This window comes from Erythrobacter sp. F6033, from assembly GCF_023016005.1.
Classification (GTDB): domain Bacteria; phylum Pseudomonadota; class Alphaproteobacteria; order Sphingomonadales; family Sphingomonadaceae; genus Erythrobacter.
The window spans coordinates 168,443-225,782 of record NZ_JALKAZ010000002.1; the positions used below are offsets into that span (position 1 = coordinate 168,443).

General features: G+C 58.5%; 54 protein-coding genes (2 of these 54 cut by a window edge). 33 read left to right on the forward strand and 21 right to left on the reverse strand.

The genetic code is table 11. The annotated features are described in order from the left end of the window. Positions 1-212: the 5' portion of a S9 family peptidase gene (locus MWU39_RS12860; RefSeq protein WP_247160537.1), read on the reverse strand. The gene continues 1,978 nt to the left of window position 1, outside the view; 212 of the gene's 2,190 nt are visible here — the first part of the coding sequence; the start codon lies at positions 210-212; the stop codon falls past the left edge of the window. 134 nt (positions 213-346) lie between these two features. Here MWU39_RS12860 and MWU39_RS12865 point away from each other — a divergent pair, with 134 nt between their 5' ends. The 7 genes from MWU39_RS12865 (at position 347) to MWU39_RS12895 (ending at position 7,473) form a co-directional block, all read left to right on the forward strand. Next, positions 347-2,164: an aminopeptidase P family protein gene (locus MWU39_RS12865; RefSeq protein ID WP_247160538.1), complete on the forward strand. Its 1,818-nt coding sequence runs from the start codon at positions 347-349 to the stop codon at positions 2,162-2,164. An 85-nt stretch (positions 2,165-2,249) separates the two neighbouring features. Then, positions 2,250-2,633: a VOC family protein gene (locus tag MWU39_RS12870; RefSeq protein ID WP_247161091.1), complete on the forward strand. Its 384-nt coding sequence runs from the start codon at positions 2,250-2,252 to the stop codon at positions 2,631-2,633. Next, the gene (locus tag MWU39_RS12875; RefSeq protein ID WP_247160539.1) at positions 2,630-3,025 is read left to right on the forward strand and encodes a cupin; all 396 of its coding nucleotides are present in this window, start codon (positions 2,630-2,632) and stop codon (positions 3,023-3,025) included. Before MWU39_RS12870 ends, MWU39_RS12875 begins: the two co-directional genes overlap by 4 nt. A gap of 288 nt (positions 3,026-3,313) precedes the next feature. Beyond that, a complete protein-coding gene (locus MWU39_RS12880) occupies positions 3,314-4,015 on the forward strand; it encodes a hypothetical protein (protein WP_247160540.1) in 702 nt (233 codons plus the stop codon). A gap of 135 nt (positions 4,016-4,150) precedes the next feature. Further along, positions 4,151-4,894, forward strand: coding sequence for a response regulator transcription factor (locus MWU39_RS12885; RefSeq protein ID WP_247160541.1), 744 nt, complete (start codon positions 4,151-4,153; stop codon positions 4,892-4,894). Then, a complete protein-coding gene (locus tag MWU39_RS12890) occupies positions 4,891-6,336 on the forward strand; it encodes an ATP-binding protein (RefSeq protein ID WP_247160542.1) in 1,446 nt (481 codons plus the stop codon). Before MWU39_RS12885 ends, MWU39_RS12890 begins: the two co-directional genes overlap by 4 nt. 45 nt (positions 6,337-6,381) lie before the next feature. Then, positions 6,382-7,473: a glutathione S-transferase family protein gene (locus MWU39_RS12895; RefSeq protein ID WP_247160543.1), complete on the forward strand. Its 1,092-nt coding sequence runs from the start codon at positions 6,382-6,384 to the stop codon at positions 7,471-7,473. A 21-nt stretch (positions 7,474-7,494) separates the two neighbouring features. Here the strand turns inward: MWU39_RS12895 and MWU39_RS12900 are convergent, their stop codons facing one another. Both MWU39_RS12900 and MWU39_RS12905 read right to left on the reverse strand, forming a co-directional pair. Further along, positions 7,495-7,890 carry a ribose-phosphate pyrophosphokinase gene (locus MWU39_RS12900; RefSeq protein WP_247160544.1) on the reverse strand — a complete coding sequence of 132 codons (396 nt, stop codon included), beginning with the start codon at positions 7,888-7,890 and terminating at the stop codon, positions 7,495-7,497. Between the two features lie 5 nt (positions 7,891-7,895). Then, positions 7,896-9,470: a helicase HerA-like domain-containing protein gene (locus MWU39_RS12905; protein WP_247160545.1), complete on the reverse strand. Its 1,575-nt coding sequence runs from the start codon at positions 9,468-9,470 to the stop codon at positions 7,896-7,898. A gap of 106 nt (positions 9,471-9,576) precedes the next feature. On the opposite strand from MWU39_RS12905, the gene pabB reads away from it, so the two are divergent. The 5 genes from pabB to MWU39_RS12930 all read left to right on the forward strand — a co-directional run bounded on the left by pabB (position 9,577) and on the right by MWU39_RS12930 (position 13,622). Further along, entirely contained in the window at positions 9,577-11,382 is a 1,806-nt protein-coding gene (pabB, locus tag MWU39_RS12910) for an aminodeoxychorismate synthase component I (RefSeq protein WP_247160546.1), read from the forward strand. Further along, on the forward strand, positions 11,379-12,113 hold the full coding sequence (locus tag MWU39_RS12915) for an RNA pseudouridine synthase (protein ID WP_247160547.1): 735 nt from the start codon (positions 11,379-11,381) through the stop codon (positions 12,111-12,113). The genes pabB and MWU39_RS12915 overlap by 4 nt, the downstream gene beginning before the upstream one ends. Continuing rightward, positions 12,106-12,522 (forward strand): alternative ribosome rescue aminoacyl-tRNA hydrolase ArfB, encoded by a 417-nt coding sequence (gene arfB, locus MWU39_RS12920; protein WP_247160548.1) that lies wholly within the window; start codon positions 12,106-12,108, stop codon positions 12,520-12,522. Before MWU39_RS12915 ends, arfB begins: the two co-directional genes overlap by 8 nt. Positions 12,523-12,665: 143 nt before the next feature. Beyond that, positions 12,666-12,833: a 50S ribosomal protein L33 gene (rpmG, locus tag MWU39_RS12925; RefSeq protein WP_108789883.1), complete on the forward strand. Its 168-nt coding sequence runs from the start codon at positions 12,666-12,668 to the stop codon at positions 12,831-12,833. A 105-nt stretch (positions 12,834-12,938) separates the two neighbouring features. Further along, positions 12,939-13,622, forward strand: a complete 684-nt coding sequence (locus tag MWU39_RS12930; protein ID WP_247160549.1) for an outer membrane lipoprotein carrier protein LolA — start codon at positions 12,939-12,941, stop codon at positions 13,620-13,622. A gap of 215 nt (positions 13,623-13,837) precedes the next feature. Here the strand turns inward: MWU39_RS12930 and MWU39_RS12935 are convergent, their stop codons facing one another. Then, positions 13,838-15,280 carry an alkaline phosphatase gene (locus MWU39_RS12935; protein ID WP_247160550.1) on the reverse strand — a complete coding sequence of 481 codons (1,443 nt, stop codon included), beginning with the start codon at positions 15,278-15,280 and terminating at the stop codon, positions 13,838-13,840. A 103-nt stretch (positions 15,281-15,383) separates the two neighbouring features. Here MWU39_RS12935 and xth point away from each other — a divergent pair, with 103 nt between their 5' ends. From xth to MWU39_RS12950, 3 genes are all read left to right on the forward strand, one after another. Next, the gene (gene xth, locus MWU39_RS12940) at positions 15,384-16,172 is read left to right on the forward strand and encodes an exodeoxyribonuclease III (protein ID WP_247160551.1); all 789 of its coding nucleotides are present in this window, start codon (positions 15,384-15,386) and stop codon (positions 16,170-16,172) included. A gap of 98 nt (positions 16,173-16,270) precedes the next feature. Continuing rightward, positions 16,271-17,239: a GTP cyclohydrolase II gene (gene ribA / locus MWU39_RS12945; protein ID WP_247160552.1), complete on the forward strand. Its 969-nt coding sequence runs from the start codon at positions 16,271-16,273 to the stop codon at positions 17,237-17,239. Continuing rightward, a complete protein-coding gene (locus MWU39_RS12950; protein ID WP_247160553.1) occupies positions 17,236-17,748 on the forward strand; it encodes an N-acetyltransferase in 513 nt (170 codons plus the stop codon). The genes ribA and MWU39_RS12950 overlap by 4 nt, the downstream gene beginning before the upstream one ends. Positions 17,749-17,752: 4 nt before the next feature. Here the strand turns inward: MWU39_RS12950 and MWU39_RS12955 are convergent, their stop codons facing one another. Next, positions 17,753-18,757: a right-handed parallel beta-helix repeat-containing protein gene (locus MWU39_RS12955; RefSeq protein WP_247160554.1), complete on the reverse strand. Its 1,005-nt coding sequence runs from the start codon at positions 18,755-18,757 to the stop codon at positions 17,753-17,755. A gap of 21 nt (positions 18,758-18,778) precedes the next feature. On the opposite strand from MWU39_RS12955, the gene MWU39_RS12960 reads away from it, so the two are divergent. From MWU39_RS12960 to MWU39_RS12985, 6 genes are read left to right on the forward strand one after another with little or no spacing between them, the layout of a single operon-like run. Then, positions 18,779-19,234 (forward strand): hypothetical protein, encoded by a 456-nt coding sequence (locus MWU39_RS12960; protein ID WP_247160555.1) that lies wholly within the window; start codon positions 18,779-18,781, stop codon positions 19,232-19,234. Then, positions 19,231-19,482 carry a hypothetical protein gene (locus tag MWU39_RS12965; protein ID WP_247160556.1) on the forward strand — a complete coding sequence of 84 codons (252 nt, stop codon included), beginning with the start codon at positions 19,231-19,233 and terminating at the stop codon, positions 19,480-19,482. Before MWU39_RS12960 ends, MWU39_RS12965 begins: the two co-directional genes overlap by 4 nt. Positions 19,483-19,526: 44 nt before the next feature. Next, entirely contained in the window at positions 19,527-20,714 is a 1,188-nt protein-coding gene (locus tag MWU39_RS12970; protein WP_247160557.1) for an acyl-CoA dehydrogenase family protein, read from the forward strand. A gap of 6 nt (positions 20,715-20,720) precedes the next feature. Further along, on the forward strand, positions 20,721-21,962 hold the full coding sequence (locus MWU39_RS12975) for a CoA transferase (protein ID WP_247160558.1): 1,242 nt from the start codon (positions 20,721-20,723) through the stop codon (positions 21,960-21,962). Further along, positions 21,962-23,188, forward strand: coding sequence for an acetyl-CoA C-acetyltransferase (locus tag MWU39_RS12980; protein ID WP_247160559.1), 1,227 nt, complete (start codon positions 21,962-21,964; stop codon positions 23,186-23,188). Before MWU39_RS12975 ends, MWU39_RS12980 begins: the two co-directional genes overlap by 1 nt. Next, a complete protein-coding gene (locus tag MWU39_RS12985) occupies positions 23,185-24,033 on the forward strand; it encodes a MaoC family dehydratase N-terminal domain-containing protein (RefSeq protein ID WP_247160560.1) in 849 nt (282 codons plus the stop codon). The genes MWU39_RS12980 and MWU39_RS12985 overlap by 4 nt, the downstream gene beginning before the upstream one ends. Here MWU39_RS12985 and ppk2 read toward each other — a convergent pair. Next, on the reverse strand, positions 24,030-24,809 hold the full coding sequence (gene ppk2 / locus MWU39_RS12990) for a polyphosphate kinase 2 (RefSeq protein WP_247160561.1): 780 nt from the start codon (positions 24,807-24,809) through the stop codon (positions 24,030-24,032). The two genes, MWU39_RS12985 and ppk2, sit on opposite strands and share 4 nt — an antisense overlap. Positions 24,810-24,864: 55 nt before the next feature. On the opposite strand from ppk2, the gene phhA reads away from it, so the two are divergent. Beyond that, positions 24,865-25,803: a phenylalanine 4-monooxygenase gene (phhA, locus tag MWU39_RS12995; protein ID WP_247160562.1), complete on the forward strand. Its 939-nt coding sequence runs from the start codon at positions 24,865-24,867 to the stop codon at positions 25,801-25,803. A gap of 1 nt (position 25,804) precedes the next feature. Here the strand turns inward: phhA and MWU39_RS13000 are convergent, their stop codons facing one another. The 4 genes from MWU39_RS13000 to MWU39_RS13015 all read right to left on the reverse strand — a co-directional run bounded on the left by MWU39_RS13000 (position 25,805) and on the right by MWU39_RS13015 (position 31,110). Next, complete coding sequence (locus tag MWU39_RS13000; RefSeq protein ID WP_247160563.1) at positions 25,805-26,062, reverse strand: hypothetical protein; 258 nt, start codon at positions 26,060-26,062, stop codon at positions 25,805-25,807. Between the two features lie 90 nt (positions 26,063-26,152). Further along, positions 26,153-27,010: an undecaprenyl-diphosphate phosphatase gene (locus MWU39_RS13005; protein WP_247160564.1), complete on the reverse strand. Its 858-nt coding sequence runs from the start codon at positions 27,008-27,010 to the stop codon at positions 26,153-26,155. A 57-nt stretch (positions 27,011-27,067) separates the two neighbouring features. Then, on the reverse strand, positions 27,068-29,251 hold the full coding sequence (locus MWU39_RS13010; protein ID WP_247160565.1) for a M13 family metallopeptidase: 2,184 nt from the start codon (positions 29,249-29,251) through the stop codon (positions 27,068-27,070). Between the two features lie 128 nt (positions 29,252-29,379). Further along, positions 29,380-31,110 (reverse strand): ABC transporter transmembrane domain-containing protein, encoded by a 1,731-nt coding sequence (locus MWU39_RS13015; RefSeq protein ID WP_247161098.1) that lies wholly within the window; start codon positions 31,108-31,110, stop codon positions 29,380-29,382. 291 nt (positions 31,111-31,401) lie between these two features. Between MWU39_RS13015 and phaZ the strand changes: the two genes are divergently transcribed. Next, positions 31,402-32,637 (forward strand): polyhydroxyalkanoate depolymerase, encoded by a 1,236-nt coding sequence (phaZ, locus tag MWU39_RS13020; RefSeq protein ID WP_247161099.1) that lies wholly within the window; start codon positions 31,402-31,404, stop codon positions 32,635-32,637. Between the two features lie 598 nt (positions 32,638-33,235). Here phaZ and MWU39_RS13025 read toward each other — a convergent pair. Continuing rightward, positions 33,236-33,847: a DUF4126 domain-containing protein gene (locus tag MWU39_RS13025; protein WP_247160566.1), complete on the reverse strand. Its 612-nt coding sequence runs from the start codon at positions 33,845-33,847 to the stop codon at positions 33,236-33,238. 138 nt (positions 33,848-33,985) lie between these two features. Here MWU39_RS13025 and MWU39_RS13030 point away from each other — a divergent pair, with 138 nt between their 5' ends. Next, entirely contained in the window at positions 33,986-34,435 is a 450-nt protein-coding gene (locus MWU39_RS13030) for a hypothetical protein (RefSeq protein WP_247160567.1), read from the forward strand. Positions 34,436-34,621: 186 nt separating this feature from the next. Here MWU39_RS13030 and MWU39_RS13035 read toward each other — a convergent pair whose 3' ends face one another. From MWU39_RS13035 to MWU39_RS13050, 4 genes are all read right to left on the reverse strand, one after another. Then, complete coding sequence (locus MWU39_RS13035) at positions 34,622-35,803, reverse strand: acetyl-CoA C-acyltransferase (protein ID WP_247160568.1); 1,182 nt, start codon at positions 35,801-35,803, stop codon at positions 34,622-34,624. A 77-nt stretch (positions 35,804-35,880) separates the two neighbouring features. Beyond that, a complete protein-coding gene (locus MWU39_RS13040; RefSeq protein WP_218404043.1) occupies positions 35,881-36,330 on the reverse strand; it encodes a MaoC family dehydratase in 450 nt (149 codons plus the stop codon). Between the two features lie 103 nt (positions 36,331-36,433). Beyond that, the gene (locus tag MWU39_RS13045) at positions 36,434-37,852 is read right to left on the reverse strand and encodes a putative O-glycosylation ligase, exosortase A system-associated (RefSeq protein ID WP_247160569.1); all 1,419 of its coding nucleotides are present in this window, start codon (positions 37,850-37,852) and stop codon (positions 36,434-36,436) included. Next, a complete protein-coding gene (locus tag MWU39_RS13050) occupies positions 37,852-38,070 on the reverse strand; it encodes a hypothetical protein (RefSeq protein WP_247160570.1) in 219 nt (72 codons plus the stop codon). Before MWU39_RS13050 ends, MWU39_RS13045 begins: the two co-directional genes overlap by 1 nt. A 116-nt stretch (positions 38,071-38,186) precedes the next feature. Between MWU39_RS13050 and MWU39_RS13055 the strand changes: the two genes are divergently transcribed. The 6 genes from MWU39_RS13055 (at position 38,187) to MWU39_RS13080 (ending at position 49,229) form a co-directional block, all read left to right on the forward strand. After that, positions 38,187-39,452 carry a TIGR04063 family PEP-CTERM/XrtA system glycosyltransferase gene (locus tag MWU39_RS13055; RefSeq protein ID WP_247160571.1) on the forward strand — a complete coding sequence of 422 codons (1,266 nt, stop codon included), beginning with the start codon at positions 38,187-38,189 and terminating at the stop codon, positions 39,450-39,452. A gap of 7 nt (positions 39,453-39,459) precedes the next feature. Next, positions 39,460-40,581 carry a hypothetical protein gene (locus MWU39_RS13060; RefSeq protein WP_247160572.1) on the forward strand — a complete coding sequence of 374 codons (1,122 nt, stop codon included), beginning with the start codon at positions 39,460-39,462 and terminating at the stop codon, positions 40,579-40,581. 256 nt (positions 40,582-40,837) lie between these two features. After that, entirely contained in the window at positions 40,838-45,478 is a 4,641-nt protein-coding gene (gene gltB, locus MWU39_RS13065) for a glutamate synthase large subunit (protein WP_247160573.1), read from the forward strand. A gap of 11 nt (positions 45,479-45,489) precedes the next feature. Next, a complete protein-coding gene (locus MWU39_RS13070; RefSeq protein WP_247160574.1) occupies positions 45,490-46,926 on the forward strand; it encodes a glutamate synthase subunit beta in 1,437 nt (478 codons plus the stop codon). A gap of 219 nt (positions 46,927-47,145) precedes the next feature. Next, positions 47,146-48,492 (forward strand): carbohydrate porin, encoded by a 1,347-nt coding sequence (locus tag MWU39_RS13075; RefSeq protein WP_247160575.1) that lies wholly within the window; start codon positions 47,146-47,148, stop codon positions 48,490-48,492. Further along, positions 48,489-49,229, forward strand: a complete 741-nt coding sequence (locus MWU39_RS13080) for a hypothetical protein (RefSeq protein ID WP_247160576.1) — start codon at positions 48,489-48,491, stop codon at positions 49,227-49,229. The genes MWU39_RS13075 and MWU39_RS13080 overlap by 4 nt, the downstream gene beginning before the upstream one ends. Here MWU39_RS13080 and MWU39_RS13085 read toward each other — a convergent pair. Both MWU39_RS13085 and ung read right to left on the reverse strand, forming a co-directional pair. Beyond that, positions 49,226-49,558: a TraR/DksA family transcriptional regulator gene (locus MWU39_RS13085; RefSeq protein ID WP_247160577.1), complete on the reverse strand. Its 333-nt coding sequence runs from the start codon at positions 49,556-49,558 to the stop codon at positions 49,226-49,228. The two genes, MWU39_RS13080 and MWU39_RS13085, sit on opposite strands and share 4 nt — an antisense overlap. Further along, positions 49,555-50,244: a uracil-DNA glycosylase gene (gene ung, locus MWU39_RS13090; RefSeq protein ID WP_247160578.1), complete on the reverse strand. Its 690-nt coding sequence runs from the start codon at positions 50,242-50,244 to the stop codon at positions 49,555-49,557. Before ung ends, MWU39_RS13085 begins: the two co-directional genes overlap by 4 nt. A 103-nt stretch (positions 50,245-50,347) precedes the next feature. On the opposite strand from ung, the gene MWU39_RS13095 reads away from it, so the two are divergent. The 3 genes from MWU39_RS13095 (at position 50,348) to MWU39_RS13105 (ending at position 52,254) form a co-directional block, all read left to right on the forward strand. Next, positions 50,348-50,968: a ribonuclease D gene (locus MWU39_RS13095; RefSeq protein WP_247160579.1), complete on the forward strand. Its 621-nt coding sequence runs from the start codon at positions 50,348-50,350 to the stop codon at positions 50,966-50,968. A 24-nt stretch (positions 50,969-50,992) separates the two neighbouring features. After that, complete coding sequence (gene lptC, locus MWU39_RS13100) at positions 50,993-51,658, forward strand: LPS export ABC transporter periplasmic protein LptC (protein ID WP_247160580.1); 666 nt, start codon at positions 50,993-50,995, stop codon at positions 51,656-51,658. A 65-nt stretch (positions 51,659-51,723) separates the two neighbouring features. Beyond that, entirely contained in the window at positions 51,724-52,254 is a 531-nt protein-coding gene (locus MWU39_RS13105) for an LptA/OstA family protein (protein WP_247161100.1), read from the forward strand. Positions 52,255-52,257: 3 nt separating this feature from the next. Here the strand turns inward: MWU39_RS13105 and MWU39_RS13110 are convergent, their stop codons facing one another. The 4 genes from MWU39_RS13110 to leuS form a co-directional block, all read right to left on the reverse strand. Continuing rightward, complete coding sequence (locus MWU39_RS13110; protein ID WP_247160581.1) at positions 52,258-53,661, reverse strand: sugar transferase; 1,404 nt, start codon at positions 53,659-53,661, stop codon at positions 52,258-52,260. A gap of 106 nt (positions 53,662-53,767) precedes the next feature. After that, entirely contained in the window at positions 53,768-54,808 is a 1,041-nt protein-coding gene (holA, locus tag MWU39_RS13115) for a DNA polymerase III subunit delta (protein WP_247160582.1), read from the reverse strand. 7 nt (positions 54,809-54,815) lie between these two features. Continuing rightward, positions 54,816-55,325: an LPS assembly lipoprotein LptE gene (gene lptE, locus MWU39_RS13120; protein WP_247160583.1), complete on the reverse strand. Its 510-nt coding sequence runs from the start codon at positions 55,323-55,325 to the stop codon at positions 54,816-54,818. Then, a protein-coding gene (gene leuS, locus MWU39_RS13125) for a leucine--tRNA ligase (protein ID WP_247160584.1) crosses the window boundary here: on the reverse strand, positions 55,322-57,340 show its 3' portion. It continues 492 nt past the right edge of the window; 2,019 of the gene's 2,511 nt are visible here — the last part of the coding sequence; its start codon lies off the right edge, out of view; the stop codon is at positions 55,322-55,324. Before leuS ends, lptE begins: the two co-directional genes overlap by 4 nt.

Consider the following 57,340-nt stretch of genomic DNA (forward strand, 5'->3'; position numbering starts at 1 on the left):
TACAGCCAATCATACGGATCAGAGATCGTGATGCCGTGATGCGTGTAGGTATGCGCACGTTTTTCGGCCTTTGGCGGAGAGGTGGGTGCCTCTTTTGTCACTGAGCTGTTTTCCTCTTGATTGGATGCGTTGTCGGTTGCTTTGGCGGCGCCCGCAGAGCCGAGCGTGATGAGCGCGGCGAGCGATGCGGAAACGATCAGGGGAGTGTTCATCGGGATAGTTGCTCCTTTGAAACATGCCGCTTTGCTGGAAAGCACGGCTGTTCCTCTCTATGTTGCGTTTCATATACAAACAAAGCCGCGCGGCAAGCGCTGCGCCCATACTCGCACCTAAGGATACAGCCGCCATGCTGATGCAGACCCACGAAGCCCGATTGAAAGCCCTTCGCGAGGAGCTGAAACGCCGCGATCTGAATGGTTTTGTCATCCCGATTTCGGATGAGCATATGAGCGAATATGTTGGTGACTATGCGCAGCGGCTGAACTGGCTGACAGGCTTTGGCGGATCGGCTGGCTTTGCAGCTGTCACGCTTGATCACGCGGCGATTTTTGTCGATGGCCGCTATACCGTGCAAGTGCAGGATCAGGTTGATAAGAACCTGTTCGAATATCGCAGTATTCCGGGCGATAGCCTTGGCGCATGGCTCGTGGAAAAAGCGGGAGACGGCGCCAAGATTGCTTATGATCCGTGGCTCCATACGTGGAATTGGGTCGAGGCGCTTGAAGCCGAGGTTGAGTCGAACGGTATCAGCATGGTTCCCGCAGACAGCAACCCGATTGACGTGGTTTGGGCAGACCAGCCTGTGCCTTCCGATGCAGTTGCGATTATCCATGATGATGCGCTTTCGGGCCGCTCATCTTCGGACAAACGTTCGGCAGTCGCCGATTGGCTAGCGGAGAATGATCTCGATGCGGTCGTCGTCCCGGCGCTCGATTCGATCGCTTGGCTGCTCAACATTCGCGGCAGCGATGTGGAGCATACGCCGGTCGCGCATTCTTATGTCATCGCGCATAAGGATGGCCGCGCCGAGCTGTTTATGGCGCCGGAAAAAATCACTCCGGAGCTCACCCAGCATCTGGGCAATGCGGTCTCGATCCGTGACCGAAATCAATTCACCGCCGCGCTTGGCGAGTTTTCGGAAAAGCGTGTCAGCGTCGATCCCGATTTCGGCGTTGTCGGCATTGCGCAGGGTCTGCGCGCGGGCGGCGCGAATTTCGTCTTCAAGCAGGATCCAACAATCCTTGCCAAAGCGATCAAGAACCCTGCCGAGCAGCAGGGGCACCGCGACGCGCAAGAACGCGATGGCGCAGCCGTCAGCCGGTTCCTGCGATGGTTGGAAGTCAACGCACCATCGGGCGAGATTGACGAACTGACCGCGGCGGCCAAACTCGAAGGGTTCCGCCGCGAGCATGGCGATTTGCGCGATACGTCGTTCGACACGATCAGCGCGGCGTCGGGCCACGCCGCTCTGCCGCATTACAAAGTGGACGAAGACACCAATATCCCGATCCCCGCAGGTTCGATCTATCTCGTCGATAGCGGCGGACAATATCCGGCGGGCACGACAGACATCACCCGCACCGTCTGGATCAATTCGCCAGATGGCTCCGCCGCGCCAAGCGCCGAGATGAAAGACCGTTTCACCCGCGTTTTGAAAGGCCACATCCAGATTGACCGTGCACGCTTCCCGCAAGGGACCAATGGCGGCCAGATCGATGCGCTTGCCCGCCAATATCTCTGGGAAGCGGGCGTGGATTACGCCCACGGTACAGGCCATGGTGTTGGCAGCTTCCTGGGTGTGCACGAGGGCCCGCAGCGCATCGCCAAGCCAAGCGGCGGGCAGGCTGGCACCAGTCAGGAATTGTTCGCCGGCATGATCCTGTCGAATGAGCCGGGCTATTACAAAGCAGGCGAGTTTGGCATCCGGATCGAGAATCTGGTTTTGACCGTCGAACAGCAAATTGCGGGCCAAGAGGGCACATATCTGGGTTTCGAAACGCTCACCTTTGTTCCGCTCGACCGGACATTGATCGAGAAAGATCTTCTGACGGACAGCGAGATCGCTTGGGTTGATGCTTATCACACACGCGTGCACGAAATCGTCGCGCCGCAGCTTTCGGGCGATGATCTTGCGTGGCTCGATCGGGAATGCGCACCGCTTTAAGCCCGCTTGCCGACGAACTGATGTTCTAGTAATGTTCCCCTATCGCGAGTCGCAATTGGGCGCCTCGCCACGGGAGAACTCTGCCATGATCGGCTATGTCACACTGGGAACAAACGATCTGCCGCGCGCGGCGAAATTCTATGATGCGATTGCCGAACAGTTCGGAGTCGGGCGGATGATGGAATTCGATACCTTTATCGCTTGGGGCGAAATGGGCGGCGCACCAGGCGTTGCCGCAACCAAGCCGTTTGACGGTGAGGAAGCCTGCGTTGGCAACGGCACAATGGTCGCTTTGCAGGTCGAAAACCCTGAGAAGGTGCAGGCCGTGTATGACACAGCCATCGCGCATGGCGGCAGCGACGAAGGCGAACCGGGCCCGCGCGGCGATGATGGTTTCTATGCAGGATATTTCCGCGATCCGGACGGCAACAAGCTAAACGTGTTCTGCATGGTTCAGCCATCCTCATGACCGCTCGCAAACTAAGCGATGCCTTCTTGCATTTGGGGCTCGGCGCAACCGCCGTGCCCCAACCACCCTTTGAAGGGATGGAATGGTATGCAGGCTATGGCGCTCGCCACGGCAATGACGGTGCAGAAGGGCGTTTGGTTTCGCAGCATACTTTTACGGAAGGCTGGGACAGTTGGGAAATGCATCCCAAGGGTTCGGAAGTCGTTATCTGCACGCACGGATCAATGGTTCTGACACAAGAGCATCCTAATGGTTCGCGTGAACAGGTCACGCTTGCAGCTGGCGAATACGCGATCAATCCGCCCGGCGTCTGGCATATCGCCGATGTAGACGAGAGCGCGACAGCCATTTTCATTACCGCCGGTGAAGGCACACAGCATCGCCCGCGCTAAGCCGTAGGAAGGCCGTTTTCTTGCCGCCAAATGAATGAAATAGCTCGCTAAATTGCGCGCAAGTGAACAGGCATAGCGCTCTGATACAAAGCGCGACATTTTGGCCGTAATCCGGGATATTCCTGCGACACTGGTCCTCTAGAACAGGTCTCATGAGTTGCGGTGAGTTTGCCAAGGCGGCATCCTCCCCCCTGTTGAATCGGTGGCCTTTCCCCTGGGGCCAACCGCTCGCCGCCTTGGCGGCTCATCGCGGCTCGCTCAATGAGAACACGATTTTGGAGAACGATAATGAAAAAGATCACACTGGGACTTGCAGCTGTTGTTTTGACAGTCGGCGGCGCTGGCGCTGCTCTGGCTGACCATCACGCTGGGAAGCGCGGTCCGATGGCAGCTGACGCAAACAATGACGGCATCATCACACTGGCGGAAACGAAAGCCCATGCTAGCGAGCGTTTCACCAGAATGGATGCCAATGGCGATGGCGCGATCAACCGCGAAGATCGCGAAGCCAAACGCGCTCAGCGTTTCGCAGCCGCTGATACCAATGGTGACGGTGAATTGAGCGCCGCAGAAATGAGCGCAGCTCGTGAAGCTCGCGAAGCCAAGCGCGAGGAACGCCGCGCCAAGCGTCAGGCCATGCGGATGGAGCGGCTGGATACCGATGGAAATGGCGCTCTTTCCGAAGCAGAACTTAAAGCCGGTCAAGAAAAGCGCGCCGAGGCACGCAGCGAACGTCGCGGTAAGCGTGGCGAAATGCGACGCGGTGGCCGGGGCGGAAAAGGCGCAATGCGGATGCTCCGCCGCGCCGATGCCAATGGCGACAAAAGCGTAAGCCGCGCTGAATTCGACGCGGCCGTCGAAAAACGTTTCGCCAAAGTCGACACTGACGGCTCCGGCACGATTACTGCCGAAGAACGCGAAGCAGCCAAAGCGGCCATGAAAGAACGTCGCGGCAAGCGCGGTGAGCGGCGCGGCAATCGCGGCGCATAGTCAACCAAATCGCGATCCGGCAGGCTCCCCCCGCAAGCCGGATCGCTCCTCCCTCGGTCCAGCCCGAAACCTGTCATGGGTTGCGCGCTGGGCCGTTTTCCATTCATGACACGCTCAATTGCGCGCGAGAGGCCGATGACCAACGACACCCCCGTTTCGATCCTGCTGGTTGATGATGAGGCAAGCCTGCGCGAACCGCTGGCCGAATACCTCACGGGTCAGGGATTTGACGTCACCGAAGCTGAAAGCGCCGCCGGGGCCCGCAGCGAGCTTACCAATCAATCACCCGACATCGTTTTGCTTGATATTATGATGCCGGGCGAAGACGGATTGTCGCTGTGCCGGCATCTCGTGGAAACGCGCAATCTACCCGTGATTTTCATCACCGCACGCAGCGAACCGACCGACCGTATTATCGGCTTGGAACTCGGAGCAGACGACTACATCGTCAAGCCTTTTGAACCGCGTGAACTGGTGGCGCGCATCCGCACGGTTCTGCGCCGCGTTGGACGTTCCACCGCACCATCGCAGCAAAGCGACGATTGGCTATATGTGTTCGAAGGGTGGCAGCTTGATCCGCTCAAGCGCAAGCTGACCGACCCCGAGGGAGTGATGGTGCCTATCTCCACAGCCGAATTTCGGCTGCTCCGTGCCTTTCTGGATAACTCGCGCAGCGTGCTCGACCGCGACCGGCTGCTCGATATGGTCCAAGGCCGAACAGCGCATCTGTTTGATCGCGCCGTCGATAATCAGATTAGCCGCCTGCGCCGCAAGATCGAAGCCGATACGCGCAACCCTCAATTTATCCTGACCGTTCGCGGAGGTGGCTATCGCTTTGCCGCGCAGGTGCAGCGGATCGCATCACCAGAAAACGTATGAATCGGTTCCTGCCATCCAGCCTGCTTGGCCAGGTCATGCTCGTGCTGGCAATCGGCTTGCTCGCGGCACAAACTGTATCGGCGGTGCTCCTCTATCGCGCTTCAGAAGACCGGCGCGAGACTGCTATTGTCAGTTCAATTGCTTTCCGCTTGATCGAAGATGGAGCGCGGGCTGGTGGCGGCCAGCGCGCCGAACGCCGCGCCCGTTTGCAGGCGCTGCGCCGCGAGGGCATCCGGCCCGATCGCCGACGCGGACCGGGGGAAGGCCCCGCCCTATCGCGCCGGCTGCGGTTAGGTGTCGAACGCAGCGAAACAAGCCCGATATTGCCATCCGAAGAGCGACTGACGGGATACGAACAAAGCTTGAGAGATATACTGCAAGCACAGAACCTCGTCGCGGGTGACATAGCCGTAACGCGCAGGCTTGCAGGGGATGATCCGTTCGTTCGCGAGCAGATTGTGGATCGCCCGCGAATGCGCACCGCCGATTGGGAACAACGCCGGATTCTCGTCGCGTCGGTCGAACGCACCGATCAGGCTGGGTGGTTAACAGTTCGTATACCAGAACCACGCCGGGCACCGGGCGGTATTGCGACGATTGTGATCCAAACATTGGTGATATTCGTAGTGCTGGTGCTGCTGCTCTATCTTGTTTTACGCCGGATTACCCGTCCGCTTGGACTGCTAACCGAGCGGTTGACTGACTTTTCGCGCAGGCCCGATCAAGCCGTCATTCTAAAAGAAAGCGGGCCGTCCGATACGCGCAGGTTGATTGCAGCACATAACGCGATGGAAGCGCGCATCGCCGCACTTCTTGATGAGAAGGATGTGATGCTCGGCGCGATTGGCCATGACCTCAAGACCCCGCTTGCCGCCCTGCGTGTACGCATCGAAAGCGTGCCCGATGAAACGCAGCGCGAGCGCATGGCTGATAGTATCGAAGACATCACAGCTACGCTTGATGACATTCTCACTCTGGCCCGGGTCGGTCGGTCGCATTCCGGCGCTGAAGCGGTTGATCTGGGCGCCTTGGCATTGAGTGTTGTCGAGGAATTCGAGGATTTGGATGAACCTGTTTCGATCACCAATCACCCCCGGGTGGTTGCGACAGTGCAGGTTACGTGGCTGAAACGGGCGCTGCGCAACCTTGTCAGCAATGCGGTTCGCTATGGCGAGACAGCGCGGGTCTCGATCTATTCCACTGCCGAGATGGCGATCATCACGGTCGATGATTCTGGCCCAGGCATACCAGCGGAATTGCTCTCCGATATGCTGGAACCGTTCACCCGCGGCGAAACGTCCCGCAACCGTGCAACGGGCGGTGCCGGACTCGGCCTGACCCTAGCGCGGGCGATTGCTGAACAACATGATGGGACGCTAAAGCTATCCAACCGTGAGGAAGGCGGGCTGCGCGCAGAGATTCACATTCCCTTGGGCGGCTAAAGACGCCATGGTAACTTTGCTTCTCAAGCTGGCGAAAGACACATCATGACGAACACAATGTACGGCTCACCAGCTTCGCTTTTTTCCGGAAAAGCGCGCGCTTACCTCGACTGGAAAGGCGCCGACTACGTTGAAATTGCGCCCAATCTCCAGATCCGAAACGAAGTGATCGTTCCGGCCATTGGCAGAATGATCATTCCGGTTGTCGAGACCGAAGATGGCGCAGTGTTGCAAGACACATCGCTGATCATCGATCATTTCGAAAAAACGCTGGGCGGCCCTTCGATCTATCCAGACACACCCAGACAACACTTCGCCGCGCGACTGCTGGAATGCTTTGGCGATGAATGGTTGGTGCTGCCCGCCATGCATTACCGCTGGAACTACAACGAAGAATGGATTTTGGAGGAGTTCGGGCGAAATATGATGCCCGATGCGCCGCGCGATCAACAGATCGCGGCAGGCGCCATGATCGGGAAACAGTTCCGCGGATTTGTGCCGATGCTTGGTATCAATGACACGACCATCCCCGCTATTGAAGCGAGCTACGAAGCGTTGCTTGCCGATCTGGACGCGCATTTCGCGGATCATCCGTTTCTATTCGGCAGTCGCCCTTCAATCGGCGATTATGGTTTGATCGGCCCTCTCTACGCCCACTTGTACCGTGATCCTGCGTCCGGAAAGATCATGAAGCGGCTTGCCCCGCGCGTTGCCGAATGGGTCGAAAGGATGGTCAGTCCAGAAACGCCGCTATCCGGCGACTTTTTGCTTGACGACGAAATTCCCGAAACCTTGCTGCCTATCCTTGCGCGGATGATGCGAGAACACGTTCCGTTTCTGGGCGAAACTGCAAACCTGCTAGAAAGCTGGCTGCAAGAAAATCCCGAAGCAGAAATCCCGCGCGGTGTCGGGATGGCATCATTCACAATTGAAGGCGTCCAAGGCGAAGGCATCGCTCGCACATTCAGCCTGTGGATGCTGCAACGCGCGCTCGATCACTTTGAATCACTCGAAGGGAATGATCGCGCTGCATGCGAAGCGTTGTTGGAAGAGGTCGGTGGAGAGGCGCTGATCAAGTTTTCGATGCCGGTCCGGCTCGCATATGAAAACCACACATTGGTCGCCGCAAAAAGCTGAATGCGCTCGGGAAGTCAGGCTCTAACTCCAATAAGAGAATGCCTTTCCCTGCAGTTGGCGCACGAAGCGCTTGGCCTCCTGCCCCGTCCACACGCCGTCATAATCGCGCCTGCCCGTCCACCAACCTTGCCCCGGGAGGCCATCGCTCTCCCGGACAACCAAAACGGCCAGTTCCGGCTCGCGATTTGTGCTGGCGGCGGCGTCGATTGCGTCGAGCGTCCGGCACAACGCTCGCATCTTAGGCCGCGTGAAGCGGAATCCTAACCGCGCGAGTATCTCCGAGTAGCTGAGGGCTCGCTCGCTACGCGCTGCCTCCAACAGCAAGGCACGTACTCGCTCTGCATCGTAAAGCGCACTCCAATCTTCGGGATCCGCCAGTTGGTTCTTGGTAAGGAAATCGGCGAGCGCGCGGTCCATCGCCCTTAGCGCATCAGCCCGCCGATAAGATTACGCACAAAGCGGCCAGCGATCGGCCCAGCGAGGTCGGTCGCAATTGAGCCCGCCGCCGATTTGATGCCCGACTTCATCGGGTTGGAACGGCTCTTTTTGCCAAGCACTGCGGCAGCAGCCGCGCCAGCCATACCGCCTGCCGCGACTTTGGTGCCGCGGGAGATTGCTTTCTCCCACATACTTTTGGTCTTGCGAGGGCGCTTCGCCACTTCGGCCTCACCCTTTTCGGCGACCTCTTCGGCGGTCTCGACAGCATCTTTTGTCTTTTGAGCGAGAACTTCCTCTGCGCTCTGGCGGTCAACTGTTTCGTCGTACTTCCCTTCAAACGGACTGATCGACTGGATGATCGCCCGCTCTTTCTTTGTGAGCGGGCCGAGCCGCGAGCGAGGCGGCTTAATCAAAGTGCGCTGCACCACTGTCGGAGCACCCTCTTCATCCAACGTTGAGACCAGCGCCTCACCCACTTTGAGTTCTGTGATAACCTCTTCAGTGTCGAGATCATCATTGATCCGAAATGTCTCGGCTGCCGCTTTGATCGCGCGCTGATCCCGTTTCGTGAAGGCCCGCAGCGCATGCTGAACGCGATTGCCCAACTGGCCCGCGACTTCCTCAGGAATGTCGATCGGGTTTTGCGTCACGAAGAACACGCCCACGCCTTTGGAGCGGATCAGGCGGACGACTTGCTCGATCTTTTCCTGCAGCGCTTTGGGCGCATCATCGAACAGCAGGTGGGCCTCGTCGAAAAAGAAAACGAGCTTGGGCTTTTCAGGATCACCGACCTCAGGAAGCGTTTCGAAAAGCTCCGCCAGCAACCACAGAAGGAATGTCGCATACAGTTTTGGACTGCGCATCAATGTGTCCGCTGCGAGCACATTCACATGTCCCCGCCCATTCTCATCGGTCATCAGAAAATCATCGATTTCCAGCGCAGGCTCGCCAAAGAAATGGTCTGCGCCTTGCGCCTCGAACGACAACAATTGCCGCTGGATCGCGCCTACCGATTGCTTTGATACGTTGCCGTAGACGCCCGAAAGCTCTTTCGAGTTTTCATGAGCCCATTGCAGCAGCGATTGCAGATCGCCAAAATCGAGCAGCAGCAAACCGTTTTCATCGGCATGCTTGAACACGATCTGGAGCACGCCTTCCTGAGTGTCATTCAGATCAAGCAGACGCGCGAGCAAGAGCGGGCCCATCTCTGTGATTGTCGTGCGGATCGGGTGGCCTTGCTCGCCAAACAAATCCCAGAAAACCACCGGATTATCGGAATAGGTATAGTCTTCCATGCCCAATTCTTTCGCGCGGCCTTCCAGCTTGTCAGCATGCTTGAAAGTCGGCGAACCCGGCATTGCGATGCCCGACAGATCGCCTTTCACATCGGCAACAAACACTGGAACACCATTGGCAGAAAAGCTTTCGGCAAGGCCCTGCAGTGTAACTGTTTTACCGGTACCGGTCGCCCCTGCGATCAACCCGTGGCGGTTTGCACGGCTCAGCGCGAGGCTCTGGTTTTCGCCATTGCCACCAAGTCCAAGAAAGATATCGCTCATTGTGTGCCCGTCCCTGAGGTTAAAATTGTTCGTCCAAAGCTCTGCATAGGCAAAGCGGAGCGGTCAAGCACTCGACTTGAGAGCGCAATTGGCTAAGGCAGGGGTGATGGGTCAGACTACGCCTTTCCTCCTGCTTGATGATGCCCGCGATGAGTGCGCGGCGGATACGCTTTTTTACGAAGCGCCGCGCGAAATCTTCGTGGCGCATAGGCCTGATCAAGTCGATGAGGTTCTGGCCAAAGCCGATATTGCACGAGCCAAAGGGGGCCACCTTGCTGGCTATATCGCTTATGAAGCGGGGCTTTCGCTCGAACCGAGGCTGGCGGCGCTTGCTGAAGCTCGGACAGGTGCGTCGGGACCGCTGGTTTGGCTCGGCCTGTTTGACGAACCTGTACGCATCGCTGCTCAAGACGTGCCATCATGGCTTGCCGCGCGCAGCGAAGGCACCGCCTCAATCGGCCCGCTCGATCCGCAGCTTTCGCCCGGCGGTTACGAAGCGGCTTTTGCGGCATTGCGCGAAGCCATCCATGCGGGCGATATTTATCAGGCCAATCTGACCTACCCGCTGGCCGGGTCCTATCGCGGCGACGCCTTGGCGCTCTATGCCTCGCTGCGAAGCGCCGCGAGCGCGGGCTATGGCGGATTGTTGTTTGACGGTTCGCACTGGCTTTTGAGCTTTTCGCCCGAACTGTTCGTGGCGCTCGACGGCGATCAGGCAAAAGCCAAGCCGATGAAGGGCACCCGCCCGCGGGCCGCTGATCCTGCTGCGGATCGCGCCTTGGCGGACGAGCTGTCGACTTCGGTCAAGGACAAAGCCGAAAATCTGATGATCGTTGATCTGATGCGGAATGATCTCAGCCGCGTTGCGGTGCCAGGCAGTGTGCGCGTCGACGCTCCCTTTGCGATCGAAAGCTACCCGACGGTTCATCAAATGGTTTCCAGTGTCCGCGCGCAGCTTTCGCCTGATACCAGCGCCATGGATCTTGTTCGCGCGCTTTTTCCGTGCGGCTCGATTACAGGCGCGCCGAAAATCCGCGCGATGGAACTGATCAATGAACATGAACGCGACGCTCGCGGCCCGTATTGCGGGGCTATCGGACGGATAGACGAAGGCGGCAACGCAGCCTTTAATGTTGCGATCCGAACGTTGCGTCTAACACCGATTGAGAACAATCAGGGCAGCGCCGTTCTGGGGGTTGGATCGGCCATCGTGGCAGACAGCGATCCGCTAGCCGAGCGGCGCGAATGCGAAGTGAAGGCAGGTTTTGCGCGCCGTTCGTCGCCGGACCACACCGCGCCAGCATTCGATTTGATCGAGACAATGGCGTTTGACCCGGAAACCGGGATTGCCCTGCTCGAATTGCACCTCGCCCGGATGAAGAAGAGCGCTGCGGAGCTTGGGTTCGAGTTTGATCGCCACGCCGCACGCAATCAGATCCAGGCTTTGTGCTTTGAACTGGAAGAACCAGCGAAACTGCGACTTCTCGCTGCGCGCAGCGGCGCAACTGCGCTGGAAACGGGCCCGATGCCCGCACCTCGACAGGCTCCCGCTAAAGCGATTGCGCTGCCCAACCCGCTTGATCCGTCCGATTGGCGGCTTGCCCACAAGACATCGGATCGCGGGTTTTACGAAGATGCGCTTGCGGCAGCAAAGAGCATGGGCGGCGATGAAGCCATCCTAGTGCGCGAAGACGGACTTGTAACCGAGGGCACCTATACCAACATCTTTATCGAGCGGGACGGCATTTACCTCACCCCGCGCGCATCATCTGGCCTGTTGCCGGGAGTGCTGCGCGAATTCTTGATCGAGAAAGAGCAGGCGCACGAAGCGGACCTGACGCTCGATGATCTTACCAATGGCTTTATGCTCGGCAATGCTGTGCGCGGCCTGTTTAAAGGCACGCTCATATGAATATCCCGATCCTGTTCGAAGATGGCGAGGCGCTGGTCATCAACAAACCTGCTGGCCTTCCGGTTGACCGTCCAAAACGCGGCGGTCCCGCCCTGTTCGATCACATCGAACAATTGAAGATGGGCTTTCAACGCCCGCCGGTTGCTGTGCATCGGCTTGATACCGACACCAGCGGCTGCCTGCTGATGGCCCGCAACCCGAAAGCCTTGAAGCGTTTCAATAAGGCTTTTGAAGATCGGCTCGTGGGCAAGACCTATCTCGCGATTGTCGATTTCGAGCCTGCCGAGCATTCTGGCACAATTTCGCTCAATCTGTCGAAAATCAGTTCAGCCGAAAAAGGCTGGCGGATGATCGCTGCGAAAAAAGGCAAGCCCGCCGTTTCGCATTGGGAATTGCTACAGGTGATTGGTGAGGGCGATAAGAAGCGCTCGCTAATCCGGTTCCGCCCTGAAACAGGCCGCACGCACCAACTCCGCGTCCACGCTCTGCAAGGGTTGGGCGCTCCGCTGCTTGGCGATCCGGTATACGGGCCGGTGCGCGGGCAAAACAAAGGCGCGCCGCGCACGATGCTGCACGCAGAGGCGATCCATATCACCCGCGAGGGCAAAAATCCGATCAGTGCATTTGCGCCGTTCCCCGAGGATTTCGAGCGTGCTGGGCTAACCACACCAGAGCCACCCGCCCCTCCAGAGCGGGCACCTGCGCCAACATCCGAATCGGACAATGGATAACACTCTAATCGACCGGGCCCATGCGCTCGCAGAGGAAAGCTTCCTCGCGGGGTCGGGCCCCGGCGGGCAAAATGCGAACAAGGTCGCAACCGAAGTGCAGCTGCGCGTGAACATCTACGCGCTGCGTCTTCCTCCGCCCGTGTTCGCGCGGCTCCGCGACGTAGCAGGATCAAAACTGACTGCAGCGGGCGACTTGCTCATTACTGCGCGCCAACACCGGACGCAGGATGCCAACCGGCAGGCGGCGCGCGCGAAGCTGGAAGAGTTGATTGAGGAAGCCCACCGGCAACCCAAAAAGCGCGCCAAAACCCGCGTGAACCGCGTCGGAAAGACCAAACGCCTCAAGAGCAAGAAAGTCCGCGGCGAGGTAAAGGCCAATCGCGGGAAGGTCAGCCGATCAGATTGGTAACTCTGAAGGCGCAGCGCGCTTGACTTTTCCACGGGAATCGGCGAATGGCGCGCTTCTATCGGCGGTGCCCCACGCAAATGGGCGCGCCGCTTTATATTTTCTGGCCGATCTCCGGCCCACCAGAACAGACTTAGGATAGCGCCATGGCGAAGCCCGCAACCGTCAAGATCAAGCTCGTCTCGACCGAGGGCACGGGCTTTTACTACACGACCAAAAAGAACCCGCGCAATATCACCGAAAAGATGGTGTTCCGTAAGTACGATCCGGTCGCGCGTAAGCACGTCGAGTTCAAGGAAGCGAAGATCAAGTAAGATCTCCGTTCTGGCGCGCCTGCCGATACGCAGCTTGCCAACCTTACTGCTTGCAATTCTGACAGTTCAGCCGCAGTTCAACGCTTCGTCCTTAACGACCGGGGCATGACAATGCTGACCTCATTCCTGAAAACCCGCTCCTCGCGGATCGTAGCCGCAGCCTGCATTGGCGCGGCAGCTCTTGCCTTGCCCATTGCGCAGCCTTTTACCGCTGTCCCTGCGGCTCAGGCGCAATCAAACAGCGCCAAGCTTGATCGCGCAGTTGCGGCCTTGCGCGCGATTTCAACCATGCGCGCGGACTTCTCCCAGACTGATCGCGCTGGCAATGTTGCGCGTGGCACCATGACGTTGAAACGTCCGGGCAAAATTCGTTTCGATTACGGCAAGGATTCCGATCTGCTCGTGATCTCGAACGGCAGATCGCTCTACATGGTCGATTACGAGGTCAATCAGGTCGAACGCTGGCCTATCAAAAACTCGCCTTTAGGTGCGTTGCTCGATCCCAGCCGCGATGTGAAAAAGTACGGCAAGCTTATGCCAACAAGCTCGTCAGAAGTTTTGAGCATCGAAGTTCGCGATCCCAAACGTCCTGAATTTGGCGTGATGAACCTGATTTTCGTCAACGATCCCAGCGCTCCGGGCGGGATGCAGCTTACCCACTGGGTGGCGATGGACGCACAGAATCACCGGACAACGGTGCGGCTGACGAATCACCGCTACGGCGTCTCTGTCGCAGAGAGCACTTTCAAGTTCCGCGATCCGCGCCGTTCATCCCGTCGCCCGCGCTGAACGGTTTGACCTCAAAAAGTTGTACGTATGCGACAAAACTAGGGTGTTATTCATATACCTGAAAGCCAATTTCGCGTAATTATACATCACAAGGTAGCGGAAAGGCGGGTTTCCCCCCTGTTGCCCAGCCCTTCGGGAATGCTGCTTTGTACAAGCGTGACGAACGCTAAATGGAACCCCTGTCCCACCGCCCCCGGGACAGGGGTTTTTTGTATCTACTTCCAGCCGAATGCTGATCGGATGATGTCGTAGATTTTGTTCTGCTCAATCACACCGCGCGCTTTTTCCGATCCCGGACCACTGGCGTAAAGCGCGACATCTTCACCTGCATGCGTTTCACTCCGCGTCGGGATTGCTGACTGCTGCTTTGCGTTGATGCCGGTTTCCGGGACGGAACGCTCGGCCTGATTGGCGATAGCACCGGGGCCGTTGGCATAGCCAAGCGTCGTGTAAGGTTTGCCATCTGCGGCCTTCGCGGCTTCAGCGCCACCACTTTCAGGCGACACAACCAAGCCTAAGATGTCATTCCCGCGCCGCGGATAGCCTGCGATTGTGAAGACGTGGCTGTGATCGGCGGTGACCATGATCAGAGTTTCATCGGCATCGGTGTTGTCGATTGCGTATTGGATTGCCCGAGCGAACTCGACGGTTTCTTCCAGAGCCCAACCAGCACGGCCCGCATGATGCCCGTGGTCGATCCGTCCCGATTCGACCATCAGGTAGTAGCCTTCAGGGTCGGATTTGAGCCGGGCGATGGCTTGCGAGGTCATATCCGTTAGCGTCGGCTCGCCTTCCCCTTTCCCGTCCATGCGTTCTGCCATGTAAGTCATATGACTGAGCGAAAAGAGGCCGAGCAGCGGCTTGCCCATCGGCGCAGAGGCCAATGCATCGGCACTGGTCACGAATGTGCCACCGGTCCGCTGCACCCAATTTGCCGTCAGATCCGCATCCGGCTCAAGGCGTCGGCCCGCATCCTCGACACTTTTGCCGTAGAAAGCGGCCAGTCCGCCGCCCAATGCGACGTCCCAATCGGCTTCGATAAGCTGCGTCGCAATGTCCTTACAGCCCAGACCGCGCTGGTCTTCGGGCATGCCCATATCGGATTCCCAATTTCGGTCCGGGCTGCGCGAATAAACGCTAGCCGGCGTTGCATGCGTGATCCGCGCGGTCGAAACGATACCCAATGCCAAGCCCTTGCCTTTGGCCTCTTCGCCAAGCAGCGGAAGCGGATTGGCAAGACCCGACGCACAATCGCCGCGCTGCGTATCGGGACCGACACCGAGCAGGCCGATATTTGTCTTTTCGCCGGAATGCATGGCTGTCGCAGTGCCCGCACTGTCTGGGACTTGCGCATCGACATTATAGGTTTTGACCAACGCGACATTCTCGAACTTTTCAAAGCTAAGCAGGTTTTCTTCGCCGGTCTCCCCGCGCTTTTGCCCTTCATAAATCCGCGCGGCCGTGATCGTGGAAATCCCCATCCCGTCACCAATAAACAGGATCACGTTCTTTGCCTTTTTCGGAGCATCCGCAGCAGGTGCGCTTTGCACCGGGCTAGCGGCGATTGGCACGCCATTGTAATTGTTCGTTGTGTTGCAAGCAGCAAGCGACAGGGTAGACGCGATCAAAGCAGTGGTGAACAGGCGCGTGCGGATCATTGAGAGGACTCCAAGAACAGATTTGCGCTCACGCTATCGCTATCCATTGTGACGGGAAAGCTAAACCTTGTCGGATTTTCCCCGGCCCCCTAAGTGCGGTCACATGATTTCTGTAGCCACTTGGAACATCAACTCGGTCCGCTTGCGCCTGCCGATTGTCGAAACTTATTTGCAGGAGCACGCACCGGACATCCTGTGCTTGCAAGAGATCAAGTGTGAGAACGACAAGTTCCCCGCCGAAGCCTTTGCCGCGATGGGTTATGAACATCAGGCCGTTTGCGGGCAAAAGGGATATCACGGGGTGGCCACCGTCAGCCGCGTGCCGATCCGCGAAGTCTCCCGCTATGATTGGCAAGCCAATGGCGAAGCGCGACATGTCGGTGTCGAAATCATCGGTAAAGATACTGTCGTCGAGAATGTCTATGTCCCCGCTGGCGGCGACATTCCCGACCGCGAAAAGAACGTGAAATTCGGCCAAAAGCTCGACTTTCTGGAGCGGATGACTCGTTGGGCCGAGAATATCGAAAAGCCCACTCTAATCGTTGGCGATTTCAACATCGCACCGCTCGAAAGCGACGTGTGGAGCCACAAACAACTCCTGAAAGTCGTCAGCCACACCCCGCTTGAAGTGGAAACGCTCAAGCGCTTCCAAGACGCGCATGGATTTGTGGATCTGGGACGTGAGTTCATCAAAGACCCCGATCGTTATTTCAGCTGGTGGTCGTACCGCTCTCCAGACTGGAGCAAGAATGATCGCGGGCGGCGGTTGGACCACATGTGGGCCAGCGAAAGCTTGGCGAAGCAGGCAACCGGCCACCGCATTCTTGAAGAAGCGCGCAGCTGGGAAAAACCGTCCGATCATATCCCGCTCATCACGGAGTTTGATCTCTGAGCGAGACACCGTCTCCGTCCCGCCGCGCGGCGCAGGCCGTCGATGCCTTGCGTCATGGATGGCCACTCGCGTTTGAAGGTGGCCCTGTCTTGCTGCCAGTGGAAACAGCCGTCGCTAGCGGCGCGGTCGCCGATCAAATGCTGATATCCGCTGCCCGGGCCGCGACGCTAAAACTTGCCAATCAGCGTGAAGCTGCTGCTCCCCATGCTCCGGTTCTGATCCGCGGCGGGGAGCCGTTTGATATGACAAGCGCGATCCCGATTGCCGATCCGGCGCTCGATTTGCGCAATCCTTTAAAGGGGCCGTTTCAGGCCGCAACGCTTCGTTGGGAAGACATCGCCGCGACAGCCATGGAGCTCGCCCGCATTGCGGGTATCTTGCCCGCCTTCATGGTTGATCCAGTTGATGCTGGCGAGCCGCAGGCTGTTTCTACATCCGATCTGGACGCTTACACCGAAACGGGCGCCCTAAGGATTGTGACCCGCGCGAAACTTCCAGTCACTGCCAGTGAAACAGCCGAGATTGTTGCGTTCCGCTCCTCTGCAGACACCCGCGAGCATGTGGCGCTCATCATCGGCAATCAATCGGGTGACCGGGAACCATTGGTCAGGCTCCATTCCGAATGCCTGACTGGTGATATTCTCGGCAGCCTCAAATGCGACTGCGGGCCGCAGCTCGATGCCGCTCTTCATGCCATGGCGGAGCACGCTGCCAAAGACGGCGGCTGGGGCGCGCTGCTTTACATGAGGCAGGAAGGACGCGGGATTGGCCTTATCAATAAGCTGCGCGCCTACCGGCTGCAGGATGTTGGCTTTGATACAGTCGATGCGAACCAGCGGTTGGGCCTGCCCGATGAAGCCCGCGATTTCGGCACCGCTGCGCGCATGCTCGAACTGCTGGGTGCGACAACGATTCGTCTGATGACCAACAATCCGAAGAAGGTCGACGCGCTTTCAAGCGCGGGCGTCACCATAACGCAGCGGGTTCAACATCAGCTGCCTGACAATCCTTTCAATGAGCGTTACCTCGCGACCAAACGAGACAGATCAGGACATTTGCTGAAATGAGAGGCCCGGAAATCGCCATCACGATCCGACCCGAAGCGCCGGGCGACGAAGCAACCATTCACGCGATGACTACGGCTGCATTCAATCCCATGCCGTTCTCGGACGGGAGCGAGCCCGACCTTATTGATCGCTTGCGCGCGGATGGTGACCTGACCCTTTCTCTGATCGCAGAAGACGCCGAACGGATCGTGGGGCATATCGCATTCTCTCCGGTAACAGTCGGAGACGGCGCAAAGGACTGGTACGGGCTTGGACCGGTCTCCGTCTGGCCCGAGCTTCAACAACGCGGCGTTGGCGGCGCTTTAATCAAGCGCGGAATTGCCGACATGAGGGCGCATGGTGCGAAGGGCATCGTCTTGCTCGGCAGCAATATTTATTATCCGCGCTTCGGCTTCGTGCACGAGCCGCAGCTCACCTATGAAGGCGCGCCGCCCGAGTTTTTTCAGTGCCTGTTGCTGGAAGGCGATTTGCCGAGCGGCGCAGTGCACTTCGCGCCCGCTTTCGGCTAAACCCTTACCGCTCTTCGTATTGCGTCAGACCGTCTGCGAGACGGTTACCAGACATAACCACGCGCGAACCTGTCCAATCGGCGAGGAATACGCTTGCGCGGCGCAGACCGGGAACAAAGCGGGCTTCGTTGTTGGTCACGTTCAGACCGTCAGAGCCATGCAGGTTCTGCTCTGCGCCCAACGCGATGAAGGCGGAGTAGTTTTCCTTGTCACGCCCCTGCACAAACCAGTTTTGGGCGATGCGTCCCGTGGCGCCTGCGGGCAGATCGATCATGTAGTTCGTTCCGCGGCCATTGGCATCGTCAAACGAATTGCCTTCAATCACCACATTGCTGGCACGCGCTTTGAGATAGTGCCCGCCTTGACCGCGCTCAAACCGGCTTTCGCGCACCGTCAGCTGACCATAGTCGCCAGTGTAGATCGAGTGCGCGCAGCCTGCGGAATTCTCGCATGTGCCAAGCCCGCTGAATGTCGAACGCGTGATGAAGATGCGGCCATTCGGATTGTTAGCCGTCAGAATGCCTTGCTGGCTGTTTAGGAAACGCCCGAATGCAACATTGAGCGAGCCTTTCTCCAACCGGATGCCCGCGCCATTGCCATCGCGCACATTGATGCCGCTGAACGTCACGCCGCGCACCTCAGCGCCAACACCGCGCAATACCAGCGCCGCTTTACCTTCGCAGGCGGTCCGATCGAGCACCGCCGTGCCATATGTGTCCGCAACGTAGCTAATGACGCCTGCGGTCTGAACGGCGCATTGGCGATAAGTGCCCGGAGCGATTTGGATGGTTCCCTTGGCCGCGCCAATCGAGTCGACCGCTTGCTGTAGACTTTCGAAGCCGCGGCCCGTTTCCATCACAGTGAAAGCCGACATGCGGGGCGCTGGAGCCTGCGCCGTGACAGCCGCCACAGGCAAGGCGGCAGCCGCCAGTGAAGCAACGACGAGGCCACCCCAGATGGATGGGCGGGAAAGCGAGGCTGTTTCAGCTGATGGGCGCGTGTGTGTCATTCCGGTGGCATAGCGCGCTTTGTGGAAAGACGAGCGCGCCAAGGCACCACTGTCTCGATACGGATCATCATTTCGCGCTTTGATAAACAGCCCGGCCTTGGCTACACGTCTCAGGCAATCATGTTTGGGATTATCGAGGAGGAAACCCTGATGAAGAAATTCACCACTATCGCCATGCTTGGCACCGCGTCACTCGCATTGGCTGCATGCGGAAGCTCGGATGACGCTTCGAACAATCTTGAGGTCGAAACGGTAGAAATGCCTGCCGAGGAAGCGCTTGAGCCGGTTGCGGAAGAGCCGGTTGAAGACACGTCTGTCGCCGAAGTTGAAGGCCCGCCTCCGGTGGACACGGCAACGGCAGAAGAAGCGGCAGAAGCTGCTGCAGGTGTTGCAGAAGCCGTTGAAGCAGCGGAAGCCGCCGAAGCCGCACTGGCCGCTGAAGCAGCAGAAGCCGCAGCCAATATCGAAATCGAATGATGCGACTTTCACATCGTCACAGCCAAGTGATGCTTGTGACAGCCTGCGTCGCTCTGGCGGCTTGCGACAGCTCGGGCGGAACCGCGCCCGGCGCTGTTAGCGAGGGCGAAGCGCGCGCGCTCGAAGAAGCCGCTGAAATGCTGGACGAACGCGGCCTGCCGGAAGGCGTGGTGCCCGATCCAGATGCGGCGGTTGCCGCGGAACCGGTGGACGAAGACGCCAATCCTTCTGGTGCGGAAGCCGAGTAGGATAGGCGACAAGCCTGCGCCCTAATGAGAGGATCGAACCTGCAATGAATGCCGCCGTAAATCCGGGAATGGACGAAGACACATTCGAACAATTCGCCGAACAATTGGATCGCTATGTCAGCGAGCGGTTAATCCCCGCAGAGGGCGAATTGATCGAGAATGACGCGGTCCCGCCGGAAATCGTCGACGAAATGCGCGAAATGGGCTTGTTCGGGATTTCAGTGCCTGAGGAATATGGCGGCGCAGGTCTGAACGTTACGCAATATGCCCGCGTCGTGAACGCAATGAGCTATGCCGCGCCTGCATACCGTTCGATCTTCTCGATCAATGTCGGGATGTTCGCGAGCGCCCTTAAAAATGGCGGAACCGAAGCCCAGCGCGCCGAGTGGTATCCGCAGTTGGTCGAAGGCAAGATTGCCTGTTTTGGCCTGACTGAACCGGGCTCAGGCAGCGATTCCGCGGCCATGCAGACCACCGCCACACCCGATCCAGATGGCAACGGATGGGTACTCAACGGAACCAAGCGGTACATAACCAACGCGCCGCATGCCGATGTCGCGCTGATCATGGCACGAACAGAGAAAGACGCCCTGCCAAAGAATGCGCATGTCAGCGCGTTTCTTGTTCCGATGAACACACCGGGCGTTTCAACCGGTTCGCCGGACAAGAAGATGGGGCAGTCAGGCTCGCACATTTCCGACATCATGCTTGATGATGTGAAGGTGCCCGGTGATGCTCTATTGGGCGGAGAGACCGGCAAAGGTTTCCGCTTTGCAATGCAAAGCCTCGACAATGGCCGTATTTCAGTTGGCGCGGCGGCAACCGGCTATGCTCGCCGTGCGCTAAACTCCGCGCTCCGCTACGCCAATGAACGCAAGGCGTTTGGCGAGCCGATTGCCAATTTCCAACTGATCCAGGCGATGCTCGCCGACAGCGAGACCGAGATCTACGCCGCCGAATGCATGATGCGCGATGTCACGGCTCGTGCTGATCGCGGCGAGAATATCATCACCAAAGCCGCTGCATTCAAAGTCTTTGCCTCTGAAATGTGCGGGCGTGTCGTGGACCGTGTCGTGCAAATCTATGGCGGGGCTGGTTACTTGGCAGAATACGATGCCGAGCGGTTTTTCCGAGATGCGCGTATCTACCGGATTTACGAAGGCACCACACAGATTCTCCAACTCCAGATCGCCAAGCATATGCTGCGCGAATGGGAAGCGATGAACGGATAACCCACCTTGTATAATCTTCTAAGCGACCTTTCGATTATCGAGGTTTCCAGCTTTGTCGCCTCTCCGACCGCTGGCCTGTATTGCGCGCAGATGGGCGCAGAGGTGATCCGCGTCGATCACAAGGCCGGCGGGCTGGATTACGACCGCTACATGCTCACCAAAGAAGGGCGCTCGCTGTCTTGGGAGAACCTGAACCGGGCCAAGAAATCGGTCGCGCTCGACCTGCGCAGCGGCGAAGGGCGCGAATTATGCGTCGAGCTGGCAGCCAAAACAGGCCAGTGCATTACCAACCTGCCGGAGAAGAGTTTTCTCAGCCACGCCGCGATCAAAGCGGCTCAGCCGGAGGGCGCACCTGATCTCACATCGGTGCGGATCATGGGCTGGCATGACGGGCGACAGGCGATGGATTTCACCGTCAACGCTGCATCTGGCTATCCATTGATGACCGGACCGGATGATTGGGACATGGCAACCGCGCCGCCGGTCAACCAAGTGCTGCCCGCGTGGGATTTCATAACGGGTGCCTATTGCGCCTTTGCGATGCTCGCCGCGCTTCGCCACCGCGATGCGACCGGCCTGGGCTCGGAAGTGCGCGTGCCGCTCGGCGATGTCGCTATCGGTACGACCGCCAATGCTGGAATGATGGCAGAGATGCTGTATCGTGGCAGCGACCGGGAGCGGCTTGGCAATGCGATCTGGGGCGCATTTGGCCGCGATTTCCGGTCAAAAGACGGCGTACGCTTTATGGTGGCAGCGCTCACGGCGAAGCAATGGGCGGGCCTGGTCGAGGCTTTCGGCGTAGCATCGCCGATCAGCAAGCTCGAAGCGGAAGTGGGCGTTACATTTGCCGATGGCGACGATCCCCGCTTCAAACATCGCCATGCGCTGTTCGACATCTTCCAGAATGTCGCGGGTAGCCACGATTACAATGTGCTGGAATCGCTCATGGCGGCACATGGCTGCACCTTCGAGAAATACCGCACTGCGCATGAGGCGGCGAACGATCCCGCGCTTGTCACCGACAATCCGATGTTCGGCCCTTCGCCGGCAAACCCATCAGGTTTTGAATATCCCGCGCCGCGTTCCTTTGCGAACATACCCGATCAAAGCGCGGGCGATCCGGCGCCCGCGCCTTACCTCGGGCAGCATTCCGAAGAGGTGCTTACCGAAAGACTTGGCCTGTCGAGCGGCGCCATTGGCAAGCTTGTGGATGCCGGAACCGTGGCTTTGAGTGATAAGGACCGCTGATGACTAGAAGAGCCGCAATCGTTTCGCCGCTGCGCACTCCGGTGGGCAAATTCCTCGGCGGGCTATCCAGCCTGAATGCAGGTGAATTGGGCGCGATCATCCTGAAGGCGCTGGTCGAGCGGAGCGGAATTGATCCTGCCCGCGTCGATGATGTTGTGTTCTCGCAAGGGTATGGAAACGCCGAAGCACCGGCCATCGGGCACTGGTCATGGCTCGCCGCTGGATTGCCATTGGAAGTGCCCGGCTATCAGCTGGACCGGCGCTGCGGCAGCGGCCTGCAAGCGGTCGCCAATGCCGCAATGATGGTTGAAACCGGTATGGCCGATGTCGTCGTCGCGGGCGGATGCGAAAGCATGTCCAATGTCGAACATTACACGCTCCAAGGGCGCGGCGGCGCACGCATGGGCGATATCACTTTGCATGATCGCCTTTCGCGCGGACGCTTGATGAGCCAGCCAATTGAACGCTTTGGCGTCATCACCGGCATGATCGAAACGGCGGAAAACCTTGCCAAAGACTATGGCATCAGCCGCGAAGACGCCGATGCCTATGCCGTCCGCTCTCACCAGAACGCGGCAGCAGCATGGGAAGCGGGCAAGTTCGATGCGCAGCTCGTGCCGGTTGAAGTACCGCAGCGCCGCAAAGACCCGATCACGTTCGATCAGGACGAAGGCTACCGCGCCGACGCGACTGTAGAATCGCTTGCCGACTTGCGTCCCATTGATGGCAGACGCGATCCTGACGCCATCGTAACGGCAGGCAATGCGAGCCAGCAAAACGACGCAGCGGCGGCATGTCTTGTGGTGGCCGAAGACAAGCTTGAAGAGTTGGGGCTGGAGCCCTCGCTCTGGTTCGGCGGCTGGGCAGCGGCAGGCTGCGACCCGTCGCGCATGGGAATTGGTCCTGTTCCCGCGGTCGAGCGGCTATTTGAACGGCGCGGATATTCTTGGGGCGATATCGATTTGGTTGAGCTCAACGAGGCATTCGCGCCGCAAGTGCTCGCTGTCCTGAAAGGTTGGGGCTGGTCTGAGGATGACAGCCGCCGCGAGATATTGAACGTTAATGGATCGGGCATTTCGCTCGGCCATCCGATCGGTGCGACTGGCGGGCGAATTCTCGCCGACATGGCCGCAGAAATGCACCGGCGCCAAGCGCGATACGGGCTCGAAACGATGTGCATCGGCGGTGGCCAAGGTATCGCAGCGGTGTTTGAACGCGCGACATGAGCTTTGATGCTTGGATCGGAGGCGCGCAGCAGTCGAGCGACAATCTGGATGAGGCGCAAGCCACGCGCTGGCTGGCGACTTTCAATCTTGCGAAACCTGACCCTGCAATCATGCCGCAAGGCATCCATTTCGCGCTTTGCACGCCCGATGCGCCGACCGAAGCGCTTGGCGAAGACGGGCATCCAGCTAGAGATGACAGCTCAGGCAGCTTCCTTCCACCATTCCCGATGCCGCGCAGAATGTGGGCCTCGAGCGCCATGGAGTTCCGCGCGCCTATCGCTATCGGCGCTACTGTCACCCGCACCAGCCGCGTTGCTTCGATCACCGAGAAAGACGGCAGCAGCGGCAAGCTTGCCTTCGTCAATGTGGACCACGAGACACATGCCAACGGCACATTGTCTGTGCGCGAGACGCAGACTTTGGTCTATCGGGACGCCGCGCCTGCCGATGCGCCGCTTTTGCCGCCTGAGCAGGGGGAAGAACGCTTCGATCCCTCAGGATGGGACGTGCATCGCGCTCTCACTCCCGATCCGCGCCTTTTGTTTCGCTATTCTTCGCTCACGTTCAACTCGCACCGCATCCATTATGACGCGCCTTATGCCCGCGATGTCGAGCGGTATCGCGGACTTGTGGTCCACGGGCCGCTCACTGCCAGCCTCTTATTGCAGCTGGCCGCAAGAAAGCTTGGCGAAAACGCTCTGCGAACATTCGAGTTTCGCGGAGTCTCGCCTGCAATAGCTGGGGAGCCGCTGCACCTTGTGATGCGTGCTTCAGAAGACGGCTTCGAACTCGGTGCATTCGCAGCCGACGGTCGCCAGATCACCAAAGCGAAGGCTTCGACCTAATCCTTGATCGGATAATCCGCGATTGGCTCGATCACCGTGTAGCTTTCAGACTTTGGCTCACGGCCCAGCTCGGGAAAATCAATCGCTGGTGGCTCGATATGGGTGTCGGGCAGCCGATCGAGCAAATCGCGAATCAGGCTGAGCCGCCCGCGTTTCTGGTCGTTGAAATCCACCAAAGTCCACGGTGCGTTGTTAGTGTGCGTCGCGTTCAGCATCGCCTCGCGCGCTTCGGTGTAGGCATCGTATTTCTCACGCGCGGCGAGATCGACAGGCGAAAGCTTCCAGCGTTTCAACGGATCCTCGAGCCGTTCGCGAAGCCGTTCTTCCTGATTATCCTGATCGGTCGTCAACCAGTATTTGAATAACAGGATACCGTCATCGGTCAGTTGCTTTTCGAAGATCGGGGCTTGCTCGAGAAACGCATCGACCTGTTCAGGTTTCGCATAGCCCATCACCTTTTCGACACCGGCGCGATTGTACCAGCTGCGGTCGAACAGCACGATTTCACCCGCGCTTGGCAGATGGTCGACGTACCGTTGGAAATACCACTGCGTCTGCTCATCATCGGTTGGTTTGCCAAGAGCAACCGTGCGGCACTGGCGCGGGTTCAATTTGTCGCGCACCGCGCGGATCGCGCCGCCCTTGCCCGCCGTATCGCGTCCTTCGAACAGCACCACGATCCGCGCGCCGGTTGTCCGCGCCCAGCGGGCCATGCCGACCAGCTCCTCCGTCATCGGCTCGAGCAGTTTGCGGTAGTCTTTGCCTTTTAGGCCCATAGTTTCTCTCGGTTTGGTGTTGCCTTGCGGCGATGGTAGTATCACATGATACATCATGGCTACACTTGCTGATCCTGACACCGATTTTTCTCGTCTGCCCGACCTGCCGGAAGACGTCTTTACTGCGCCATTGGCGAAGCCTGCGCATTTGGGGGGCGACTGGCTAGAACCTGCGCAGACCGACTATTCATCGGACGATCACGGGATTTGGAATGAGCTGTTCGCTCGCCAAATGGAGGTTTTGCCCGGTCGTGCGGCCAGCGCCTTTATGGCAGGGCTCGACAAGCTCGATCTGTCACGCGGCGGCATTCCGGAATTCGGTGTGCTGTCTGAAGAACTGGATAAGCTCACCGGGTGGAGCGTCGTGCCCGTTCCGATGCTGATCCCGGATCACGTGTTTTTCTGGCATCTGGCGAACCGGCGTTTCCCTGCGGGCAATTTCATCCGGACGCGCGAGACTTTCGACTATATTCAGGAACCCGACGTGTTCCACGATGTGTTCGGCCACGTCCCGATGCTGACTGATCCGGTCTATGCCGATTACATGCAGGAATATGGCCGCGCCGGTTGGAAGGCGATGCATTACAATCGGCTCAAATCCCTCGGTGCGCTCTATTGGTATACCGTGGAGTTCGGCCTGATCGAAGAAGCCGACGGCATCAAAGCCTATGGAGCGGGAATTCTCTCAGGCCCGACAGAAGCAAAATTCGCGGTCGAGGCCGAAAGCCCGAACCGGATCATGCTCAATGTCGATCGGGTGATGCGCACCGACTATGTGATCAGCGATCTTCAGCCGACCTACTTTGTAATCGAAAGCTTCGATGATCTGTTCCGCCAGACGGTGGAGCGCGATTTTGACCGGCTCTATAAAAATCTCGCGCCGGGCTTCACCTACGCCAACAGCGCGGTGATCGATGTCGATTATGTGGTGAACCGCGGAACGCAGGAATATCATCTGCGCGGCGGACGGGGCAGCAGCGCAGCCCCGGTCTAGGTCAGACCTCAGCCGGATCTTTCACGAAAAAATGATAGATGATCAGCGCAATGACACCGCCGGCAAAACCTGCGCCCAAAGCGATCACGGACAGCCCGCCAATGAACGTCCATTCATTCACGAATAGTCCAACGGCGATCGTCGCAAGCATGCTAAGGCCCATTTGACGCAAAATTGCGCCCGATGCTTCGCTTCGCGTGAGAATTGAAGCCAGCCAACCAAGGGTCGCCCCCAAGACAATCAGCACGAGTAACGCCATTTCTATTCAAATCCTGTAGATGTTGCGTGTCATTTGAATAACTCTCACGAACGCGAAAGAGTTCCGGCGCGCTCATAATTCTGACGCAAACTAAAAGAAATATAAGAGCGCGCAGCCCATCGCGATCCGATAGACCACAAACACCATCATTGATGCTTTCTTGAGGAAGTTCATCAGGAACGCCATCGTCAGAAATGCGGCAATGAAAGTCAGCACGCCTGCGACTAGCGCATCCCACGCCAGCGCAGTGCCAGCCTCGAAAATCTCCGGCACGATCAACACTCCCGCACCAGCCACCGCCGGGATCGAGAGAAGAAATGAAAAGCGTGCCGCTTCGACCCGTTTGTATCCAAGGAACCGCGCCGCAGTCATCGTCACACCCGAACGGCTCGTGCCGGGAATAATCGCCAGCGCCTGAGCCAAGCCCACTATCAAGCCATCGCGCCAGGTCATATCCTCAAATTGCTTCACCTCTTTGCCGATCCAGTCTGCAATGCCGAGCAGGATGCCGTAAGCGATGAGGTTGAATGCGATGAGATCGGTAAACCGGATGGAGCTCATCAGATCGTCGTCCACGATCTCCACGCCGAAGACACTCGTCGCGATACCGTTGAACAGCCCCATCTTGATCGAAAGGCCAAACGCAACCGCCGGGATCGTGCCAAGCACAATCCACCAGAACAATCGCCTTTCCGACGGCGCATTGGGCGCGTTTGCGCCTACGCCAACGCTGGCAAAGCCGCCGCGTGCAAGAACAAGAACGTCTTTGAAAAAGTAGACAATGATCGCGAGCAGCGATCCGACATGCACCGCAACATCGATCAGCGGACCTTGGTCGGAAAAGTCCGTGAAGGTCGGAATCAGGATCAGATGCCCCGACGAGGATATCGGCAGGAACTCGGTGATCCCCTGAACCACCGCAATGATAAGCAGCTGGATAAAAGTCATAGCCCGCGCTCCATGAATGAAGCGCGGGCTAAGTCAACTTTTGGATCAATCTTTGTATTACCAGATCTTCACGCGCTCTTCGGGCGGGAGGTAGAGATCATCTCCTTCTGTCACGTTAAACGCGTCGTACCACGCATCGATATGACGCACGGCGTTGTTCAAACGGAACTCACCCGGAGGGTGGTTCGCTGTCATCACGCGGTTACGCAGCGATTCCTCGCGCTCCATCCCGCGCCAGATCTGGGCGTAGCCGAGGAAGAACCGTTGATCGCCGGTCAGCCCGTCAATCACAGGCGCCTCTTCACCGCCAAGCGACATGCGATAGGCGCGGTAGGCCATTTGCAGCCCGACAACATCGCCAAGCGTTTCGCCCATCGATTGGCCGGGACGCAAACATTCTGGACCGTTTGAGCCTTCAACCGGACAATAGGATTTGATGAAATCGCCCATTTGATCGGTGAATTTCACGAAGCCATCACGGTCTTCGTCCTGCCACCAATTGCGCAAAGTGCCGGTCGCATCAAACTGCGATCCCTGGTCGTCATAGCCGTGGCCGATTTCATGGCCGATCACCGCTCCGATGCCGCCATAGTTTACGGCTGGATCGGCACTGCCATTAAAGAATGGCGGCTGAAGGATGGCTGCCGGAAACACGATCCGGTTGGTCAGCGGCGAATAATAGGCGTTCACCGTTTGCGGGAACATGCCCCACTCGGTCGGATCGACTTCAGTGCCCAGACGCGACAGATTATCCTCATCATTCCAGCGGATCGTCGCCATGCGATTGCCCAGCGGATCGTCGGAGGTGATTTCGAGGCCATCATAGGTCTTAAACTCATCAGGGTACCCGATCATCGGGACAAAGCCTTCAAGCTTGCTACGCGCCTCGGCGATGGTTGCCGGCGTCATCCACACATTCTCGTCGAGCGCGGCGCTCATCGCTTTGGTCAGGTTCGCAACGAGTTCATCCATCCGCGCCTTGCTGTCGGGCGGGAAGTATTGTTCGACATACAGCGCACCGAGCTGCTCACCGATTGATCCTTCGACTGCAGAAATCGCCCGCTTCCATCTGGCTTGCTGCTCTTCCTGACCGCTGATCGCTTTGCCGTAAAACTCGAAAGTCGCGGTATCGAGATCACTCGAAAGGACCGCCGCGTTCGACGACAGAAAGCTTTTCGCCATATAGGCCTGCAACGTCGCAAGCGGCGTTTCGGTCAGCAATTCCATCATGGCCGGCAAACCGCCGCCGATCATCGCGACCTGCTCGGGCGTCAACTCAGCCTCTTCAATCTCTTCGTCGGTCGGTGGCAATTGCGCCGCAAGATAGCGCGGCTGGCCGGAAAGCTTTGCGGATTCCAGAAGCGTCGCAATCGGGAAATCACCGGCCAGAGTGGTGAGGTCTTCAGGTGTAAGCTCGTTATATGTGAGGGTCGGCTTGCGGAAAATTTGCCGCGCCCACTCGATTGCAGCGACCTTGCTCTCAAACGCATAAACCGCCTCGGCAGCGTTCGCTGGATCGGCATAGCCCGCTGCGGAGAATAAAGTGGTGAGGTACTCTTTGTACTTCGCGCGAATTTCCAGATTGCTCTCGGAATCGACGAGGTAATAATCGCGGTCGGGCAGACCCATCCCGTCAAAGCCGATGCTGACCGCATATTGAGTCGGGTTACGAGCATCGATGTTCACACCGGCGCTCACCAGCGAGGGATAGCCGGGCTTGCCAAACAGTTTTGTCAGCGCCTCCAGATCGGCTGCGCCGTAAATTGCATCCAAGTATGGCTGCGCTGGCGCCAGACCACTGGCATCAATCGCATCGACATCGAGATAGGCGTTGTATGCATCGACAATCCGGCGTGCTTGCGTGCCAGGCGCTGGATCGGAATCGACCAGAGTCTGCACCAGTGCCTTCACGTCCTGCGTCGACCCTTCGCGCAGCATATCAAACGCGCCAAAACGCTGGCGATCTGCCGGTATCTCGTTGGCAGCAATCCACTTGCCATTGGCATAGGCGTTGAAGTCATCCCCGGGATCAAGCTGGGTATCGATCAGATCGAGCCCCACTCCCCAGCTTCCGAAATCCATGGTCGGCGTAGACGGCTCAGAACCGGCTTCGCTTGCTTCGGTTTCTTCGAGCAGATGGATGTTGCCGCCCGTTTCGTGAGAGTGCTCATTGGCGAGCGCTGCGCCGGTCATGGCAAGTGCAGCCGTGCCAGCGAGCAAAAGCTTGGTTGTGCGGATCATAATTGCGTGTCCCCGTTTGGAATTGTCATTTGTCCCGAGCCTATATGTAGCGCAGAGTCGACGTCAGGGGTGTAATTCATCCGATACGCCATGCCCTTGGTCGATAAACCGGCGGCATTGGCGCTTGATTACGCCGCTTGGTTGGTCGCGAATTGAAGCTTGGCCAGCCGCGCATAAAGCCCTCCTGCGGCGGAGAGTTCGGCATGGGTGCCTTGTTCGACCACTTCGCCGCCATCGAGAACGATGATCCGGTCTGCCTTGCGAACAGTCGCAAGGCGGTGCGCAATCACCAGCGTCGTGCGGTCCGTCATCAGCGCATCGAGCGCCTGTTGGACAAGCTGTTCGCTTTCGGCATCAAGCGCGCTGGTCGCCTCATCCAGCAACAGGATCGGCGCATCTCGCAACAGCGCCCGCGCTATTGCCACACGCTGTCGTTGCCCGCCGGAAAGCTGTGTGCCGCCTTCGCCAAGATAAGTGTCGAGCCCTTTGGGAAGATCGCGCAGGAATTTCTCTGCATTGGCCGCGCGTGCAGCTTCCCAAATCTCTTCGTCGCTCGCATCCCAGCGGCCATAGCGCAAATTGTCACGGGCGTCGGCGCTGAACAGCACGCCGTCTTGAGGCACCAGCGCCAGCCGGTCGCGGATATCAGCGGGATCAGCCTTGGTCAGCGGCACCCCGTCAAGCCGGATCGTGCCGAGCTGCGGATCGTAAAACCGCTCGACCAGTTGGAAGATCGTCGATTTGCCCGCGCCCGAAGGGCCGACAATCGCAATTGTCTCTCCCGGCTCAATCTCAAGCGTGAAGTCCTTCAGCGCTGCGGTTTCTGGCCGAGCGGGATAGCGGAACGTCACATTGCGGAAAGAAAGGCTGCCGCGTGGCGGCACAGGCAGGCGTTCGGGGCGATCCGGGGCCAAAATTCCAGGCTTGGCTTCGAGCAATTCCGCAAGGCGGCTCGCCGCGCCCGCTCCGCGAAGCAAATCGCCATACACTTCGGTGAGAGCCCCAAACGCACCCGCAACGATCATTGAACCGACCAGAAATGACATAAGCGTACCAGCCGTAATGGCGTCATCAGCCACCGCTTCCGCACCGCGCCACAACAACAACACGATCGACCCAAAAATCGAAAAGATCACAATAGAGGTCATGACCGCGCGCAAAATGATGCGCCTGCGTGCGGTTTCAAAGGTTCGTTCAACCGCGTCGCCAAACCGGTCCGCCTCGCGCGGCTGCTGGCCAAAGCTCTGCACCACTTTCATCGCTGAAAGCACTTCAGTCACCATCGCGCCCACATCGGCAACGCGGTCCTGACTGTCCCGTGAAATCGTGCGAATTCGGCGCCCGAAAATCACAATCGGCAGGACTGTCAACGGAATCCCAACAGCCAACCACACGGTGAAGCCCGGCAACAGCCAGAGCAGGTAAATCGTGCCGCCTATGCCAAGAAACACATTGCGCAAAGCCACAGACACAGTTGTGCCAACGACGGTTTCGATGACCGCCGTATCCGACGTCATCCGGCTGGAGATTTCCTTGGGCGAGTTTTCTTCGTAAAATGCCGGCGACATCCGCAGCAGATTGCGATGCACCTTTCGGCGGATATCCGCGACGACGCGTTCCCCGATCCAACTGACGAAATAGAATCGCGCGGCCGTTCCAAGCGCGATAATCACCACGATCAAACCAAGATACCGAAACCAGCGGGCAATTTCGGCTCCGCCTTCAGTCGCTCCGAACCCGCGATCAACGATCAATTGAACCGCAGCCGGGATGGCCAGCGTCCCGCTTGCCGTGACGGTGAGCGCGATGAGTGCGAATATGACCTGAGCCGGATATTTTGCCGCTTCGCGATAAATCATCTTCAGAGGGGCGAGTGAGCGCGACTTGCGCGGTGTCTCATCCGTCTCTGTTTGATCCAGTTCGGTGTCGTGGCCAGTGTCGGGGGATGTTTGCGCGTCCATGTAGGGGCCGATTTAGCTACGATGCGCCGGAATTTCACGTGTAAAAAGCACACAGACCCCCGTTCATTGCTGACCGAACGGTTATTGTGCATTGCACAATCGGGCCGAAGCGCCCATCTAAAGATCGGGGATCACACAAATTTGAGCCGGATCGAGATTGCATCCGGCTGGACACTTACGGAACAGTATATGCTCTATCACGCCTATGAAATTCAGCGCAGCATGATGAACTCTGTCAGCTCATGGGCCGCAATCAGCGCATCTGTCTTGTCCAACACCGCTAATCCGTTTGCAAAAATGGGCGCGATCCCGCTCGCAGCCAACGCGCTGGATGTGTTTGCTCACGCTACGGCGAGCTATGGCAAGCCAGCTTTCGGCATCACCGAGATTGAAGCGGATGGAAAGCTGTACCCCGTGATCGAGGCAACCGTGGTCAACCGCCCGTTTGGCGATCTCAAGCGCTTTCGTCTCGATGGCGTGGATGACAACCGCCCGAAAATGCTGATCGTCGCCCCGATGAGCGGCCACTATGCCACGCTGCTGCGCGGCACGGTCGAGCGGATGCTGCAAAAGTTTGAGGTTTACATCACCGATTGGGCCGACGCCGCGACGGTGCCGATGCACGAAGGCGATTTCGACCTCGACACTTATATCGATTATCTGATGGATTTCCTCGGCTATATCGAGGAGTTGAGCCCCGGCCAGCGCCCGCATATGCTCGCCGTGTGTCAGCCGTCGGTGCCAGCCTTCGCTGCGACCGCTTTGCTCAATCAGCACAAATCGCCTGCGACGCCGGCCACGCTCACCATGATGGGCGGACCAATCGACACGCGCGAAAGCCCGACTTCGGTCAACGACCACGCGATGAAACGCCCGATTGAATGGTTCCGCCAAAGCGTGATCGCGACCGTGCCCAAGAATTATCGCGGCGCGGGACGCAAGGTCTATCCCGGCTTTATGCAGCTATCGGCCTTTATGAGCATGAACCTGCAAAGCCATATGATGAGCCATTACGAGATGTTCAAACATCTGACCGCTGGCGATGATGCAAGCGCGCAGGCAACCAAGGATTTCTACGACGAATATCGCAGCGTGTGCGACATGACAGCGGAATTTTACCTGCAAACGGTCGAGGAAGTGTTCCAGAAACACTCGATCCCGAACGGCACGTTTGAGCATAAGGGCGAGGTTGTCGACCTGACCCAGATCACCGACACCGCCCTGCTCGCCATCGAAGGTGAACGCGACGATATTTCAGGGCTGGGCCAGACGCGCGCCGCGCTGAAACTGACCCCCGGCCTGCCGGACGAAAAGAAGAAATACTACATGGCAGAAGGCGCAGGCCATTACGGCATCTTCAACGGCACCCGCTGGCGGACAAAGGTTGCTCCAGTGGTTGAGGAGTTTGTCGCGGCGCATAAGTAAACACTCAGCTCGCGGGCAGCTTGCTACAACCAATTCTAAGACGCCATCGCAACAAGAGTCGGCCGTTCGCAACCCTCTGTCATTGTAGTAGCCCGACCGCGCAACTCCCAATAGCAATGGGGCTGCAATAAGCAGCCCCACCACGCATCTAGATTTTCATAGGTTAGCGACGCCGATCAATCTGGGCCTTGTGGATCTGATTCTGGGTCCGGCGACGGGCTTGCCGTCGGCTGATCCAGAGCAGAAGGTGGAATGACGTCAGCCCATGGAGAAGGCAGCGGGCCGCTATCCGCTGGGAAAGGACCACCAGAACCTTTCCTCGCAAAGTGGTTGGGGTCATCATCTGGACCTGGTCCGCTAGTTCCTCCTACCACTTGAGCTGTTTCTAAATCTGTCAGTATTTTCATTTGCGGCTCCTCTCATTGGAAGTGAGAAGCTGTATTAATGATTTTTATTTGTCAACTCCGGAACAAGCTTTCAAATTACTGTCTTGCCCAAATAACGTGCCGTCTTCCCAAGAAGAGTATGGAAATGACAGGGATGTGTAAAATTGACAAATCGTTCACGGGGGTATTTTTGCAGTATTACTCGAACTTTACTATCTGAAGAGCGAATTTTCAACCTTCGGCGTCCTAAAAAACACCCGCTTGATTATCCGACGCGCCCACAGCAGCAGCAATACCATCAACACGAACAAAACCACGGCAATCCCGCCTGCGACCATCGGATATTCGTAGGCCAGCCACAGCAAGCCGACGGTGGCTATATCCTCTCCGGTAGAGACGACCGCATTGCTGACCGGTTCGGGCGAAGTATTGACCACGGCCCGCGCGCTTGCCTTTCCGCCATGCGCAAGAAAGCTTGCCCCGCCGCCCAGCATAAAGGCGATGACCTGCATCGAAGGATCGGACGGATCAACAATCGCCAGCGCCAGCAGCGCTCCGCCAACCGGGCGCACCAGCGTGTGCACCGTGTCCCAAATGCTATCGAGCCACATCACTTTGTCGGCAAAGAACTCTGCAAGCGCGCCAAGCGCGGCGATGCCCATCACCCAAGGGTTTTCGAGCACGGCGAGGCTCGCCAAATGCTCCGGCACAGGCAGCGCGTCCAGCCGCATCGCAAGACCTGTTGCAAACACGCAAAGATACAGCCGCCAGCCCGAAAGCAGACTGACACTCCCCGCGATCCCGATGATTTCCATAATCCCCATAAGTTCTGTGTAGCCTCAAAACCGCACAAAGAAAAAGCGGGCTTTGAAACCTCGCTTTAACCAAACGGTTTAATCGGACGCTTGGACCAGTCAGCTATCTCTTTAACCAAGTCGAATTGGCACCATGGGGAACCAATAATGATCAAGCTGTCCAAAAATGTTTGTATCGCGGTAGCGCTTATCAGCAGCAGCGCGGCGTTGGCCGAGGATTCGGGCTGGAAAATCTCGGAGACCGACGGACAAGTGTCTGTCTACCGAGATGGTAAGGCGATCTACGGAGCAGCCGGAACACAATTGCAGATCGATGACGTCGTACGCACCAGCAAAGCGGGCCGGGCCGTTTTGGTTCGCGGTCAGGAGTTCGTCCCCGTCTCCCCAAATGCGCAAGTCCGCATTTCTAGGGTAGAGAAAAGCAACGTCACGAAGGTTTTCGAATTTTTCGGCGATCTGGTTTCACCAGGCAAGAAACGCGCAAGCTCGAACCAGCCGATGCTGGCTACGGTTGTGAAAGGCTATGGCAGCGAAAAGAAAGAGAACAGCGTTCTCGCCAAAGCCGATGCGAAGATGGGCCTGACCGAAGGCGACTAATCCCCTCTGCGGCAATCGCCGATAGAGAAAAGGCAGCGCAGGATTGCTCCTGCGCCGCCTTTCTTATTTGGTTTTTAGAGCAAGGCCGCCGAGGACATATGTCCTCGCAAGCGCGACCGCGCGTCGGCCGATTAGGCCGCCCCCGCGGAGGTGTTCGCGAAGCGAACTACCGCGAGCGCAAAAAGCTTAGAAGACTTCGAAAAGTCCCGCTGCGCCCATGCCGCCGCCGACACACATGGTAACAACCACATATTTCGCACCGCGACGCTTGCCTTCGATCAAAGCGTGGCCTGTGCAGCGTGCGCCGGTCATGCCGTATGGGTGGCCGATCGAAATCGAGCCGCCATTGACGTTGAGAATGTCGTTATCGATGCCCAGCTTGTCGCGGCAGTACAGAACCTGCACGGCGAATGCCTCGTTCAGCTCCCACAAGCCGATATCGTCCATCTTGAGGCCGGTCTGCTTGAGCAGTTTCGGGATCGCGAAAACGGGGCCAATGCCCATTTCATCAGGCTCGGTGCCCGCAACAGCCATGCCGACATAGCGGCCCAGCGGCTGAAGACCCTTTTTCTCGGCCAGCTTGGCTTCCATCAGCACCGACGCCGACGAACCGTCGGACAGCTGCGACGCGTTACCCGCGGTGATGACTTTGCCCGGCCCCATGACTGGCTGAAGACCCTGAAGACCTTCGAGTGTGGTCGAAGGGCGGTTGCCTTCGTCTTTGGTCAGAGTGTGCTCAACCTGGCTGACTTCGCCAGTGGCTTTGTCTTTGACCATCATGGTGGTGGTGACAGGAACGATCTCGTCGTCGAACTTGCCAGCTTCCTGACCAGCTGCGGTGCGCATTTGCGATTGCAGAGCGTATTCGTCCTGCGCTTCGCGGCTGATGTTGTAACGCTCTGCCACGGTTTCAGCGGTTTGCAGCATCGGCATGTACACGTTTTTGTGCATGGCGAGCAGCGACGGATCCATCTGGACGCGCATTTCAGGCGTCTGGACCATCGAGATCGAGTCCTGACCGCCGCCGACGACAACGTCCATATTGTCGACGATGATCTGCTTTGCAGCGGTGCTGATCGCCATCAGGCCCGAAGAACACTGACGGTCAATGGTCTGCGCGCCAACGGAAACCGGTGCGCCGCCGCGAAGGGCAACCTGACGACCGATATTGCCGGCTTGCGTGCCCTGCGTAAGGACAGCGCCCCAAACAACATCGTCGATTTCGGCGGCGTCGATACCGGCACGCTCAACGGCAGGAGCGAAAGATGCGGCACCAAGAGTGGCACCGGGGGTAGCATTAAAGCCGCCCTTATAGGCCCGGCCAATCGGCGTGCGGGCGGTGGAGACGATTACTGCGTCACGTGACATAGGGATGTCCTTTCAATGAGAGATACAAGCAGCCCCTCGCGAGGGGCAGAATAGGTTTTGATTGTCTCAGCCGGAGCTTAGACAAACAGCAGTGTGATCCACTCACAGATCAGCGCAGGCTTGTCTTCGCCTTCGATCTCGATCGTGATTTCGGATGTCTGCTGCCACTGGCCCGGACGCTTTTCGACCATTTCGGTCAGCTTCCAGTGGCCGCGAATGCGCTTGCCCGAACGGACCGGCGCGATGAAGCGGGTTTTGTTGCCGCCATAATTCACGCCCATCTTCACGCCGTCCATTTTCGGCATGTCGCTGTTGGCGGACAGATACGGGATCATCGACAGAGTAAGGAAGCCGTGCGCGATGGTGCCGCCAAATGGCGTCATCTTTGCAGCTTCTTCGTTGATGTGGATGAACTGGTGATCGCCCGTCGCATCAGCAAACTGGTTGATGCGTTCCTGGCTCATTTCGGCCCATTCGCTGGTGCCGATAGTTTCGCCGACTTTTCCGGCTAGTTCCTGCGGGGTCATATCCCTCTCCTCTGTGTGAGCGCCAGCTGCGGGAATCCCGCTTCTTCGGCGCAATTTCGAGGGTCTACATGGCAGGCGGGAACGCCTAGTGCAATGCGAGGCTTTATGCCGTTACGGCATCGCCAGCGCGGCCGCCGTTTACGTCAACGTCAACTGGTGTCGAGGACCGCGCTTCGGCGGGCAATTTGCGTGTTGACCGAGCCAGAGCCAGCCGCGCTGATTCGATCCGCTTGGTATAATTCACAAGGCCAATCTGGATACCGATGATCATCAGCATGACCGGTTGATAGGCGATCCCCTGAAACAGCGCGCCGACGATGTAGATGATGCTCGCCATTTGCAGGCAGGATGCCATGGGCGAAATCCACGCTTCATCTTCGGGTTCTTTGCCCTTCCAACTGCGGCGCACCATTTCCATTTGCCAGATGCCCAGCCCCTGCAACAGGAGCCAGATGGTCAGGCCCGGATAGCCTTGCTCGCCGAGCAATTCGAAAATCGCCGAGTGATAAGCGCGGCCTTCATCGGTCACTTCGCGGTATTCGATGGTCTTGGTGCTACCGTCTTCCTCGGTAACAGGCATTTCATACGTGAACTTGTTGCCGCGATAGGCATCAAAGCCGCCACCGGTAGGATTGCGCGAGGCATACTCGATGGTCCAGCGCCACACAGCCATGCGGGTGGAGGCACTCTCATCGCCGCCCGGCTGGGCGATGGTGCTCATCCGCTCGTAATAACTTTGCGGCAGGAACGGCAGCGCCGCCATGCCAAGTGCCGCGCCAGCCGCCATGAACAGAATACGGTGCTTCACATAACGCAGCATCAACACCGCAAGCACCGCGATACAGACGAGGCCCGTGCGCGCCTCGGTTCCGATCGGCACCATCAAACACGCAAAGATTAGCGCGACGGCAAAGGCCGTTACCATCCAGTGCGGTCGGAAAATCGTGCCATACCGTGTGAACCACGCAATCAAAGGCACAAGCGCAATTGCCACGGTCGCCAGCGTAGAGCTTTCGTAAATACCGCTATTGTCGTTCACGAAGAATTTGAGGTTCTCATACCCGCCGCCTCCGAGCACGGTCTTCATGCCAGTGCCAATCACTATGGTTGCAATCGAAAGCACAAGCACAAGGGCCAGCCCTTCAATCCGGGCGCGGTTTGTGATCGTGAAAGGCAGGAACAGCGCGAAAAGCAGAGCCTTCCACACCCAATCCCATTTCGTCACTGCGCTTTCGGGGAAGTCGGCATTGCCTGTTGTCCACCAGCAGTAGAGTAGCAGCGCAAGGATCAAACCCTGCCTCAGCGTGAACCGCAGCCCGTCTTTGTTGTCGAGGAACAGCCAGCCACCAAACGCCGCCGCGAATGCGACGAGCGAAATCTGCAGCTCGGTGACGATCGTATACCCGATCCGCTGCGGCGCGATAATGTCGATATAGACATACAAAAGCACCCACAGGAATGGCCGCCGAAGACCGAGCAGCAGGATGTAAAAGATGAAGGCTATGAAGACGAGATCGAGCATCAGACGCCGGTCCCCGCGTCATCGCTTACAGTTGGGTCGGCATCGGCGTGGCGCCGCGCATTCCGGCCCGCAAAAGAGATAGCCTTGCGGTTTGCTTTCTCCGCATCTCTGATCTCGCCAATCAAGGGATCAACATCCACACCGGCTCGCATGAACAGATGCCAGAAAGCGTACGCTAACAGGCCGTGTCCAATTGATAAGGCGATATAGTCAATCATGTGGCTGGTCTTGGTCTTTCCGGATGCAAAGCGGGCACAATGCCTGCGATCTTGCACTGCGCCCTACAGCAACGCGGTTGACGGTCCGTTAAGCACAATGTGCCAAAAGCGCTTTCATGACCCGGATCCTGCACGTCCTCGACCATTCGCTTCCGCTGCACAGCGGCTACACCTTTCGCACGCGCGCTATTTTGAAGGCGCAGCAGGCGGCGGGTCTGGAGGTGCGCGGCATCACAGCGCAGCGTCATCAGCTTGAAGCGCCGACAGGGGAAGATGTGGAGATCGTCGACGGCCTGACTTTTCACCGCACCGCTGGTGTCCCGAACGGTCCGATGCTGGTCAGCGAATTTCGCGAAATGGCGGCGCTTTCGGCATCCATTCAAAAGGTCGCAAAGGACTGGCGTCCTGACATCATTCATGCCCATTCGCCCGCTCTTAACGGAGGCGGCGCGCACCGCGCGGCGAGCGCGCTTGGCATCCCGCTCGTTTATGAAATTCGCGCTTTCTGGGAAGATGCCGCCGTCGGCAATCGCACCGGAACGGAAGGATCGGCGAAATACCGCCTGACCCGCTCGCTCGAAACGCAAATCGTCAAACGCGCCGATGCGGTGTTCACCATCTGTCAGGGCCTGCGCGATGATCTGATCAATCGCGGAATTGCGCCGGGCAAGATCGGGGTGATGCCAAACGGTGTGGACCTATCGATGTTTGGTGAGCCTTTGCCGCGCGACAATACGCTCGCCAGCGAGCTTGGCATTGCAGAAGGCGCACCTGTGATTGGCTATATCGGCAGCTTTTATGATTACGAAGGAGTCGATGATCTGATCAAGGCGATGCCAATCCTGCGCCGCGATCACCCAGATGCGAAACTGCTGTTGGTGGGCGCCGGCGACATGGATGCGGAGTGGCGCGCTGCGGCCGCCGCTCTGGGCGAACCGGATTCGGTAATTTTCACAGGGCGCGTCCCGCATTCGGAAGTGGAGCGATATTACTCACTGATCGATGTACTCGCCTATCCGCGAAAGCAATCACGCCTGACTGACCTTGTAACGCCGCTTAAGCCGCTTGAGGCCATGGCCCAGCGCCGGATCGTCGCCGCGTCCAACGTTGGCGGGCACCGCGAGCTGATTTCGCATGGCGAAACGGGCTTTCTTTTCACTCCCGATGACCCCAAAGCATGCGCTGCTGCTTTGTCCGAGATGCTGGCCTCTCGCGATGAGTGGGACGCCATCAGAAATCGCGGAGAAGCGCATGTGCGTGCGCGCCATGACTGGGCCACCAATGTGCAGCGTTATCTCTCTGTTTACCAAGTTTTGTTAGCCAATGGCGAACACGAAAGCGGGCCTGCGCCTGCCGAGCAACAAACACAATTACGGACTTAGGGGCGATATGCGAAACATTCGGCAGCGCATTGCCAATTTCAGAACCTCAAGCGAGGACGATGAAGGCACACTTGTCGCAGATGAAGCGACCAAGAAGGCGCGCGTCAAAAAGCCGTCTATCGCCACGCTTCGTGGTTTCGTGCCTCTGATCGGAGCATGGGGCGCCCTGCTGGGCGCGCTTTGCGTTTTGGTTCTTCCGATGTCGACAATTCTGCGGATGGCGATGGCCACCGGCCTTTCAGGTCTGGGCAGTGCGGTCGGATATGTCTTCGCCCTGATTGCAGCTTTGGTTTTCGGCGGGCTCGCCGCCGCAGCAGCAATTGCCTTCAAACGCCGTGAAGTCGGTGTCGAGGAAGACGATTGGAACGATTCGACCATGGTCGAGGGTTTGGAACCAATAGATCCCGCTGCCGAGTTGGGCAGCGAAAGCCTTGATGCGCCGATTGAGATTGAGCCCTTCTCAGCTGCCGAGGTCGCTATTGAAGAAGAGCCGTTTGATCTAGAAAATGAAGCGCTCGTTCTGGATGTAGAGCAGGTCAGTGAAGCCGTTCCCGAAGAGGACGGTTTTGATCGCCCTCGAGAGTTGAATCTGGCTGAGTTTGCTGCAACTCCCGGACGCAACGCCGTCTGGATCGAAAATGAAATCGGCGAGGACGATATCGACGAAGATGATCGCCTGCCGGAAGTCGACGACTGGGGTGATGCGAGGGTCGAATCGGGGGTCGATTCCGGGGCCGATGCGCCCGTAGATGCTTCCGTCGACGCTCCCATTGAAGAGCCTGTCGCCAGAGTTCCTCTCGCGGCACAAATTGCACCGTCTGCGCAGACCGCGCTTGAAAAACTCCGTCAAGCTCCCGTCGAGGAGCTCAGTCTGGTCCATATGGTTGAGCGCTTTGCTGCGGCATTGCACGATCATCAGGATGCAGAGCGAAAGCGCCCCGGATCGCAGCGTTCGCCTGGTCAAGACGCTTCGCTGGCCGCAGCTCTGAAAGCTCTCACATTGTTTACCGAAGAAGGATTTGACGCCGAAGTCGAACTGAGCGGCGAAAAAGCGGATGCCCTGCGCGACACCACGCGCGAGCTTCGGGATGCGCTGGCCAAGCTACAGGATTTGCGCGGCGCAGCATAAATACGCGTTTTCGTGGCCGGTTTGGCACCAATTGACCATGCATCCGATTTAGTTACGCATGAAACGACAAGTTCATGCTTAGGTATGCGTAACAAAACTTCGCTGTTCGCGGTTGCAAAAATCCGATTCCGTCTGCAATAGGAATGTGAAACGAAGCTCGCTTTGGTCCGATGATCGTGCGCGCTCGACATTCTGCCGCTGCATTGACCTTGCGAGGGTCTTTGGCTCCGGCATCTGACAGAACGGATTTTTTGCCATGGGACAGCCCACCTCCCAGGGTCTCTATGACCCCGCCAATGAACATGACGCCTGCGGAGTAGGCATGGTTGCCCATATCAAGGGCAAACGCAGTCATTCTATTGTCGAGCAATCTCTTGAAATTCTTGAGAAACTCGACCACCGCGGCGCTGTGGGCGCTGATCCTCTTCTGGGTGACGGCGCGGGCTTGCTCATGCAAATTCCCGATGCGCTGATCCGGCGTTGGGCAACAGAAAACAATCTCGATCTGCCCGAGTTTGGCGAATATGCGGTCGCCATGTGCTTCATGCCGCAAGACGATGCGGCGCGCGAATTCGTTGCCGAGCGATTCGAAGGTCTCGCCGCCAAGGAAGGCCAGCGCTTCATCGGCTGGCGCGATGTGCCGACTTCGCAAGGCGGGCTTGGCGATGCAGTTATCGCTTCGATGCCGGTGATCCAGATGGCTGTGATCGCACGCGGGGAAAGCTGCGCCGATCAGGATGCGTTTGAGCGTAAACTGCTCGCGCTGCGCAAACAGACGCTCAATCCGCTGGCAAAACTGGCCGAAAAGCATGACCTGCCCGGCCTTACTGACACTTACATGCCGAGTTTTTCGACGCGCACCATTGTCTACAAAGGACTGCTGCTCGCAACGCAGGTTGGCAGTTTCTATGACGATCTGCGCGATCCGGAATGTGTTTCGGCATTCGGTCTGGTGCACCAACGCTTCTCGACCAACACATTTCCGAGCTGGCGTCTGGCTCACCCGTTCCGCTTCATTGCGCATAACGGCGAGATCAACACGGTTCGCGGCAATGTGAACTGGATGAATGCGCGCCGCCGCACGATGGAAAGCGACCTGCTGGGTCCAGACCTCGACAAGATGTGGCCGATTATCCCGCATGGCCAATCCGACACAGCATGCCTCGACAATGCTCTCGAACTGCTGATCGCGGGCGGATACAGCCTTGCCCATGCGATGATGATGCTGATCCCTGAAGCGTGGAACGGCAATGATCTGATGGATCCAGAACGCCGCGCATTTTACGAATATCACGCCGCTTTGATGGAGCCGTGGGACGGCCCTGCTGCGGTTTGTTTCACCGATGGTCGTCAGATCGGCGCGACGCTGGACCGCAACGGCCTGCGCCCCGCGCGTTTCTGCGTGACCAAAGACGACATCGTCTGTCTTGCTTCGGAAAGCGGTGTTCTGCCGTTTGCCGAGGAAGACATCGTGCGCAAATGGCGCCTGCAACCGGGCAAGATGCTGCTGATCGACCTCGAAGAAGGCCGCATCATCGAAGACGCCGAGCTGAAAGCAGACCTTTCGAATTCCGCGCCTTACGCCCAATGGCTGGAACAGGCACAGGTTCGCCTCGACGATATTACCGATATCGAGCCGGAGCTTTCCGAAGTTCCCGAGCATTCGACCACCCTGCTCCAGCGCCAACAAGCGTTCGGCTACACTCAGGAAGACATTTCGCGCTTCCTTGAGCCGATGGCGATCAAGGGCGACGATCCGATTGGATCAATGGGCACCGACACGCCAATCGCTGTTCTGTCGGACAAAGCGCGCCTGCTTTACGATTACTTCAAACAGAACTTTGCGCAGGTCACCAACCCGCCGATCGATCCGATCCGCGAAGAATTGGTCATGAGCCTGCTGTCGATGATCGGCCCGCGTCCGAACCTGCTTGGCCATGATGCGGGCACGCATAAACGGCTTGAAGTGAAGCAACCGATCCTGACCAACGAAGACCTTGCGAAAATCCGCTCGGTTGAATCGGTTGTCGATGGCGCGTTCCGTTGCTCGACAATCGACATGACTTTCGATGCCGAGCAAGGCGTGGAAGGCATTGAGCTCGCAATCCGCGAAATGTGCTGGGCCGCAACCGAAGCGGTGCTGCAGGATCAGAATATCCTCGTCCTGTCAGACCGTGCTCAGGACGAAGGCCGCGTGCCGATGCCTGCTTTGCTGGCGACGGCGGCGGTGCATCATCACCTAGTGCGGCAGGGCCTGCGGATGCAGACCGGCCTTGTGGTCGAAACCGGCGAAGCGCGCGAAGTGCACCATTTCTGCGTGCTCGCAGGGTACGGCGCGGAAGCGATCAACCCCTATGTGGCGTTCGAAACGCTCGAAGATATCCGCGCGCGCAAACACGCCGATGTAAGCCGCGAAGAAGTCGAGCAGAATTACATCAAGGCCATCGGCAAGGGCATCCGCAAGGTCATGTCCAAGATGGGCATCTCGACCTATCAATCCTATTGCGGTGCGCAGATTTTCGACGCGGTTGGCCTCAGCTCAGCCTTCGTTGAAAGCTACTTCACCGGCACTTCCACCACGATCGAAGGCGTTGGTCTGGAGCAGGTTGCCGAGGAAAGCGTGCGCCGTCATGCGCAGGCATATGGCGACAATCCGCTCTATAAAGGCATGCTCGATGTCGGCGGTATCTATCAATACCGTCTGCGCGGCGAAGAACACGCCTGGACCCCGCAAAACGTCGCACAATTGCAGCACGCTGTGCGCGGCAACGACGCGAAGAATTACGAAGAGTTCGCCAAATCGGTGAACGAGCAGTCAGAGCGGCTGCTGACCATTCGCGGACTGCTCGAATTCAAGAATGCCGACGAAGCGATCCCGCTCGACGAAGTCGAACCGGCGAGCGAAATCGTCAAACGCTTCAGCACCGGCGCGATGAGCCTCGGCTCCATCAGCCACGAAGCGCACTCAACCATGGCGCTCGCAATGAACCGCATTGGCGGGCGTTCCAACACTGGTGAAGGCGGCGAAGAGCCGTTCCGCTTCACTCCGATGGAAAACGGCGATTCGATGCGCAGCCGGATCAAGCAAGTTGCTTCGGGTCGTTTTGGCGTGACCACCGAATATCTCGTCAATTCCGACGATATTCAGATCAAGATGGCACAGGGCGCAAAGCCCGGCGAAGGCGGCCAGCTGCCCGGTCACAAGGTGGACAAGCGCATCGGCGCGGTGCGCCACTCGACACCGGGCGTAGGTCTCATCTCGCCGCCGCCGCACCACGACATCTATTCCATCGAAGATCTCGCTCAGCTGATCCACGATCTTAAGAATGTGAACACCGAAGCGCGCGTTTCTGTGAAGCTCGTTTCCGAAGTGGGCGTCGGCACGGTTGCCGCAGGCGTATCGAAAGCCCGCGCCGATCACGTCACAATTTCAGGCTATGACGGCGGCACAGGCGCATCGCCGCTTACCTCGCTGACGCACGCTGGTTCGCCTTGGGAAATCGGCTTGGCTGAAACGCAGCAGACTTTGCTGCTCAACGATTTGCGCAGCCGCATTGCAGTGCAGGTTGATGGCGGTCTTCGCACAGGCCGCGATGTGGCCATCGGCGCATTGCTAGGCGCGGACGAGTTCGGCTTTGCCACCGCGCCATTGATCGCCGCAGGCTGTATCATGATGCGAAAGTGTCATTTGAACACTTGCCCCGTTGGTGTTGCGACCCAAGACCCTGAACTGCGCAAGCGCTTCACCGGTCAGCCGGAGCATGTGGTGAATTACATGTTCTTCGTCGCAGAAGAACTCCGCCAGATCATGGCCGAAATGGGCTTCCGCACGGTTGAAGAAATGGTCGGCCGCGTTGACCGCCTCGATATGACGCGCATGCACCGCCACTGGAAAGCGCGCGGCATCAACCTGTCGCGCCTGCTCCACACCGTGGATCTTCCCGAGGGCGCACCGCTCCACAATACCGAGACACAAGATCACGGCCTCGGCGCGGCGCTCGACAATGCCTTTATCGCCGATGCGAAGGACGCGATCTCAGGCAAAACGCCAGTGCAACTCGACTATCAAATCCGCAATGTGAACCGCACCGCAGGCGCGATGCTCTCTGGCGAGATTGCCAAGGCGCATGGCCACGAAGGCCTGCCAGTCGACACGATCCGCATCAATCTCACTGGTGTAGCCGGGCAGAGCTTTGGCGCTTGGGTCGCTCACGGTGTCACGCTCGATCTGGTCGGCGATGCCAATGACTATGTTGGCAAGGGCCTCTCCGGAGGTCGCCTGATCGTTCGCCAACCCGAGGGCGCGCCGCGCAATTCGAGTGAGAACATCATTGTCGGCAACACCGTCCTTTACGGCGCGATTGCGGGCGAGGCCTATTTCAGCGGCGTGGCGGGTGAACGCTTCGCCGTGCGCAATTCCGGCGCAATCGCTGTGGTCGAAGGCGCTGGCGATCACGCCTGCGAATATATGACGGGCGGCGTTGTTGTTGTGCTGGGCGAAACAGGCCGCAATTTTGCGGCCGGCATGAGCGGCGGCGTGGCGTATGTGTACGATCCAGATGGCAAGTTCAGCGAGCTGGTGAACCACGCGCAGGTCGATCTGGAAACGATCTCCTCTGCACAGGACGCGGAAGATGGCACAGGCCGTCCGGCACAGCGTCCAAGTTCGGTCCATGATTACGGAATGGGCGACATGCTGCGTCACGATGCAGAGCGGCTGCGTATCTTGATTGAGCGTCATCAATTGCACACCGGCAGCGCCATCGCTGGTGAGCTGCTCGGCGATTGGGACAATGCAATTGGCCACTTCGTCAAAGTGATGCCGCGCGATTACAAAAATGCGCTTCAGGCTCTCGAAGCCGAACGCGAAGACGCCGCCTCGGTCGCGGCGGAATAAGGGTTAGAGTAATGGGCAAAGACACCGGATTTCTCGAACTGGATCGGCGCGAGCGGGATTATCTCGATCCCAAAGAGCGCCTGAACAATTACCGCGAATTCGTCATCCAGCCGGATGATGCGACGCTGTCTTCGCAGGCTTCGCGCTGCATGGATTGCGGCATTCCGTATTGTCACAATGGTTGCCCGGTGAACAACATGATCCCGGACTGGAACCATCTGGTCTATGAAAATGACTGGAAGAACGCGCTCGACGTGCTGCATTCGACCAACAATTTCCCCGAATTCACAGGCCGCATCTGCCCCGCCCCATGCGAGGCGAGCTGCACGCTCAACATTGTTGATCAGCCGGTCACGATCAAAAGCATCGAAGCGGCCATTATTGACCGCGGGTGGGATCAAGGCTGGGTCACACCGCAAGTGCCGGAAAAGAAAACCGGCAAGTCGGTTGCCGTGGTCGGCTCTGGCCCCGCAGGAATGGCCTGCGCCCAGCAACTCGCGCGCGCCGGACACAGCGTCACCTTGTTTGAAAAAAGCGACCGCGTCGGCGGATTGCTGCGTTACGGTATTCCCGACTTCAAGATGGAAAAGCATCTGATCAGCCGCCGCTGCATCCAGATGGAAGCCGAAGGTGTGACATTCAAAACGTCGAAAGAAGTCGGCGTTGATGTCTCGTTCAAGAGCCTCCAGGAGAACTTTGACGCCGTTGTTCTATCGGGCGGCAGCGAAGATGCGCGCGCACTCGCCATCCCGGGCGCCGAAATGAATGGTGTACGGCTGGCGATGGAATTCCTGACCCAGCAGAACAAGCGCAATGCGGGCGATGATGAAGTGCGCGCAGCGCCGCGCGGCAGCTTGCTCGCAACCGGCAAAAACGTTGTCGTCATCGGTGGCGGCGATACTGGCAGCGACTGTGTCGGCACCTCTAATCGCCAGGGCGCAAAGAGTGTTACGCAGCTTGAGATCATGCCGAAGCCTCCCGAGAAGGAAGACAAGGCGCTGACATGGCCGGATTGGCCGCTCAAACTGCGCACATCCTCCAGCCATGAAGAAGGCGTGGACCGCGACTGGGCCGTGCTGACCAAACGCGTGATCGGCGATGGCGAAAAAGTCACAGGCCTCGAATGCGCGCGGGTCGAGTGGAAAGACGGTCAGATGCGGGAAGTGGAAGGCAGCGCCTTCACTATCGAAGCCGATCTGATCCTGCTCGCAATGGGCTTTGTCGGTCCAACCAAAGCAGGCTTGCTGGAACAGGCCGGCGTCGAGTTGACAGGGCGCGGCAATGTCTCGGCCAACGAAGATGATTACGCCACCAGCGTTCCCGGCGTTTTCGCATGCGGCGATATGCGGCGCGGGCAGAGCCTGGTCGTGTGGGCTATCCGCGAAGGCCGCCAATGCGCGCGTAGTGTGGATGAAGCGTTGATGGGCGTGAGCGAACTGCCGCGCTAATCGCTCCAATCACCGCTTTCTGGTCCTGAACCTGCGGCATCTTTACACCATCTTAAGCCCTCCAGCCCGAATAGCCCGACTGCTAATTGCATGATTCTGCACGATTAAGTGCTCCGCTTGTCTTTACTTGACCGCTCATCGTGCGAATGGTTGAAGTTAAACGGATAAAAGCGGGCCTGAGTATTTGGGACACCGCTGCATAAGAGAGGGATCGAAGTCGTGAAGCTATCAAAGGGCCTGCGCGCAAATGCGGCTAGATTCGCAGGCGGAATGGCAAGCGCGATTGCGCTGTTCGCAGCTACTCCGGCACTGGCCGATGCTCCGGCAGAGACAGAATTTACGGCTGAGACTTTTGAACTCGCTTCTTCAGGCGATCTTGTCGGACCAGTTGGACCGGCAGTTGTCGCTCAGGACGCTGAGGCTCCAGCAGCTCCGCCAGCGGAAGCGCCTCCTGCGCCTCCACCGCCAAAGCCGGTTGATCTGCGCGTGGTCGCTTCGCAATTTGTCGACGTGCCTGTGGCAGGTGATGCGCAAAGCCTCGCGCGCTATTCAGGCCGGATTGACGGCTATCTCGAAGTGCGCGGCAGCTATTACGGCGGCAGCGACAATCTCACGATCAAGATCCGACCGGAATACACTTGGGGCGAAACCTCAAACGGTGAAATCGGCCTGATCCCCGGAAATACCGCCCTGTTCCGGCCCGAAGGCGCAGGCGATTTCGATCTTTCCGCCAGCATCGAATACAAATGGAAAGACGGCACCACCCTCGAGGTGGGCAAAATCAACGTGCTCGACATCTCCGGCAAACTGCCGATCGTGGCGAGCGACGGGCATTTCGGGTTCCAAAACCTCGGCCTTGCGCTGCCGCCAACCGCAGTTGTTCCAAACACGCTGACAGGCGTGGCGCTGCAAGTGCCAAAGGGCAAAATGATCTACCGCCTCTGGGTGTTCGATCCAGACAGCCAGTATCAACGCACCGGATTTGAAACCGGCTTTGAAAGCGGCGTCGGCTTTCTTGCGTCAGCCGCTGTGAGAACAAGCCTTCGCGGATTGCCCGGCGTGGTCAATTTCGCGGTTGTCGGCTCGACCCGCGATAGTTTCGCGGTCGATATTCTCCCGCGCGCGCTCACTCCGCCGCCGCAACCCATCGGCACATTCGGCAATGAAAGCGGCGAGCTGGCAATCCAGCTTTCGGCGTATCAGTTCCTGAAAATGTATCCCGAAGCCCGCGGCAAAGGTTGGGGCATTCTGGCCCGGTTCCAGGCATCCAGCGGCGATCCGACCTTCCTCGATTATTCGGGCTATTTCGGCATTTCAGGCAACCCGCGCAAGCGCCCTCAAGACCGCTTTGGCCTCGCCTATTTCCAGTATTCACTGACAGACGAGCTGGTCGATGACATCGCGTTTCGCCTTGGCGTCGAGGACGAAAGAGGCGTTGAAGCGTTCTACACCTATGAATTCGCCAAAGGCTTTGGCCTGACGGCGAATGTGCAAGTGGTCGATAGCGCAATCGCGTTTCGTGACACCGGCGTAACAGTCGGCGCGCGGTTGACGACCGAGTTTTGATTAAACGCTGCGCCTTGATCGCCTTGGCATTGGCTGTACCCGCCAATGCTCAGCCCGAATCCGACCCCCCTGCGGTTGAAACAACCGCTCAAGCCAGCGAGTCGGAATTCGTCGGGCGCTACAATGGCAATTCGTTTGAAACAGCCATGGGCATGGAAATTCGCGCCGATGGACAGTTCGCGTGGGGGCTTTCCGTAGGCGGGCTTGATCTGCGTGCAAAGGGAACGTGGACGCAGCAGGGCGACACCATAGTTCTCACTTCTGATCCCAAGCCGGTTCCGGCCGAGTTCAAACTGATCGGGATCAAGCCCCGGTCAGAAGATGCGTTGGTTCATGTGTTTCGCACCAATGGGAAACGCGCCACCTATGTCGATGCGCTCGTCGAGTGCTCGGATGGCAGAACAACGTATGAGACCGTTGCTGGCGGAACAGCCGATTATGGCAGCGGAACATGTGCAAACCCGGTCGCAGTGGCCGTCAGGCAGCCCGGCTACAACGTCTCCTCGCCGCGCTTCGATTTGGTGGAATTGGGCTGGAAGAAAGGCGATTCGATCCATATCGAATTCCACACCAACGATCTCGGTGTGGCCGACTTCACCGGCATGACTGGCCTGTTAGAAGGCGGCAGGCTGAAATTATTCGGCGGGCAGGGGCTTTTATCTCAACCAGCGCCACGCCCGGGTGAGGTTGTGTTCGAACTGCGCAAAATGCCGCCGCGCACCGAGCAGCAGCCCTAGCCTCCGCTCGCGCACCTGACACAGGTTGCGATGCTCGGATCGTGCTCAAGCCGCTTTTGCGCGATCTCTTCGCCACAAGTCAGGCAATATCCCCACTCTCCCTCATCAATGCGGACAAGCGCTGCTGCAATGCGTGTGCGTTCAGCGGCGCGGCGATGTTCCTGCGCCTGAGCCATAGCTTGCTGCTGCATCGCATCCATCCGCGATAGCCGCCCGACACTATCCTGTTGCAGGGTGACAGGCGCGCGGGCCTCATCCGAAATCCGATCTTCCTCGACCAGCTCCGCCTGACGAGCGATCAACGCCGCTTTGGCTTCGTCCTCGGTCAATCGAGCCTCCAATCGATAGTACCGCGCCCATGGCTTTCCAGAAACGCATTCGCTTGGCTGTAAGGTTTGGAACCGAAAAATCCGCGATAGGAAGATAACGGGCTAGGGTGCGGCGCCTTCAGAATGAGGTGGCGATCACTCCGGCCAAGCGAGGCGACCCGTCCCGCTTTCTTTGCCGCGTGGCTGCCCCATAGGATGAACACTGTCGGCTCACCGCGTTCGGCCACTGCCGCCACAGCCGCGTCTGTGATCGCATCCCAACCGCGCCCCGCATGGCTGCCCGCTTGCGCTGCTTCGACAGTCAGTGTGTTGTTGAGCAGCAGCACACCCTGTTCAGCCCAGCGGGTGAGGTTGCCGTGATCGGGAGGCTGAATGCCAAGATCGCTTTCCAGCTCCTTGTACATATTGACCAGCGATGGCGGCACCTTCACCCCATCCTGAACCGAAAACGCCAATCCATGCGCCTGGCCCGGACCATGATACGGGTCCTGCCCGAGGATAACCACGCGCACTTGATCGAGCGGCGTGAGCGCCAGCGCTGTCAGCCGCTGTCCGCGCGGCGGATGGATTACTTTGCCCGCGCCTTCTTCGGCGCGCAGCCATCCGCCCAGTTTGCGCGCTTCCGGCGTTGCCAAAACAGGCTCCAGCGCGGTGCGCCAGCTTTCGGGAATTTCGTCGTTCGCCATTTCATCTGCGAAGCTACACCTGCAAAGCGTCCAAATGCCACTCGCCTCTTTCGCGCTATCCCCCTCTTTCCCTCTACCCTGATGTGGCGTAGGGCTGCGCCCTATGACAGTTCATTTCCACGAAGAAGACCTTCCCGATGGTGTGCTTGAGGGCACATCGGACCTCGCCGTTGATACGGAAACGATGGGCCTGATCACGCATCGTGACAGGCTGTGCGTTGTCCAGATCAGCGATGGATCAAGCGACGAGCACCTTGTGCGCTTTTCACCGGGCAGCGATTACGAAGCGCCTAATCTGACCCGCATTCTCGCCGATCAAAACCGGACCAAGCTGTATCATTTTGGGCGCTTCGATCTCGCCGCGATCCAATACTACCTCGGCGTGGAGGCTGGCCCGGTGTTCTGCACCAAAATCGCCAGCAAGCTGGTGCGGACTTACACCGACCGCCACGGGCTTAAGAACCTCGTCGATGAATTGCTGGGCGAGAGTATTTCCAAGCAGCAACAAAGCAGCGATTGGGGCGGGCCGGTGCTTAACGAAGCGCAGCGCGATTATGCGGCATCGGATGTCCGATTCCTTCACCGGATGCGGGACGAGTTGATTATCCGTCTAGAACGCGAAGGCCGCATGGACATGGCGCAGGCATGCTTTGATTTCCTCCCCACCCGCGCGCAGCTCGACATTGCGGGTTGGGCCGATCACGACATTTTCAGCCACGCGTAATTTGAGCCGGAATAAAGAACCATCATGGTCATGAAACGCCGCATCGAAACGAGTGAAGCAAAGGAACTGCGCAGCAAGCGACAGCACTTTGCCGCGCCCGGCGGATCGCATGACAAATTGGTCGGCTTTCTAGCCCGGGCTTTACCAGTAGGTGTCGGCATTGTTGCCGCCCTGATGATCATCACCCCCCTGTCACCGCGCGGCGAAGTCAGCTTTCTGCTCGATCGGAATGAAGTGTCCGTGATCGACGAACGGCTCAGCGTGGACAATGCGATGTATCGCGGGCGTGACAATGATGGCCGCCCGTTCTCCGTAACCGCAGGCGATGCTGTTCAACGGTCCGCTGCCGAAGGTCTGGTCCGAATGGATGATCTCGTCGCGCAATTACTGCTTAGCGACGGGCCCGCGCGATTAACTGCGCCGGGCGGTCGCTATGATTTGAACACCGAAATTGTTGACGTTGATGGTGCAGTCGAACTGACCGCAGCGGACGGGTATTTTATGAGCGCGCGCGGCGTCGCCATCAATCTGAAGAACCGTACAATTTCTGGCGATGACGGCGTCGAAGGCCAAGTTCCTGCCGGCAGCTTTTCAGCCAATTCACTAAGCGCCGATCTTGACGCGCGCACTGTCACGCTTGAAGGCAACGCCAAGCTTAGAATGATCCCTGGCCAGTTGAGGATGCCATGACGAACCACGCCAACACTCTGGACATGCAGAGCAAACCGCATCTGGGCAAAGTCGCCCTTGGCTGGATGGCGGGCGGCTTTGCACTGACGCTGGCGGTGGCTGGCGGGATCGGCCTTCAGGCTCAAGGGATCGCATCGCACAACACCAACGCGCCGGTGAGCTACAACGCTGGCTCTATTGCATTGCAGGACCGGCAAAACCGCGTTGCGCTGTCTGGCGGTGTCACCGTGACCCAAGCGGGCCTAACGGTCCGTTCCGACAGGATGCTGGTCAACTACACGGATACCGGATCGCTCGATATTCAGCGCATCACCGCAACAGGCGGTGTGGTTGTGACCCGCGGCAATGAACGCGCGAGCGGCGGGGTGGCGATCTACGACTTCAACCGCAGAATCATCACCATGGCAGGCAATGTCAGCCTCAAGCGCGGCACTGACACGCTCAATGGCGGAAGATTGGTTATCGATTTGCGCAGCGGCATTTCGACCGTCGACGGGCGGGCTTCCGGCGGGTCCAGCAGCGATACGAGCGGGAATAGCGGTGGCCGCGTAACCGGCACATTCTCCGTTCCGCAAAGCTCGGACGAAAACGAGTAAAGCCTAGTAAGCGTTGCGGTGACGCAGCACCCACAGCGTCCGGTAAACAATCTGAAGATCGCGCTGGATTGACCATCGCGCGATATATTCAAGGTCGGACTGCAACCGGTCGGTCAGGTCTTTCTCTTGCTCCGTCGCGCCGCGATGACCGCGCACCTGAGCAAGGCCGGTAAGGCCAGGTTTAAGCGAATGGCGCTGCCAATATTGACCATCAACTTCCCAGAAATACTTGTTGTTCGCCCGGCTACTGATAGCGTGCGGGCGCGGGCCCACAATCGACATTTCCCCGCGCAGGATATTGATCAATTGCGGCAGTTCATCGATGCTTGTGCGGCGAATAAACGCTCCGACTTTGGTGATCCGTGCATCATCGCGAGCGGTGGAAACATTGCCTTCGTGGTCAAGCTGCTCGGTCCGCATCGATCGGAATTTCAGCATGTTAAAGAACTGGTTCCCGCGCCCCATCCGGCGTTGGACAAACAGGATCGGCCCGCCATCCTCCAGCTTGATCTTAAGGGCGATAAACGCGAGCAAAGGCGACAGCACAATAAGGCCTAGGAACGCTGCGATGACATCGAATGCGCGCTTTGCAATCCGGCCGCGCAGCCCGAGCGGACCGGTAGAAACCAGCAGGGATGTCGCGTCCTGATCCTTGTACTGCTGAACACCTAAAGCCCCCAGATCATGCGCCGTCTCGCTCACAATCTCTCCGTAAACACCCGATGATTTCAGCAAGATCGCCCATGCCAGACGCCGCTCTGCCGGACAGCTGACGACAACCCTGTCCTGATAACGCAGCAATTTTCCGAGCCGCTCCCGCATAAATGGATCAAGTGCGGTGGGATCCAGATCATAGTCTTTCGCCTCAACCGACAGCGATTGGGGAAGCGAAAAGGCGGGTCCGCCATCCATGATCACCAAACGGTTGCGGGTCTTTCCGCCCCAGAACCTATCGATCAAGCGCGGTATCAGACGCCGCGAGGCGGCAATCGCGATAGCCGCACCAATCAGGCCCAGCGTAACCGCAACCCGCGAAAATTCGGCGTTGGATTTAGTGTAAAACCCCACAAAATTCAGCAGTGCAGCAGAGACAAGCAACGCTGTAAGCGCCTGACGCATCGCAAAGACCCAGTCGCCCAGAGCCTTTTGCCCGTAGGTCGAGTTGTACATCGCAATCGTGAAATACAGCGGCAGCAAAGTCTGCGCAGCCAGCATGCTGCGCGGCTCCCACCAGATACCCTCATAGGCAAGAGCGGCGATGGCAAAGCTGAGATTGATCAAAACCGCATCGACCAACAGGATTATGACATAAGCTCGCAGCCGACGCCGCTCAAGCGAAGGAGCGATCACGCGATCGACCTTATCCGGCTGATTGGCCTCTAGCAGGGGGCCTGAAATTCTGTTCATGCGACGCTTTTCCTGAGATCCGCGCGATATACGCGTTATCCCTTAGGCCCGTCTTACACGAAACAATAGCTCTTGTCTGATTGAGCCAGGCAAATGGCGGGGGATTTTACCGCTTCGTCGCGAAACGGGCGATCTCCGCCAGGTTTTGCGCCAGAAAAAGCTCGGCTGACTGACTGTTGGAAAGCAGCGCACGGTGCAGGTTGATTAAACGCGGGATAAGTCGCTCAAGCTTTCCCCGGTGCCACCGCGCAAGCTGATTGCGGATGTCCCGCTCTTCTTTCCAGAAGATGCCGAGCTGCGCTTTTTCGCCTTTGCCAAGATTGTCGAATGATCCGCGCGGGCCGAGTTTCGCGGTGATCTGCGCCAGTTGTGCAGCGCGCCGTTCCAGCGCGAGCAGCAAGCCAACGGGATTGAGGCCGAGCTCGCGCATGCGGCGCACCTCGTCAGAAAGCCGGTTTAACTCCCCGCCCATCACTGCGTTTACAACCGGCTGAAACCCGTCCTCTTCGGTCGCCGCGCCGATCTCACCGTAATCATCGACCGAAGCGGACTTTGGCGATTGCGGATCGGCGTCGCAGTAGAGCGCAAGTTTAGTCACTTCTGACTGCGCGAGCCTGACATCAAGGCCGGCTGCACGCGCGATACGTTCAGCGAGGTCTCCGCCGAGCCGTAATCCCGCAGCATCCGCCATTCCGCGCACGGAAGCCGCGACTGTCATCAGATCAGGCGGGTAGAACATCGCCACCAGCGCATCGGGCCGCTTCTCCAGCAGCTTTGCCGTGCGCGATTTATCCGTGGCGGAAGTGGCCACCACAAAGACCGGAGCCGCATCGCCCGCACCGGCATCGCTCGTTTCGATCAGAGCTTTTAGCGCATCGTGCGCCTCATCGCCGCTCGCGCGGACAAGGATATGCCGTTTGTCACCAAACAGGCTTTCGCTGCGCGCTTCATCGCCCAGCATCGCCGGATCGCGTTTGATATCGGCGCCAGCCAGATCGACGCGCTCTCCGGCATCGGGCATGGCTTCGATAATCTTCGCAGCGGCAGCGGAAGCACCCGCTTCATCAGGGCCACAGAAAAAGAAAAGGTTGGCGGTGTCGGCACCGCGGGGAAGGCCGCGGGCAAAATCTTTCTGTGTAGCCTTCATCGCAGGCTCACTGCGCAGTCGCCTCTTTGGCCCGCTCTCTCAGAGTCAAAGCGATGCGCGTCGTCATCCGGTCGGCGACTTCCTTGGCGAGGTTCTCAAGAGCGCGCTGTTCAGCGGCAATGGTGGCATATTCGCTGGATACCACATCGATGCCGGCATCCGATCCGGCAGTCGCGTCCAGCAGGATTTCGCCGGTCGCAAGGTCAACCAATTGATAGCGCGCCCTAAGAATGCGGCGTTCGCGGCTGGTCGTATCATCATTGAGCACGCCCAATGCTTCAAGCGCATCATCCAGCCGTACATCGAGCCGGTAAGCTGGCGAAGCATTTCCCGCCGCGCCCAGCCGTTCGTTCAAGGCATTGCGAACCAGCCAGCCGCCGCGCCCCGGAATGGCAGGTACATCAATCGCAGCCAGCCCCTGAGCCACACCTGCATTGCCGCCACCGCTATAGAGCGGCTGAAGCCCGCAAGCGGACAGGGCCAGAGTGGCGAGCAAAAGAAGTGCGCCGCGTATCATGTAACGATGTTCACCAATCTATCGGGCACCACGATCACCTTGCGAATATCCGCGCCATCGATTGAACGCTGAACCTTCTCGCTGGCGAGTGCAAGCGCTTCGAGGTCGTCTTTGGCTGCTCCCTTGGGCGCGGTGATCGTATCGCGCAGCTTGCCCATATGCTGGATCGCAATCGTCACTTCGTCCTCGACCAACATGGCTGGGTCATGATCGGGCCACGCCGCGTCCGCAATCAACGTGTCGTGGCCGAGCTTGGCATAGGCTTCTTCCGCCAAGTGCGGCATCATCGGGCTGACGAGGTGAAGCACAGCGCGGATCGCAAAGTTTTTGGCTTCGCTTGAGCCTGCTTTTTCAGCGGCTCCGGTCAGTTCGTAAATGCGCGCAACGGCTTTGTTGAAACCGAGCGCCTCGATGTCATCGGCCACCGCAACGATGGCTTGGTTAGCCTTGCGGGAAAGCGCCTTGTCTTCGCCGGTCGCGTTCGCATCGTAGCTGTCGAACAGACGCCAAAGGCGTTGAACGAAGCGAGCGCAGCCTTCGATGCCGCTGGCGGACCATGGCAAATCGCGCTCTGGCGGGCTGTCGGACAGCATGAACCAGCGCACCGCATCCGCACCGTATTCGTCGATAATGTTGTCGGGATCGACGACGTTCTTCTTCGACTTCGACATTTTAACGACGCGGCCAGCCTCAACCGGAGCGCCGTTTTCGATAGCGACCCAATCCTGACCGTCCTTGCGGACTTCATCAGGCGAAAGCCAGCTGCCATCGCCCAGGCTATACGTCTCGTGCGTCACCATACCCTGCGTAAAGAGCGCGGCGAACGGCTCTTTCACATCGAGCTTGCCGATATGCGCCAAGGCGCGCGTCCAGAAACGGGCGTAGAGCAAGTGCAGGATCGCATGTTCGACGCCGCCAATATAGTGCTGCACCGGCAGCCATTTGGCGATCTCTCCCGCGTCAAACGGCTTGTCCGCAGGCTGGCTGGCAAAGCGTAGGAAATACCACGATGAGTTTGTAAACGTGTCGAGCGTATCGGTCTCGCGCACGGCTTTGCAGCCGCATTTGGGGCAATCGACATGCTTCCACGTCGCGTGCCGCTCCAGCGGGTTGCCCGGCGTTTCGAAGTCCACATCATCCGGCAAAGTCACCGGAAGCTGATCCTTTGGCACAGGAACCACACCGCAGGCATCGCAGTGAATGAACGGGATCGGGGTGCCCCAATAACGCTGGCGCGAAATGCCCCAATCGCGCAGCCGCCAAACGGTAGTGCCTTCGCCCCAGCCGCCCGCTTCAGCGCGTTTGATAACTTCGGCCTTGGCATCCTCGACGCTCATTCCGTCGAGGAAGTCGGAATTGACGATTACGCCGTCACCCGATTCCGCCTCGTCGCCCAAAGGCGCATCGGCGGCGCTCAAATCGCTGGCGACAACGCGCGCGATGGGCTGTTTGTATTTGGTCGCGAATTCGAAATCGCGCTGATCATGGCCCGGCACGCCCATCACCGCGCCGGTGCCGTAATCCATCAGCACGAAGTTCGCGATAAAGACCGGCATGGCCGCGCCGGTGAACGGATGCTTGGCCGTGATGCCGGTGTCAAAGCCGAGTTTTTCGGCGGTTTCCAGTTCCGCCGCGGTCGTGCCGCCGCGCTTGCATTCTTCAATGAAGGCCTTGGCTTCGGCGTTTTCCGCTGCGACCGCTTGAGCAATCGGATGATCCGCTGCAATTGCGCAGAAACTCGCGCCGAAAATCGTATCGGGCCGCGTAGTGTAGACGGGCAGTTTCTCGCCGTTTGACAGGTCGAAGGAAAATTCCAGACCGGACGATTTGCCGATCCAGTTTTCCTGCATCAGGCGGACCTTTTCAGGCCAGTCTTTGAGCTCGCCCAACCCCGTCAGCAGACCCTCGGCAAAATCGGTGATCTTGAGGAACCACTGGTCCAACTTACGCTTTTCGACCTCTGCGCCGCTGCGCCAACCTTTGCCATCGATAACCTGCTCATTGGCGAGCACGGT

Coding starts and splice junctions, on each gene's coding strand:
- MWU39_RS13050 (WP_247160570.1), bottom strand. CDS start 38,070: ATGATTGACTATATCGCCTTATCAATTGGACACGGCCTGTTAGCGTAC.
- ung (WP_247160578.1), bottom strand. CDS start 50,244: ATGGCGAACGACGAAATTCCCGAAAGCTGGCGCACCGCGCTGGAGCCT.
- gltB (WP_247160573.1), top strand. CDS start 40,838: ATGGGACAGCCCACCTCCCAGGGTCTCTATGACCCCGCCAATGAACAT.
- pabB (WP_247160546.1), top strand. CDS start 9,577: ATGGGTCAGACTACGCCTTTCCTCCTGCTTGATGATGCCCGCGATGAG.
- MWU39_RS13070 (WP_247160574.1), top strand. CDS start 45,490: ATGGGCAAAGACACCGGATTTCTCGAACTGGATCGGCGCGAGCGGGAT.
- MWU39_RS12895 (WP_247160543.1), top strand. CDS start 6,382: ATGACGAACACAATGTACGGCTCACCAGCTTCGCTTTTTTCCGGAAAA.
- MWU39_RS12980 (WP_247160559.1), top strand. CDS start 21,962: ATGACTAGAAGAGCCGCAATCGTTTCGCCGCTGCGCACTCCGGTGGGC.
- phaZ (WP_247161099.1), top strand. CDS start 31,402: ATGCTCTATCACGCCTATGAAATTCAGCGCAGCATGATGAACTCTGTC.
- arfB (WP_247160548.1), top strand. CDS start 12,106: ATGGATAACACTCTAATCGACCGGGCCCATGCGCTCGCAGAGGAAAGC.
- MWU39_RS13025 (WP_247160566.1), bottom strand. CDS start 33,847: ATGGGGATTATGGAAATCATCGGGATCGCGGGGAGTGTCAGTCTGCTT.
- MWU39_RS12965 (WP_247160556.1), top strand. CDS start 19,231: ATGATGCGACTTTCACATCGTCACAGCCAAGTGATGCTTGTGACAGCC.
- MWU39_RS13015 (WP_247161098.1), bottom strand. CDS start 31,110: ATGATTTATCGCGAAGCGGCAAAATATCCGGCTCAGGTCATATTCGCA.
- MWU39_RS12890 (WP_247160542.1), top strand. CDS start 4,891: ATGAATCGGTTCCTGCCATCCAGCCTGCTTGGCCAGGTCATGCTCGTG.
- MWU39_RS13095 (WP_247160579.1), top strand. CDS start 50,348: ATGACAGTTCATTTCCACGAAGAAGACCTTCCCGATGGTGTGCTTGAG.
- MWU39_RS12870 (WP_247161091.1), top strand. CDS start 2,250: ATGATCGGCTATGTCACACTGGGAACAAACGATCTGCCGCGCGCGGCG.
- holA (WP_247160582.1), bottom strand. CDS start 54,808: ATGAAGGCTACACAGAAAGATTTTGCCCGCGGCCTTCCCCGCGGTGCC.
- MWU39_RS12935 (WP_247160550.1), bottom strand. CDS start 15,280: ATGATCCGCACGCGCCTGTTCACCACTGCTTTGATCGCGTCTACCCTG.
- MWU39_RS12905 (WP_247160545.1), bottom strand. CDS start 9,470: ATGAGCGATATCTTTCTTGGACTTGGTGGCAATGGCGAAAACCAGAGC.
- lptC (WP_247160580.1), top strand. CDS start 50,993: ATGGTCATGAAACGCCGCATCGAAACGAGTGAAGCAAAGGAACTGCGC.
- MWU39_RS12930 (WP_247160549.1), top strand. CDS start 12,939: ATGACAATGCTGACCTCATTCCTGAAAACCCGCTCCTCGCGGATCGTA.
- MWU39_RS12875 (WP_247160539.1), top strand. CDS start 2,630: ATGACCGCTCGCAAACTAAGCGATGCCTTCTTGCATTTGGGGCTCGGC.
- rpmG (WP_108789883.1), top strand. CDS start 12,666: ATGGCGAAGCCCGCAACCGTCAAGATCAAGCTCGTCTCGACCGAGGGC.
- MWU39_RS13105 (WP_247161100.1), top strand. CDS start 51,724: ATGGCGGGCGGCTTTGCACTGACGCTGGCGGTGGCTGGCGGGATCGGC.
- MWU39_RS13010 (WP_247160565.1), bottom strand. CDS start 29,251: ATGATCCGCACAACCAAGCTTTTGCTCGCTGGCACGGCTGCACTTGCC.
- MWU39_RS12950 (WP_247160553.1), top strand. CDS start 17,236: ATGAGAGGCCCGGAAATCGCCATCACGATCCGACCCGAAGCGCCGGGC.
- MWU39_RS13030 (WP_247160567.1), top strand. CDS start 33,986: ATGATCAAGCTGTCCAAAAATGTTTGTATCGCGGTAGCGCTTATCAGC.
- MWU39_RS12985 (WP_247160560.1), top strand. CDS start 23,185: ATGAGCTTTGATGCTTGGATCGGAGGCGCGCAGCAGTCGAGCGACAAT.
- MWU39_RS12880 (WP_247160540.1), top strand. CDS start 3,314: ATGAAAAAGATCACACTGGGACTTGCAGCTGTTGTTTTGACAGTCGGC.
- MWU39_RS13045 (WP_247160569.1), bottom strand. CDS start 37,852: ATGCTCGATCTCGTCTTCATAGCCTTCATCTTTTACATCCTGCTGCTC.
- MWU39_RS13040 (WP_218404043.1), bottom strand. CDS start 36,330: ATGACCCCGCAGGAACTAGCCGGAAAAGTCGGCGAAACTATCGGCACC.
- MWU39_RS13000 (WP_247160563.1), bottom strand. CDS start 26,062: ATGGCGTTACTCGTGCTGATTGTCTTGGGGGCGACCCTTGGTTGGCTG.
- MWU39_RS13035 (WP_247160568.1), bottom strand. CDS start 35,803: ATGTCACGTGACGCAGTAATCGTCTCCACCGCCCGCACGCCGATTGGC.
- phhA (WP_247160562.1), top strand. CDS start 24,865: ATGGCTACACTTGCTGATCCTGACACCGATTTTTCTCGTCTGCCCGAC.
- ppk2 (WP_247160561.1), bottom strand. CDS start 24,809: ATGGGCCTAAAAGGCAAAGACTACCGCAAACTGCTCGAGCCGATGACG.
- MWU39_RS12955 (WP_247160554.1), bottom strand. CDS start 18,757: ATGACACACACGCGCCCATCAGCTGAAACAGCCTCGCTTTCCCGCCCA.
- MWU39_RS12915 (WP_247160547.1), top strand. CDS start 11,379: ATGAATATCCCGATCCTGTTCGAAGATGGCGAGGCGCTGGTCATCAAC.
- MWU39_RS13110 (WP_247160581.1), bottom strand. CDS start 53,661: ATGAACAGAATTTCAGGCCCCCTGCTAGAGGCCAATCAGCCGGATAAG.
- MWU39_RS12885 (WP_247160541.1), top strand. CDS start 4,151: ATGACCAACGACACCCCCGTTTCGATCCTGCTGGTTGATGATGAGGCA.
- MWU39_RS12865 (WP_247160538.1), top strand. CDS start 347: ATGCTGATGCAGACCCACGAAGCCCGATTGAAAGCCCTTCGCGAGGAG.
- xth (WP_247160551.1), top strand. CDS start 15,384: ATGATTTCTGTAGCCACTTGGAACATCAACTCGGTCCGCTTGCGCCTG.
- MWU39_RS12970 (WP_247160557.1), top strand. CDS start 19,527: ATGAATGCCGCCGTAAATCCGGGAATGGACGAAGACACATTCGAACAA.
- MWU39_RS13055 (WP_247160571.1), top strand. CDS start 38,187: ATGACCCGGATCCTGCACGTCCTCGACCATTCGCTTCCGCTGCACAGC.
- MWU39_RS13005 (WP_247160564.1), bottom strand. CDS start 27,010: ATGACTTTTATCCAGCTGCTTATCATTGCGGTGGTTCAGGGGATCACC.
- lptE (WP_247160583.1), bottom strand. CDS start 55,325: ATGATACGCGGCGCACTTCTTTTGCTCGCCACTCTGGCCCTGTCCGCT.
- MWU39_RS13060 (WP_247160572.1), top strand. CDS start 39,460: ATGCGAAACATTCGGCAGCGCATTGCCAATTTCAGAACCTCAAGCGAG.
- MWU39_RS12900 (WP_247160544.1), bottom strand. CDS start 7,890: ATGGACCGCGCGCTCGCCGATTTCCTTACCAAGAACCAACTGGCGGAT.